The 57671-nt window shown below is 72.7% G+C and carries 47 protein-coding genes (2 of these 47 cut by a window edge); 21 read left to right on the top strand and 26 right to left on the bottom strand.

Annotation, left to right across the window (positions count from 1 at the left end):
* Both E4U92_RS07210 and E4U92_RS07205 read left to right on the top strand, forming a co-directional pair.
* Positions 1-267, top strand: the 3' portion of a protein-coding gene (locus E4U92_RS07210) for an enoyl-CoA hydratase family protein (RefSeq protein ID WP_137299400.1). 561 nt of this gene lie to the left of the window's left edge; only the last 267 of its 828 coding nucleotides appear in the window; its start codon lies off the left edge, out of view; the stop codon is at positions 265-267.
* A 7-nt stretch (positions 268-274) separates the two neighbouring features.
* Positions 275-2542, top strand: coding sequence for a bifunctional salicylyl-CoA 5-hydroxylase/oxidoreductase (locus tag E4U92_RS07205; RefSeq protein ID WP_137299399.1), 2268 nt, complete (start codon positions 275-277; stop codon positions 2540-2542).
* Positions 2543-2566: 24 nt separating this feature from the next.
* On the opposite strand, the gene E4U92_RS07200 is transcribed toward E4U92_RS07205, so the two are convergent.
* On the bottom strand, positions 2567-3394 hold the full coding sequence (locus E4U92_RS07200) for a PaaX family transcriptional regulator (protein WP_137299398.1): 828 nt from the start codon (positions 3392-3394) through the stop codon (positions 2567-2569).
* Between the two features lie 15 nt (positions 3395-3409).
* Positions 3410-4999, bottom strand: a complete 1590-nt coding sequence (locus E4U92_RS07195; RefSeq protein ID WP_137299397.1) for an AMP-binding protein — start codon at positions 4997-4999, stop codon at positions 3410-3412.
* 123 nt (positions 5000-5122) lie between these two features.
* On the opposite strand from E4U92_RS07195, the gene E4U92_RS07190 reads away from it, so the two are divergent.
* Positions 5123-6256 (top strand): acyl-CoA dehydrogenase family protein, encoded by a 1134-nt coding sequence (locus E4U92_RS07190; protein ID WP_137299396.1) that lies wholly within the window; start codon positions 5123-5125, stop codon positions 6254-6256.
* Entirely contained in the window at positions 6253-6654 is a 402-nt protein-coding gene (locus E4U92_RS07185) for a RidA family protein (RefSeq protein ID WP_137299395.1), read from the top strand. Before E4U92_RS07190 ends, E4U92_RS07185 begins: the two co-directional genes overlap by 4 nt.
* A 25-nt stretch (positions 6655-6679) precedes the next feature.
* Here E4U92_RS07185 and E4U92_RS07180 read toward each other — a convergent pair whose 3' ends face one another.
* A complete protein-coding gene (locus E4U92_RS07180) occupies positions 6680-6886 on the bottom strand; it encodes a DUF5999 family protein (RefSeq protein WP_137299394.1) in 207 nt (68 codons plus the stop codon).
* 260 nt (positions 6887-7146) lie between these two features.
* Here E4U92_RS07180 and E4U92_RS07175 point away from each other — a divergent pair, with 260 nt between their 5' ends.
* Positions 7147-7626: a DUF6299 family protein gene (locus E4U92_RS07175; RefSeq protein WP_229861951.1), complete on the top strand. Its 480-nt coding sequence runs from the start codon at positions 7147-7149 to the stop codon at positions 7624-7626.
* Positions 7627-7736: 110 nt separating this feature from the next.
* Here the strand turns inward: E4U92_RS07175 and E4U92_RS07170 are convergent, their stop codons facing one another.
* From E4U92_RS07170 to E4U92_RS07130, 9 genes are all read right to left on the bottom strand, one after another.
* The gene (locus E4U92_RS07170) at positions 7737-9002 is read right to left on the bottom strand and encodes an extracellular solute-binding protein (protein ID WP_137299393.1); all 1266 of its coding nucleotides are present in this window, start codon (positions 9000-9002) and stop codon (positions 7737-7739) included.
* The gene (locus E4U92_RS07165; protein ID WP_137299392.1) at positions 8999-10003 is read right to left on the bottom strand and encodes a hypothetical protein; all 1005 of its coding nucleotides are present in this window, start codon (positions 10001-10003) and stop codon (positions 8999-9001) included. Before E4U92_RS07165 ends, E4U92_RS07170 begins: the two co-directional genes overlap by 4 nt.
* A gap of 94 nt (positions 10004-10097) precedes the next feature.
* On the bottom strand, positions 10098-11486 hold the full coding sequence (locus tag E4U92_RS07160) for a vWA domain-containing protein (RefSeq protein ID WP_137299391.1): 1389 nt from the start codon (positions 11484-11486) through the stop codon (positions 10098-10100).
* Between the two features lie 100 nt (positions 11487-11586).
* Positions 11587-13902, bottom strand: a complete 2316-nt coding sequence (locus tag E4U92_RS07155) for a tetratricopeptide repeat protein (RefSeq protein WP_137299527.1) — start codon at positions 13900-13902, stop codon at positions 11587-11589.
* A gap of 94 nt (positions 13903-13996) precedes the next feature.
* Entirely contained in the window at positions 13997-15397 is a 1401-nt protein-coding gene (locus tag E4U92_RS07150; RefSeq protein ID WP_137299390.1) for a S1 family peptidase, read from the bottom strand.
* Positions 15398-15581: 184 nt separating this feature from the next.
* Positions 15582-16286 carry a lytic polysaccharide monooxygenase auxiliary activity family 9 protein gene (locus E4U92_RS07145; RefSeq protein WP_137299389.1) on the bottom strand — a complete coding sequence of 235 codons (705 nt, stop codon included), beginning with the start codon at positions 16284-16286 and terminating at the stop codon, positions 15582-15584.
* 183 nt (positions 16287-16469) lie between these two features.
* Positions 16470-16982 (bottom strand): hypothetical protein, encoded by a 513-nt coding sequence (locus tag E4U92_RS07140; protein WP_137299388.1) that lies wholly within the window; start codon positions 16980-16982, stop codon positions 16470-16472.
* Positions 16983-17122: 140 nt separating this feature from the next.
* Positions 17123-17320: a DUF397 domain-containing protein gene (locus E4U92_RS07135; RefSeq protein ID WP_137299387.1), complete on the bottom strand. Its 198-nt coding sequence runs from the start codon at positions 17318-17320 to the stop codon at positions 17123-17125.
* A complete protein-coding gene (locus E4U92_RS07130; RefSeq protein ID WP_137299386.1) occupies positions 17317-18183 on the bottom strand; it encodes a helix-turn-helix domain-containing protein in 867 nt (288 codons plus the stop codon). The genes E4U92_RS07135 and E4U92_RS07130 overlap by 4 nt, the downstream gene beginning before the upstream one ends.
* Before the next feature lie 144 nt (positions 18184-18327).
* Here E4U92_RS07130 and E4U92_RS07125 point away from each other — a divergent pair, with 144 nt between their 5' ends.
* Complete coding sequence (locus E4U92_RS07125) at positions 18328-18849, top strand: ATP-binding protein (RefSeq protein ID WP_137299385.1); 522 nt, start codon at positions 18328-18330, stop codon at positions 18847-18849.
* A 117-nt stretch (positions 18850-18966) separates the two neighbouring features.
* Here the strand turns inward: E4U92_RS07125 and E4U92_RS07120 are convergent, their stop codons facing one another.
* The 3 genes from E4U92_RS07120 to E4U92_RS07110 form a co-directional block, all read right to left on the bottom strand.
* Entirely contained in the window at positions 18967-20496 is a 1530-nt protein-coding gene (locus E4U92_RS07120) for a helix-turn-helix domain-containing protein (protein WP_137299384.1), read from the bottom strand.
* A gap of 64 nt (positions 20497-20560) precedes the next feature.
* A complete protein-coding gene (locus E4U92_RS07115; RefSeq protein ID WP_137299383.1) occupies positions 20561-20758 on the bottom strand; it encodes a DUF4236 domain-containing protein in 198 nt (65 codons plus the stop codon).
* Between the two features lie 138 nt (positions 20759-20896).
* Positions 20897-21631: a dienelactone hydrolase family protein gene (locus tag E4U92_RS07110; RefSeq protein ID WP_137299382.1), complete on the bottom strand. Its 735-nt coding sequence runs from the start codon at positions 21629-21631 to the stop codon at positions 20897-20899.
* A 438-nt stretch (positions 21632-22069) separates the two neighbouring features.
* On the opposite strand from E4U92_RS07110, the gene E4U92_RS07105 reads away from it, so the two are divergent.
* Complete coding sequence (locus tag E4U92_RS07105) at positions 22070-24904, top strand: aconitate hydratase (RefSeq protein ID WP_137299381.1); 2835 nt, start codon at positions 22070-22072, stop codon at positions 24902-24904.
* Positions 24905-25490: 586 nt separating this feature from the next.
* Here E4U92_RS07105 and E4U92_RS07100 read toward each other — a convergent pair.
* Positions 25491-29234, bottom strand: a complete 3744-nt coding sequence (locus tag E4U92_RS07100; RefSeq protein ID WP_373311461.1) for a GH92 family glycosyl hydrolase — start codon at positions 29232-29234, stop codon at positions 25491-25493.
* A gap of 399 nt (positions 29235-29633) precedes the next feature.
* Between E4U92_RS07100 and ngcE the strand changes: the two genes are divergently transcribed.
* The 9 genes from ngcE (at position 29634) to E4U92_RS07055 (ending at position 41910) form a co-directional block, all read left to right on the top strand.
* Positions 29634-31088: an N-acetylglucosamine/diacetylchitobiose ABC transporter substrate-binding protein gene (gene ngcE / locus E4U92_RS07095; RefSeq protein ID WP_137299379.1), complete on the top strand. Its 1455-nt coding sequence runs from the start codon at positions 29634-29636 to the stop codon at positions 31086-31088.
* Positions 31089-31128: 40 nt separating this feature from the next.
* A complete protein-coding gene (locus E4U92_RS07090) occupies positions 31129-32055 on the top strand; it encodes a carbohydrate ABC transporter permease (RefSeq protein ID WP_137299378.1) in 927 nt (308 codons plus the stop codon).
* Positions 32056-32057: 2 nt separating this feature from the next.
* Complete coding sequence (locus tag E4U92_RS07085; RefSeq protein ID WP_137299377.1) at positions 32058-32981, top strand: carbohydrate ABC transporter permease; 924 nt, start codon at positions 32058-32060, stop codon at positions 32979-32981.
* A 325-nt stretch (positions 32982-33306) separates the two neighbouring features.
* Positions 33307-34506, top strand: a complete 1200-nt coding sequence (locus E4U92_RS07080; RefSeq protein ID WP_137299376.1) for an ROK family transcriptional regulator — start codon at positions 33307-33309, stop codon at positions 34504-34506.
* A 134-nt stretch (positions 34507-34640) separates the two neighbouring features.
* Positions 34641-35738 carry a sugar ABC transporter substrate-binding protein gene (locus E4U92_RS07075; RefSeq protein WP_137299375.1) on the top strand — a complete coding sequence of 366 codons (1098 nt, stop codon included), beginning with the start codon at positions 34641-34643 and terminating at the stop codon, positions 35736-35738.
* Between the two features lie 253 nt (positions 35739-35991).
* On the top strand, positions 35992-36783 hold the full coding sequence (locus tag E4U92_RS07070; protein ID WP_137299374.1) for an ATP-binding cassette domain-containing protein: 792 nt from the start codon (positions 35992-35994) through the stop codon (positions 36781-36783).
* On the top strand, positions 36780-38123 hold the full coding sequence (locus E4U92_RS07065) for a sugar ABC transporter permease (protein ID WP_137299373.1): 1344 nt from the start codon (positions 36780-36782) through the stop codon (positions 38121-38123). The genes E4U92_RS07070 and E4U92_RS07065 overlap by 4 nt, the downstream gene beginning before the upstream one ends.
* Before the next feature lie 208 nt (positions 38124-38331).
* Positions 38332-40266: a 1-deoxy-D-xylulose-5-phosphate synthase gene (gene dxs, locus E4U92_RS07060; RefSeq protein ID WP_137299372.1), complete on the top strand. Its 1935-nt coding sequence runs from the start codon at positions 38332-38334 to the stop codon at positions 40264-40266.
* 150 nt (positions 40267-40416) lie between these two features.
* Complete coding sequence (locus tag E4U92_RS07055) at positions 40417-41910, top strand: amino acid permease (RefSeq protein ID WP_137299371.1); 1494 nt, start codon at positions 40417-40419, stop codon at positions 41908-41910.
* A 13-nt stretch (positions 41911-41923) separates the two neighbouring features.
* Here E4U92_RS07055 and E4U92_RS07050 read toward each other — a convergent pair whose 3' ends face one another.
* Positions 41924-42295: an NYN domain-containing protein gene (locus E4U92_RS07050; RefSeq protein ID WP_137299370.1), complete on the bottom strand. Its 372-nt coding sequence runs from the start codon at positions 42293-42295 to the stop codon at positions 41924-41926.
* A 102-nt stretch (positions 42296-42397) separates the two neighbouring features.
* Here E4U92_RS07050 and E4U92_RS07045 point away from each other — a divergent pair, with 102 nt between their 5' ends.
* Positions 42398-43420 (top strand): DUF8189 domain-containing protein, encoded by a 1023-nt coding sequence (locus E4U92_RS07045; protein ID WP_137299369.1) that lies wholly within the window; start codon positions 42398-42400, stop codon positions 43418-43420.
* Positions 43421-43499: 79 nt separating this feature from the next.
* Here E4U92_RS07045 and E4U92_RS07040 read toward each other — a convergent pair whose 3' ends face one another.
* The 5 genes from E4U92_RS07040 to E4U92_RS07020 form a co-directional block, all read right to left on the bottom strand.
* The gene (locus E4U92_RS07040) at positions 43500-45638 is read right to left on the bottom strand and encodes a 3-hydroxyacyl-CoA dehydrogenase NAD-binding domain-containing protein (RefSeq protein WP_137299368.1); all 2139 of its coding nucleotides are present in this window, start codon (positions 45636-45638) and stop codon (positions 43500-43502) included.
* Positions 45635-46852, bottom strand: coding sequence for a thiolase family protein (locus tag E4U92_RS07035; RefSeq protein ID WP_137299367.1), 1218 nt, complete (start codon positions 46850-46852; stop codon positions 45635-45637). The genes E4U92_RS07040 and E4U92_RS07035 overlap by 4 nt, the downstream gene beginning before the upstream one ends.
* Before the next feature lie 270 nt (positions 46853-47122).
* Positions 47123-48412 carry a ribonuclease D gene (locus E4U92_RS07030; protein WP_137299366.1) on the bottom strand — a complete coding sequence of 430 codons (1290 nt, stop codon included), beginning with the start codon at positions 48410-48412 and terminating at the stop codon, positions 47123-47125.
* A 140-nt stretch (positions 48413-48552) separates the two neighbouring features.
* Positions 48553-49215: a helix-turn-helix transcriptional regulator gene (locus tag E4U92_RS07025; RefSeq protein WP_067229335.1), complete on the bottom strand. Its 663-nt coding sequence runs from the start codon at positions 49213-49215 to the stop codon at positions 48553-48555.
* Between the two features lie 287 nt (positions 49216-49502).
* Positions 49503-50171, bottom strand: a complete 669-nt coding sequence (locus tag E4U92_RS07020; RefSeq protein ID WP_137299365.1) for a DUF3000 domain-containing protein — start codon at positions 50169-50171, stop codon at positions 49503-49505.
* 97 nt (positions 50172-50268) lie between these two features.
* On the opposite strand from E4U92_RS07020, the gene hemE reads away from it, so the two are divergent.
* Positions 50269-51336 carry a uroporphyrinogen decarboxylase gene (gene hemE / locus E4U92_RS07015; protein ID WP_137299364.1) on the top strand — a complete coding sequence of 356 codons (1068 nt, stop codon included), beginning with the start codon at positions 50269-50271 and terminating at the stop codon, positions 51334-51336.
* A 28-nt stretch (positions 51337-51364) separates the two neighbouring features.
* Here the strand turns inward: hemE and E4U92_RS07010 are convergent, their stop codons facing one another.
* Positions 51365-52189 (bottom strand): rhomboid family intramembrane serine protease, encoded by an 825-nt coding sequence (locus E4U92_RS07010; protein WP_137299363.1) that lies wholly within the window; start codon positions 52187-52189, stop codon positions 51365-51367.
* A gap of 125 nt (positions 52190-52314) precedes the next feature.
* On the opposite strand from E4U92_RS07010, the gene E4U92_RS07005 reads away from it, so the two are divergent.
* The gene (locus tag E4U92_RS07005; protein ID WP_137299362.1) at positions 52315-52584 is read left to right on the top strand and encodes a hypothetical protein; all 270 of its coding nucleotides are present in this window, start codon (positions 52315-52317) and stop codon (positions 52582-52584) included.
* A 64-nt stretch (positions 52585-52648) separates the two neighbouring features.
* Here E4U92_RS07005 and E4U92_RS07000 read toward each other — a convergent pair whose 3' ends face one another.
* The gene (locus tag E4U92_RS07000; RefSeq protein WP_137299526.1) at positions 52649-54043 is read right to left on the bottom strand and encodes an FAD-dependent oxidoreductase; all 1395 of its coding nucleotides are present in this window, start codon (positions 54041-54043) and stop codon (positions 52649-52651) included.
* 33 nt (positions 54044-54076) lie between these two features.
* Entirely contained in the window at positions 54077-55147 is a 1071-nt protein-coding gene (locus E4U92_RS06995; protein WP_137299361.1) for a DUF4349 domain-containing protein, read from the bottom strand.
* Between the two features lie 185 nt (positions 55148-55332).
* Between E4U92_RS06995 and hemG the strand changes: the two genes are divergently transcribed.
* Together hemG and hemQ are read left to right on the top strand one after the other, a co-directional pair.
* Positions 55333-56790 carry a protoporphyrinogen oxidase gene (gene hemG, locus E4U92_RS06990; RefSeq protein WP_137299360.1) on the top strand — a complete coding sequence of 486 codons (1458 nt, stop codon included), beginning with the start codon at positions 55333-55335 and terminating at the stop codon, positions 56788-56790.
* A 4-nt stretch (positions 56791-56794) separates the two neighbouring features.
* Positions 56795-57526, top strand: coding sequence for a hydrogen peroxide-dependent heme synthase (gene hemQ / locus E4U92_RS06985; RefSeq protein ID WP_067229357.1), 732 nt, complete (start codon positions 56795-56797; stop codon positions 57524-57526).
* A gap of 82 nt (positions 57527-57608) precedes the next feature.
* Here hemQ and E4U92_RS06980 read toward each other — a convergent pair whose 3' ends face one another.
* Positions 57609-57671: the final stretch of an alpha/beta hydrolase gene (locus tag E4U92_RS06980; RefSeq protein WP_137299359.1), read on the bottom strand. It continues 1542 nt past the right edge of the window; 63 of the gene's 1605 nt are visible here — the last part of the coding sequence; its start codon lies off the right edge, out of view; its stop codon occupies positions 57609-57611.

Here is a 57671-nt window from a genome sequence, read left to right as displayed (position 1 = left end):
GCCGAGCGCATCGGCCTGATCAGCGAACTGACCGAGGAGGGCGGGGCCGACGAGGCCGCCGCCGCGCTGGCCCGGCGCCTGGCCGACGGGCCCGCCCTGGCCCACGCCCAGACGAAGGCCCTGCTGACGGCCGAGCTGGACATGCCGCTGGCGGCGGCGGTGGAACTGGACGCCGCCACCCAGGCCCTGCTGATGAACGGCGAGGACTACGCCGAGTTCCACGCCGCGTTCACGGAGAAGCGCACCCCGAAGTGGAGGGGGAGGTGAGGCCGCGATGCGTGTCGCGGTCATCGGTGGGGGTCCCGGCGGACTGTACGCCGCGGCCCTGCTGAAACGACTGGACCCGGCCCGCGAGGTGACCGTCTGGGAGCGCAACGCCCCCGACGACACCTTCGGCTTCGGCGTCGTCCTCTCCGACGAGACCCTCGGCGGCATCGAGCACGCCGACCCCGCCGTCCACGACGCCCTGCGGCGCCACTTCGTGCGCTGGGACGACGTCGACATCGTGCACCGCGGGCGGCGGCACACCTCCGGCGGCCACGGGTTCGCCGCCCTCGGCAGGCAACGGCTGCTGGACGTCCTTCACCGGCGCTGCCACGACCTGGGCGTCGACCTCCGCTTCCGCTCGCAAGCCCCGCACCCCGACCGGCTGGCCGCCACGCACGACCTCGTCGTCGCCGCCGACGGGATCAACAGCACCACCCGGCAGACCTACGCCCAGGCGTTCCGCCCCCGCATCGCCGCGCACCGCTGCCGCTACATCTGGCTCGCCACCGACTTCGCCCTCGACGCCTTCCGCTTCGAGATCGCCGAGACCGAACACGGCGTGATGCAACTGCACGCCTACCCCTACGCGCCCGACGCGTCCACGGCGATCGTCGAGATGCGCGAGGAGGTCTGGCGCGCGGCCGGCTTCGACGAGCTGGGCGAGGAGGAGTCCGCCGACCGCTGCGCCAAGATCTTCGCGGAGGCGCTGCGCGGCCGGCCCCTGCGCTCGAACCGGTCGGCGTGGACGACGTTCCGCACGGTCACCACCGAAAACTGGTCGCACGGCAACGTCGTCCTCCTCGGCGACGCCGCCCACACCGCGCACTTCTCCATCGGCTCCGGCACCAAGCTCGCCGTCGAGGACGCCCTCGCCCTCGCCGCCTGTCTGCGGGAACACCCCGACCGGGACGCGGCGTTGGCGGCGTACGAGCAGGAGCGCAAGCCGGTCGTGGCGTCCACCCAGCGGGCCGCCCGGGCGAGCCTGGAGTGGTTCGAGAACCTCGCCCTGTACCTCGACCAGCCGCCCCGCCGGTTCGCGTTCAACCTGCTCACCCGCAGCCGCCGCGTCACCCACGACAACCTCCGGCTGCGCGACGCGCGGTTCGTCGCGACGGTGGAGCGCGAGTTCGGCTGCCCGCCCGGCACGCCCCCGATGTTCACGCCGTTCCGGCTGCGCGGCCTGACCCTGCGCAACCGGGTCGTCGTCTCGCCCATGGACCTGTACTCGGCGGTCGACGGCCTGCCCGGCGACTTCCACCTGGTGCACCTGGGCGCCCGGGCCCTGGGCGGCGCCGGGCTGGTGATGACCGAGATGGTGTGCGTGAGCGAGGAGGGCCGGATCACCCCCGGCTGCACCGGCCTGTACACCGGCCGGCAGGCCGAGGCGTGGCGGCGCGTCACCGAGTTCGTGCACACGCGGGCGCCGGGCACCGCGATCGGCGTCCAGCTCGGGCACTCCGGCCGCAAGGGCTCCACCCGGCTGATGTGGGAGGGCATGGACGAGCCGCTGCCCGACGGCAACTGGCCCCTGGTCGCCGCCTCCCCGCTGCCGTACCGGCCGGGCAGCCAGACACCGCGCGAGCTGTCCCGAGCCCAACTGACCGATCTGCGCCTTCAGTTCACGGCGGCCGCGCGCCGGGCCGCGCGGGCCGGCTTCGACCTGCTGGAGCTGCACTGCGCGCACGGCTACCTGCTGTCCGGCTTCCTCTCCCCGCTCACCAACCGCCGCACCGACGCCTACGGCGGCAGCCTGGACCGGCGGCTGCGCTTCCCGCTGGAGGTGTTCGACGCGGTCCGGGACGTCTGGCCCGGGGAACGGCCCATGACCGTGCGGATCTCCGCCACCGACTGGGCCGAGGGCGGCACGAGCGCCGACGACGCCGTGGAGATCGCCCGGGCCTTCGCCGCGCACGGCGCCGACGCCGTCGACGTGTCCACCGGCCAGGTCGTCGCCGAGGAACGCCCGGAGTTCGGCCGGTCGTACCAGACGCCCTACGCCGACCGCATCCGGCACGAGGCCGGGGTGCCGGTGATCGCGGTCGGTGCGATCTCCTCCTGGGACGACGTCAACTCACTGATCCTGGCCGGGCGCACGGACCTGTGCGCGCTCGCCCGGCCCCATCTGTACGACCCGCACTGGACGTTGCACGCCGCCGCCGAGCAGGGCTACACCGGGCCGGGCGCCGTCTGGCCGGAGCCCTACCGGGCGGGCAGCCGGCGCCCGCAGACCGGACGCACGGACACCCCCAAGCCCCGTCTCACCCTCAGCCCCTGAGGAGCCGTCGGCCGACGGACGCCGTCACGCGTCCTGCGGGGGCACCCCCGCGAACTCCGCACCCGCGTCCCGCAGCCGGCGGTGCAGGCCCCGGAACACCTCGGCCGACCGCGCGCCCGGCCAGTCGGCGGGCAGCAGCCGGGCGGGCAGGCCCGGGTCGGTGTACGGCAGGTGGCGCCAGGAGTCCAGGGCGAGCAGGTAGTCCCGGTAGGCCTCGGCCGGCGGGGTGTCCGCGCGCCGTTCCCAGGCGCGCAGCACCTCCTCGTGCCGGCCGAGGAACGCCTCGTGCTCCTCGGCGATGGCGGCCAGGTCCCACCAGCGGGCCACGGACTCGGCGGTCGCGGCGAAGCCCAGGTGTTCCCCGCGGAAGAAGTCGACGTACGGGTCGAGCCGCAGCCGCGTCAGGCTGTGCCGGGTCTCCTCGTACAGCCGTGCCGGGGCGATCCACACGCCGGGTGCCGCCGTGCCGAAGCCGAGGCCGGCCAGCCGGGAGCGCAGCACGTGGCGCTTCTGCCGCTCCGACTCCGGCACCGAGAACACCGCCAGCACCCAGCCCTCGTCGTCCGGCGGCGCGGACGCGTAGACGCGCCGGTCGCCGTCCTCCAGCAACTGCCGTGCCTCGGGCGAGAGCCGGTAGCCCGCGGCGCCGTCGGCGGTGCGGGCGGGCAGCAGCAGCCCGCGCCGTTTCAGCCGGGACACCGAGGAGCGCACCGAGGGCGCGTCGACGCCCACCGCGGCGAGCAGCCGGATCAGCTCCGCGACGGGCACCGGGCCCGGCACGAAGCGGCCGTAGGCGCCGTAGAGCGTGACGATCAGGGACCGGGGAGCGCGCTGGTCGGACACGTTGATCATTTTAAGTCGTCGGCATCACTGCCGGTCGCCACCGGTGCGCAGGCGGAACCGCTGGAGCTTGCCGGTGGCGGTGCGCGGCAGCGCGTCCAGGAAGACGATCTCGCGCGGGCACTTGTACGGCACCAGCTCCTGCCGGACGAAGGCGCGCAGCGCCTCCGCGTCCCGCCGGGCGCCCTCGCGCAGCACCGCGAAGGCGACCACGACCTGCCCGCGGTCCTCGTCCGCGCGCCCGACGACCGCCGCCTCCACCACGTCCGGGTGGCGCAGCAGCGCGTCCTCGACCTCGGGTCCCGCGATGTTGTACCCGGCCGAGATGATCATGTCGTCGGCGCGGGCCACGTACCGGAAGTACCCGTCGCCGCCGCGCACATAGGTGTCCCCGGTGACGTTCCAGCCGTCGCGCACGTAGTCGCGCTGGCGGGGGTCGGCGAGGTAGCGGCAGCCCACCGGGCCCTGGACGGCGAGCAGTCCCGGCTCGCCGTCGGGCACGGGCACCCCGTCCGCGTCCTGCACCCGGGCCCGCCAGCCGGGCACCGGGAACCCGGTCGTGCCCGGCCGGGCGTCCTCGTCGGCCGCCGACAGGAAGATGTGCAGCAGCTCGGTGGCGCCGATGCCGTTGATGATCCGCAGCCCGGTGCGCTCGTGCCAGGCCCGCCAGGTGGCCGCGGGCAGGTTCTCCCCGGCCGACACGCAGCGGCGCAGGGACGACACGTCGTAGTGCTGCGGCTCGCTCAGCATCGCCCGGTACGCCGTCGGCGCCGTGAACAGCACGGACACCCGGTGCTCGGCGATCGCGGGCAGCAACTGCCGGGGACCGGCCTGCTCCAGCAGCAGCGCCGAGGCGCCGGCCCGCAGTGGGAAGACCACCAGCCCGCCGAGGCCGAAGGTGAAGCCCAGCGGGGGGCTGCCCGCGAACACGTCGTCCGCGCGCGGCTTCAGCACGTGCCGGGCGAAGGTGTCGGCGACCGCGAGGACGTCGCGGTGGAAGTGCATGCACCCCTTGGGGCGGCCCGTGGTGCCCGAGGTGAACGCGATCAGCGCCACGTCGTCGCAGGCGGTGGCCACGGCCCGGTAGACGTCCCCGGGCGCCGGGCGGCGCAGCAGGTCGTCGGGGGCGTCACCGCCGTACGTCGTGATCCGCAGGTCCGGCACCTCGGCCCTGGCGAGGTCGGCCACCGCGCGGACGTCGCACAGCGCGTGCCGCACCCGGGCGATCTCGCAGATGGTGCGCAGCTCCTGCGGGCGCTGCTGGGCGAGGACCGTGACGCACACCCCGCCCGCCTTGAGGACCGCGAGCCAGCAGGCGGCGAGCCAGGGGGTGGTGGGGCCGCGCAGCAGCACCCGGTTGCCGGGGACGACGCCCAGCCCGCCGGTCAGCACGTGCGCGATCCGGTCGACGCGGGCCCGCAGTTCGCCGTAGGTCCAGGTGCCGTCCGGGGTGCGGAAGGCCGGGCGGTCGTCCGGCGGGCCGTGCAGCAGCTCGGCGGCGCAGTTCAGCCGGTCCGGGTAGCGCAGCTCCGGCAGGTCGAGGCGCAGCTCGGGCCACTGTGCGGCCGGGGGCAGGTGGTCGCGCGCGAAGGTGTCGACGTGGGCGGAGTCGTGCATGTCCGTTCGCCCCCTTGCCGGTCCGGCGTCGTGGTGGGCTCGCCCGACGAGCGTATCGTGTCGGTGACGGCAGTCAACGGGGCGCGATAAGGTCGGAGCAGTGCACGGGAGAGGGGACCGGCGATGCCCGCATTCTCGCTCGAACCGGAACGGACCGCCTGGTGCGCCGAGCTGCGCGCCCTGGCCGCCGACCGGCTGCGCCCGCTGGCCGAGAAGGGCGAGCCCGGCCGGGTCAACCGGCCCCTCGTCGCCGAACTCGGCCGACTGGGCCTGCTCGCCCGCCTGTTCACCTCCGGCGCGCTCGACCTGTGCCTGATGCGCGAGTCCCTGGCCCGGGTCTGCACCGAGGCGGAGACCGCCCTCGCCCTCCAGGGCCTCGGCGCCCACCCGGTGCACGCCCACGGCACCCCCGCCCAGCGGGAGCGCTGGCTGCCCGCGGTGAGCGAGGGCCGCGCGGTCGCCGCCTTCGCGCTCAGCGAGCCCGGCGCGGGCTCGGACGCGGCGGCCCTGGCCCTGACGGCCGCGCCCGACGGGTCCGACGGCTGGCGGCTGACCGGCGAGAAGACCTGGATCTCCAACGCCCCGGAGGCCGACGTCGTCACCGTCTTCGCCCGGACCACGCCCGGCGCGGGCGCCCGGGGCGTCACCGCCTTCCTCGTCCCCGCCGGCCGGCCGGGGCTGACCGGCACCCCCCTCGACCTGCTCTCCCCGCACCCCATCGGCACCCTCCGCTTCGACGCCGTCCCCGTCACCGCGGACGACGTCCTCGGCGAGGTCGACGCGGGGTTCCGGGTCGCGATGGGCACGCTCAACCTGTTCCGGCCCAGCGTCGGCGCCTTCGCCGTCGGCATGGCCCAGGCGGCCCTGGACGCCACCGTGGAGTGGACCGCGCGCCGCGACGCCTTCGGCGGCAAGCTCAAGGACCTCCAGGGCGTCGCCCACCAGGTCGCCGAGATGGCCCTGCGCACCGAGGCGGCCCGCCTGATGGTGTACGCGGCGGCCACGGCGTACGACAGCGGCGCCCCGGACGTCCCCGGGCGCGCCGCGATGGCCAAGCTGCTCGCCACCGAGACCGCGCAGTACGTCGTCGACACGGCCGTCCAACTGCACGGCGCCCGCGCCCTGCAACGCGGCCACCTGCTGGAGCACCTGTACCGGGAGGTGCGCGCACCGCGCATCTACGAAGGGGCGAGCGAGGTCCAACGAGGCATCGTCGCCAAGGAGTTGTACCGGTCCCGCGAGGAGGGCGGCGCATGAGCGTGCAGCGGGTCAACCCGCCGGAGCTGTCCCCGCCGGCCGGCTTCTCCCACGCGGTGGTGGCGACCGGCTCCCGGGTGGTGTTCCTCGCCGGGCAGACCGCGCTCGACGGCGGGGGCCGCGTCGTCGGGGCCACGCTGCCCGAGCAGTTCGAGCGGGCGCTGGCCAACCTGCTGACCGCGCTCGCCGCCGCGGGCGGCACACCGGCCGACCTCGCCCGGGTGACGGTGTACGTCACCGACGTCGCCGCCTACCGCGCCCACGCCGCCGAACTGGGCCGCATCTGGCGCGCGTCGGCCGGGCGCGACTACCCGGCGATGGCCGTGGTCGGGATCGTCCGGCTGTGGGACGAGCAGGCGATGGTGGAGCTGGACGGCTTCGCGGTCCTGCCGGCCTGAGCCGGGGCGCATCCCCCGCAGGGGATCAGGCCGCGGCGGCGAGGGCGTCCACCGGGAGCCGGTGCGGGGCGAGCACGCGGCCGTCCGGGAGCAGCGCGCCGGAGTCGTCGAAGACGATCGTGCCGTCGCACAGCAGGTCCCAGCCCTGCTCGGGGTGCGCGGCGACGACGTGCGCGGCCCGGCTGTCGGCCGGCCGTCCGGTGGTCTGCGTCGGGGTCGGGTGGGAGCACATGGCGCACCTCCGCGTCGAGTCAGTGGAACCGGCCGTGCGGGCCGTCCCGCCTGGACCGACGATGCGCCCGTGCGGGCCGCCCCCGCCAGGGGGTGCCGGGAAGCGTGACAGCACCCGGACATCCCTACGACCGTTCGCCGACGCACGTCGCGGACTCGCCACCGAAGGGGTGACGATCACGGCCGTCGGCACGGCGGCCCGGTAACCAGTGGAAGACCTCACTCAGCGCACCACCCCGCCCCACCCCCAGGAGGTCATCCGTGTCCCTGTGTCATCTGCGTCCTCTGCGTCCCCTGCTCGGCGCGGCCGCCGGCGCCGCCCTGCTGATCACCGCCGTCGTCCCCACCGTCACGGCCTCGGCCGGCGTCCTCGAGTCGGTCACCGTCGACCCGGTCGGCCGGATCGCCGCGGACGGCACCGTCACCCTGACCGGCACCTACCGCTGCTCGGGCAGCACCGGCCCCGTCTACGTCAGCTCCTCCGTCAGCCAGGCGTCCGCGCCGCGGACCCGCTACGGCATCGGCGGCTCCCGCGCGGTGTGCGACGGCGCCGAGCACACCTGGCAGAACACCGGACGGCCGTCCGACACGCTCACCGCGGCCGGCACCGGCAGCAGTCCCCTGAAGGCGGGCGCGGCCCACGTCGAGGCCACGCTGATGGAACTGCGTCAGCAGGGCCTGGTGCCGCTGCCCCACTTCCACGCGACGCAGGGGCAGGACGTCCTGCTGAGCGCGGTCTGAGCGGCGGCCGGCCGGGTCCGGGCCCGAGTCGAGGGTCCGGACCCGGCCGGAACCGGCCCGCTGCGCCGCCCACCCACCGCCGGCCACCCTTCACCCCCGCCCCCTCCTCGTCACCCGGTACTGCACACCGTCCTCGGAGCCGCCCCGCTGCGGGCGGCGTGCGCGGACTGCGCGTCCTGCACCCGCTGCACGTCCTGCAGGAGACCCGCGATGCCCGGGTCCCGGCCGGCGGCGACCCGGGCGAGGGTCAGCAGCACCGCCTCGTAGAAGGCGTCCCGCACGGCGGGTGCCATGACGTCCGAGGCGTCGAGGCAGCGCGGGCCCGCACCGAGCCGCCGCGCGATCTCCCGCTCGACGGGGCCGCCCCCGGCCCTGACCCGGCGGTTCGCCGAGAAGACCCCCGCCAGCTCCGCCCACCTGCGCTGCCCCTGGGCGGAGGCCAGCCGGCGGATCAGTGCCCGGGCCCGGGGACTGTCGCCGAACAGGGCCGCGAAGTCGCCGGTGACCTCGTGGGCCCGGACCGGGCCGCCCCCGGGCAGCAGCGGGGCGGAGTCCGTGAGGCGTGCGCGGTCCGCCTCGTCACCGTAGAACGAGGGCGCGAAGGAGCCCTGGTGCTCCAGCGTGCACCCGCCCCAGCCCTCGAACAGCAGCCCCGGTTCGCCCGGTTCGCCGCGGTGGTCGGCCAGCAGCGCGTGCGCGGCCGCGGTCCTGTCCTGCCGGAGCAGCCCGGCCCACGCCTCCCAGGCCGCGCGCACCGCGGCACTGCGCCACCAGCGCGTGCCGCCGGCGCCCCGTGCCCACTGCTCGTAGACGTGCGGGCCCGCCCGCTGCAGCACGAGGTCCTCGATCCAGTCGGTGCCGGGCCAGCCCGAGGCGCCGTCGTCCCCCATACCCATGCACCAGCTCCGCAGCGGAGCCGGCCCCCGGGCCGGCGCCGCGCCCTGCCGGTACCAGACGACGCTCTTCAGGTCCGCCTTGACCGGCACCCAGTACAGGTGGTCCGAGGGCGAGCCCGCCGGCATCCAGGGGGCGCCGTACTCCTGCCGGTCGTAGAGGTCGTCCAGCGGCTCCAGGAGTTTCTGGTCGGCGTACTCGGCGAGTTCGCCGATGCCCGGCATGATCACGATGTCCGGGGGCTCGCCCGCCTGCACCTTGGCGAGCAGCACCTCCCGCTGGGCGGCCGTGCCCTGGTAGCGGAACGGGATGCCGAAGCCGCGCAGCAGCGTCTCGAACCGGTCCGCCTGCCCGGCCGTCCACGTCCCGAGGATGGTCACCGGCCTCTCCCGGTCGTGGTGCGTCCAGAGCACCACCGTGGAGCCGGCGGTGACCAGCAGCATCACCAGGGCGAGGACCAGTACCTTGAACCGCCGGGTCACAACCGCCTCCAGTAGTCCTTGTCGAGCCGCAGGCCCAGCCCCAGCGCGGGGAGCGCGACGGCCAGCAGGCCGGCGGCGAAGGTGCCCCGGTAGACCCGGTCGGCCCAGGCGCCGTCGTCCGTGTCCTGCCGGACGTCCTCCGACTGCTCCGTGACGCGCCGCTGCGCGGCGGCCGGTTCCGGGCCGCTGCGCCGGGACACCTCGGTGATCTGCCGCAGTTCCCCGACCGCCCGGGTGAGTCCGTCCTCGGTCGCGGACACCGTCATCAGCGGCACCACCGCGAGCAGCACGGTGAGGGCGAACGCGGCGAGCAGGTACGCGTTCCAGTCCCGGCCGCAGCGGTCGCGCAGCACGAACAGCGCCGACACCAGGGCCGATGCCAGTGCGGCCAGGGCGCATTCGGCGAGCCACCACACGCCGCGCTGCACCCCGCCCATGGCCGCCGTGGCCTCGGCGTGCCGCAACTGCACCCGCTGCAGGGCGTCCAGGCGGGGCACGAGGCCCACGCGGTCCCGGGTGAGCAGCGCATGGGCCTCCTCCAGCTTCTGCTCCCGCATGAGGGGCTGGTCGCGGTAGAGGGAGGCGCCGAGGGTGAGCGAGTTGGTGTAGGTGGCGAGCAGCCCCTTGACCGTGCCGAGGTCCTGGTCCGTGCGGTCGGCGATCCGGGACAGGCCCTGGTCGGCGGCCGAGAGCTGGGACCGGTAGGTCTCGCCCGAGCCCGCCACCCCGATGAGGTTGCCCGCCACCAGCGCGTGGACCTCCTGGTCGGCGCGCAGGGCCGCGAGCCGGGTGGCGGCCAGCCCCTGCACGGCCGGCGCCTCACGGGCCGCGAGCGCGTCGGCGTTGCGCTGCACCTGCCGGCACGACAGGAACAGCGCGCTCGCCGCCACCGCCGCGAGCAGCACCAGCACCAGCAGGTGCACCTCCAGCAGCCGCCGGGTCCGCCAGGGACGCAGGACGTCGCGCCAGAGGGCGGCGGGGGAGGACCGGCGCCGTGACACGCCCGGGGCGGAGCGGCGCCGGAGAGCGGCCCGGGAGGACCGGTGCGGGAGGGCGGCGCGGTCCGGGGGCGTCACAGCGCGCGTCCGGTGGTCGTCACGACAGTGGCCTCCCGCACGCGATGCAGTAGCGCGCCTCGCTCCCGGCCCGGGCGCCGCAGGCGCCGCAGCGCGGGCCCGGCTGAGCACCGGCGGTGTCGGGCAGGAGCGCGCCGGGACGGGACCCGGCGCGCAGGATCATCGGGGCGAGGGTGCCGGCGTCGACGGCGCGCGGCCGCACCCGCCCGGCGGCCGCGTCCTCGATGTCGGCGACCGCGCGGATCTCGTCCAGCACCCAGTCCGTGCCGAACCGCGCCGCGAGCCGCGCCGCCTGCCCCAGGCAGTCCTCGGCGGTGGACAACCGGTGCTCCCGCAGGGCGGCGAGGCCGCGCCGCAGGGCACCGCGCATCCGGGCGGTGGCGTTGAGTTCGCGCACGCTCTCGGCGCCCGGCGGGACGGGGGGCGGGGACTGCCCGGGCAGGTGCCAGCGCGCGGTGACCGCCGCGTGGAAGTCGCCGATGGAGACCAGCGCGAACAGCAGCTCCGTCTCCAGCGGGTCGGCCCCGGAGTCGGCGACCAGGGTGAGCAGGTAGTCCCGCCGCCCCTGCTCCCACTGGTAGGTCGGGAAGCTCCAGCGGTGCGGCCGGCCGGGCTGCGGCAGACCGCCCAGGCGGTGCGGCCGGGGCGCCTTCTCGCTGAGCGAGACCTGGCGCACGCAGGGCCGTACCGTCACGTCGATCGGCAGCCGGGGCGTGTGCACCCGGCGCAGCCGCCCGATGGCGTCGGTGACCGCCCGGCCCAGTCCCTCGTCCACGAACTCGGCCGTCCCGTGCAGCCGTTCGGCGAGGGCCAGCAGCGGGTCGGGGGACCAGTCGGTCCCGACCGCGAACACGTCACAGGTGAACTCACCGGCAACCGCGTCCAGTTGCTCCTCCAGTCGGCTCTCACCGGCCGCGCTGCTGCCGTCGGTGATCAGCACCAGGTGGCGTACGGAGGCCGGCCGGCCGGCGAGCAGGGCGTGCGCCCGGGCCACCCAGGCGGCGTACCCGGCGGGGCGCGCCCCCTCCCGGTGCAGGGGCAGCGAGCCCGTGACGAAGGCCGCCCGGCGCCGCTCGTCCTGGTCGGCGACGGCCCACTCCTCGCCCCCGCGCGGATAGCACCGCACCGGCTCGGGGCCGCTGCCCAGCACCGCGAAGGAGATGCGGTCGGGCAGGGCGCGCAGCGCCGCCGGCAGGGCGTGCCGGACCGCCGCCCGGTTCGCCTCGGCCACGTCCACCGCGACGACCACGGCGAGCTGCACCGCGGGCAGGTCGGTGGGGGCGCCGTCGGCGGCCACGTCCACCCGCAGGTGGGCCTCGATCTTCGCGCTGCGGTGCGGGCGCAGCGCGCGGCCGAGGTCGACGTGGAGTCGGATGCCCGGCTGCGGCGGCCGGGTGAGGCTGCTCATGTCGTACGTCACCGCTCCTTCGCGCTGCCGTCCGGTCGGTCGTGGTCCGTTCCCCGTCGCCGCGCCCCGAGGGGCCCGCGGCGGTCGCCGCGCCCCACGGTCAGAACACGGTCTGGGGCCGCACGGCGTGCATGAGGTCCACCAAGTGTTCGTGCGCGGCGGGCTCTTCCTGGTGGTGGGACGCCAACCGCGCGTACAGCGACTCCAGTTGCTCGCGCAGCGCCCGCTCCGGCGGGCTCAGGCGGCGCAGGGCGCGGGCGTCGAGCCGTCCGCGTCCGCCGTCCCGGCCCGGGGGGCCCGGCCGGTCGCCGAGGTGGTGCACCGCGTCCAGTTTCCACTCGTGGAACTCGGTGCGCAGGCGCAGCGCCTCCTCCTCGGACAGGCTCGGCTCCACGGCGCCCGGTCTGCGCCCGACGAGGCCGGCCAGCTCGGCCAGCGCCGCGTCGACTTCGGCGGGCGCGGGCAGCGGGTCGCCGTCGCCGGGCAGCCGGGCGGCGCGGATGCGCAGGGCGGCGATCCGCGCGACGGTGTGGTCCAGTGTGCCCTGCCGGACCCGGCCGAGCACGTCGACGGCCGCCCGGCGGTCGCGCGCGCGGAGCGCGAGCCTGGCCAGGCCGAGGGCGGCGCCACCGTGCGCCGGATTGCGCGCGAACACCGCCTCGTACAACTCCCGGGCCGTGGGCCCGGCCGCGTCGTCGCCGAGCCGCTCCGTGCAGTAGGCGAGCGCCAGTTTGGGCGCGTACTCGCCGGGGAGTTCGAGGTGGACCCGGGTGAAGTGGGCCTTGGCGTCGGCGACCAGGCGCGGGTCGCCGTCGAGGCCGGCGCCGCGCAGCGCGAGGAGGGCGCGGTGCCACTCCAGCCGCCACCGGCGCACGGCGGGCGGACCGGGAACGGAGTCCGCCGTGTCGAGTTCCTCCTGGGCCCGGTGCAGGTCCTGCCGGGTGTCGCGGCCCAGCAGGACGCGCACGTTGTGCAAGCAGATCTCCACCGACCGCGGTTTCTCCCCCTCCTGCCGCAGGAGCCGGTCCGGGTCGTAGCCGCTGCTCACCTCGAAGCGCGCGGCCTGCGGATCGCCCGGGTACGGCCTCGGCACCGGCAGACAGGCGGCGATCTCGGTGGGGGTGGGGGCGCCGGGGTCGAGCGCCGGCGCCACGGGCGGCTCGTACCGGTCGCGGCGGGGGCGGCGCAGCCAGTGCTCGATGCCCGGCACCGTGCCGAGCCGGGCGCCGAGCAACCGGGTCGAGGGCCGGAAGTAGTCGGAGGGCTCGGGCGGGTCGCTCTTGCCGCGCAGCGCGCGGATCTCCCGCAGGGCGCCGCGCAGTTGGCCGAGCATCTCGCGGGCGTCGGCGAAGCGGTGGCCCGGGTCGGTCCGTACGGCGCGGTCGACGACCCGCTCGAAGGAGGCGGCGCCCAGGCCGGGCACCTCGGTGACGGCCCAGCGGGCGAGTTCCCGCAGGGTGACGCCGACGGTGTGCAGGTCGTGGGCGACGGTGGGCACGGCCGTCGTCCCGGTCTCGGGCGCCATGTAGTCGGGCGTCACGTGCGCGGGCGGCTGGCTCTGGCCCTGCTCGCGCATGCCGCCGAGGTCGATGACCTTGACGCCGTCCCGGTGGTGCACGACGTTGGAGGGCTTCATGTCGCCGTACACGAAGACCCGTTCGCCGTCGGAGTGCAGGTGGACGAAGGCTTCGAGGATCTGGCAGCCGTACGTCGCGACGTGCTCGATGTCGAGGACGGCCTCGCCGCGCCGGACCTCCTCGACGACCGTCGCGAGGGTGCCGTCGCCGACGTCGTCCATGACGATGTACCCGCCGGTGACCTGACCGCTGTCGTCGCCGCGGGCGACGAAGTCGCGGATCTGGACGATGCGGGGGTGACGGATGGCGACGAGGTTGCGGCGCTCCACGTCGGCGAGCCGGACGCCGTCGTGCTCGTACCGGTTGAGCAGGCCCTTGACGGCGACGACGTCACCGAGGTGGGTGTCCTCGGCGAGGTACACCCAGCCCTGGCCGCCGTGCGCGATGGGCCCCATGATCCGGTACTGGTCGCGCAGCAGGTCCCCCTCGGCGAGTTCGGGCCGGTACGAGTAGCGCTCACCGCAGGCCGGGCAGAACCCCCGGCTCGGCACCGGGCCCTCGGTGTAGGGCGGGGCGAAGGTGATGCCGCAGTCGGCGGACGAGCAGCTCATGCGCACGCGCAGCGGCGCCTCGGGGGCGACGAGGCGTTCCGCGGCGGGGCGCGGCTCGCGCTCGGGCAGCGCGAGGAGGGCACGCGGGCCGTGGTCGCGCGGGTCGCGGGGCAGGGCGGGCAGCCCGGGCCCGTCCTGCGCGCGGCCGCACACGGCGCAGTGGCCGGTGGGCAGCACGGTCCCGCCGCAGGGCGCTCCGCTGAAGCGGCGGTGCGGGCAGGTGGTCATCCTGGCGCGTCCCTTCCTGCCGTCGGTCCCCTCCTGCTCCGTGGTCCGCACGGTCGTCCTCCTCCCCGGCCGGGCGGTGCGGGACTTGGTGGCATCAACGGCCCCCATGGCGGCCGAGATCGGCGCGCAGCGTCCTGATCAGCGCGCGCAGCCGGGCGAGTTGCTGGTGCGGGTCCCGCACCTCGTCGATGCGGCGGCGGGTGACCCGGTGCCGCTCGGCGGTCTCGGCCACCGGTCCCAACGAGGCGCTGTCGACGACGTCGAGGCGGATCGACCGGCTCAGCTCCACGCGTTGGAGACGGTCGAGCAGTACGTCCGCCTGGCGCAGGAGCGCGGGCCGCAGGAGCCGGTCGCAGGCCTCGTCCCAGCCCGGCCCGCCCTCGCGGCGGAAGACGAGCAGCAGCCGGAAACCGACCGACCGCAGCCGCTCCAGGACGTCGATCAGGGCGCCCGGCCGCGGTTCCTCGTCGAGGCCGTCGACGAGGAGGGCGACGGGGTGGGCGGGCGAGTCACCGGCTTCCGGTGAGGGCCGACCGAGTGCGGGTGCGTGACCGCCCGCCGGAGCGGACCTACGGGACGCGGACGCGTGACCGCCCGCCGGCGCGGGCCGGGGCCCGGTGCCGCGCAGCCAGTCGTAGTACGCCAGGTAGGCGCCGGCCGGGAAGGCGACCCGGCCCAGGGCGTGGTCGACGAGGTCCGCCGTGCGGGCGCCGCCGCGGTGGACGACGTCGGCCCGGTGCGTCAGATGGCGCAGGGAGCGCTCCTTGCCGCTGCCCGGGGGCACCACGGTGATCTTCACCGGGTCCTCGTCCGGGTCGTCGAACCACCGGGTCACCCGTGCCTCGAAGCCCCGGTCCCACGCCCCGGGACCGCTCAACTCCGCGACGTGCGGCGAGAGTCGGGCGATGCGGTCGACGGGGATCAGGTACGAGAAGGCGAGCCGGTTGTCCTCGGGGAGGAAGGCGCCGAGGTCGCCGCGCCAGCTCACGACGAGCCCGACCACCCGGACCGGCCGGTCCTCCCGCGGCCGGGTGCACACGGCGGCACCGCTGAAGCCCTCGCGCACCACGTCCGCCTTGGTGACGGCGTCGAGCTGCACCAGCTCACCGCTGGCCCCGCCGATGCGCCCCCACAGGCTCATCCCCTCGTCGAAGCCGTCGGCATAGCCGGTCGCGTACACCTCCATGCCGCCCCACACCCGGGGGTCCAGGGGGGCGGGGCGTGCCTGGGGGCGCGGGCTCTCCAGGCGCAGTACGGCGATGTCCTCGCCGTCGCCGCGTTCCGGCAGCCAGCCGTCGGGCAGGACGCGGGCGCGGACCGGGGCGAGGGTGCTGTTCTCGGCGAACTCGACCCACAGCACGGCGTCCGGGCGGCCCACCACGTGCGCACACGTCAGGGCCGTGCACTGGTCGACGAGCACACCGGCGCCGCAGACGGGGCCGTGCGCGTCCTCGCGCCGCAGCCGGAGTCTCCAGTCCGCACGTAACTCCCCCATGTCGTCTCACACTACGGGCACAGCGGGGTGCGTCCCTAGACTCGGGAACAGGCTGCTTCGCGTTGCCGAAGTGGCCCGGGCGGCGCGGGGGCACCAGGAAGGCCGCCCGGGAGGCGGTGGCGTGTCGACCACCTCCCGGACGGCCCGCGGGGCCCGGATCGGCGTGGGGGTGCCGACCCGGAACTCAGGTGAAGTCGACGTCGCTGCAGAGGAAGTACGTCTGGTCCATGTGCGAGGCCTGCCAGATCGTGTAGACGACGTGGCGGCCGGTCAGGCCGGAGGTGCTCACGTCGATCAGGTAGTTCTGGCTCGGCGCGTAACGGCCGGTGCGGGTGACCAGTTGGAGGTCCTTCCAGGTCAGTGGCTGGGTGGTGGGGTCGAAGCCCTGCCGGGTGACGTAGACCAGGAAGTAGTCGGCGCCGTGGCTGGCCTGGTCGTACAGGTGGATGGTGAAGTTGCGGGCGACGTTCGTGGTCTTCCAGGGACCCACGGCGTCGAGCGCGTTGTACCGTCCGCTCTCGGTCCGGCCGCCGCTGCACAACTGCCCGTCGGGCACGACCGCCTGGAAGTTGCCGGCGGAACCGTTGCGGTACAGGCCGTTCCAGTTCCACATGGCGTTGGGGTTGGCCTGCCAGGCCTGCCAGCACATGGGGTCCTGCTGCTGCATCGCCGGGTTCTGGAAGTCGTTGCCCCAGCGCAGCCAGCAGCCGTAGTTGCGGGACGCGGGATCGACGACGGAACCGTGGGCGGACGCGGTACCGCTCCACGGGATCATGCAGAGCAGCGCGGCGAGCAGCCCGCTGAGCAGCAGACTCAGGCGCGGCCGGGCGGGCCGCGCCGGGGCGAGGGCGCGGGAGATGGCGCGAGCATGACAGTGGGGGATGCGCATGGTCTCCTTCTTTCCGCGATCGGGGGAGGGGGCTCAGTGCATGGGAGCGCTCCCATCGGTGAGCCACTGTCCGACAATGTGCGCCTCCCGCCACGGCACCGCAACACCGGATTGCGCCAGTTCCTGTTCACCTCCTGCAGCGCGGCCACGACTCCTGTCCAGACATGGTCGACAAGACGCTGCCTAGTCCCGGATGCCCAGGTCTTCCCTCATGAGGGTCCGCATCGCCACCAGCCGGGGCTCCGCCTGCCTCACCTCGACGAGCAGGTGTTCCGCAGTCTCGCCGTCACGCGCGAGGCCGCGGTCGATGCGCTTGGCCGCCGCGTCGACCTCGGCGAGCACCTTGTTGAGTTCTCGCGAGGCCTCCATGATCCGCAAGGGGACGATCATTTGGGCTGCCGCGTAGCAGTCGCGGTACTCCCTGCGGGAATCCTCAAGACGGGTGCGGTCCTCCTCGGCGTACACGCCGTCGCGGATGCGGTGCAGGGCGTCCTTGAGGAGCGTGTGGAACTGCTCGGAGGCACGGTTCACGGCCGTGTACGCCTCTCGCCGCTCCTCGAAGGACCGTCTCCGGTCGGCGATCTCGGCCTCCGCAGCGCGTTCGCGGGCGTTGAGGCGTTGCGGAAGCACCGCGCCGAGAAGCGCTCCGCCGAGGCCGGCCGCCGCGGTGATCGCGGTCGCTATCGCGTCTGACATGTGCGGACCCTATGCCACCCGCACTGACGCGGTTCCGTCGAGCCGATCGCGGCGGCGCTGAGGGTGGCGGTGCGTGCTGCACGCCCATGAGCCCTGCCGTCCTCGAGCGGGCGGCAAGGCTCACGCTCGGCGTTCGAACGTCACGCCTCGCCGAGGAACCCGGTCCACGCCTCGCGTGACACGCGGATGACGGGCCCGGTGAGGGCCTTGGAGTCCCGGATGTGCACGGCTTCCCTGTCGGCGGCGACCTCGACGCAGTCGCCGCCCTCCGCTCCGCTGTAGCTGCTCTTGAACCAGGCGAGGCCGGACGCGACGGCCGAGAACTCAGCGGTGTTCATAGCTCTCCCAGCAACCTCTCGACGAACTCAAGGGACTCTCGCGGAGTGAGAGCCTGCGATCGGATGATCCCATAGCGGGCGGCGGCGAGTGCTGCCTGCTGCGGGTCGGTCTGCAGGGTGCTGGACCCTTGTGCCTCGGTGTACGCGAACTTCTTGCCGTCGTCACGCGTGACGACCGTGAACGCTCCGTCCACGCCGGCGCTTTCCTCGCAGTCGAGCGGCATGACTTGGATCTCGACGTTTCGTTTCCGGCCGACGAGGAGGAGGTGCTCCAACTGCCCGCGAAGCACGTTCCTTCCGCCAAGCCGACGCCGCACGACCGACTCGTCCATCACGAAACTGAGAAGTGGTGCGGGATGCCGGTCGAAGATGTCCTGCCGGGCCAGCCGAGCGGCCACGCGTTGCTCGATGGTCTCCTGGTCCAGAGGAGGACGCCGCATGGCCAGTACCGCCCTCATGTACTCCTCGGTCTGCAGCAGGCCCTTGACCACCAGTGTGTCGTAGGAGAGCAACTCGATGGCCTCCTTCTCCAAGGCCGCCATCCCCTGGAAGAACACCGGATACTGAGCCCGTTCCACCTGCTCCTTCCACACGGTCAGCAACCCGCCCGCGTCCAGGACCTCGTCCGCCCGCTCGATGGTCCGGGGCGACGGAATCCGCCGCCCCTGCTCGTACGACGCGACCGTGGACGCCGAGTAGCCGATCCGCCGCCCGAACTCCTCGCGCTCCAGGCCCGCCCGCACCCGCAACGTCTTCAACGTCTGCCCGAACGCGATGACCACGGCCTGGCCGGACGTGTCCGCCGTCTGCCCCGCATCGTCCGGCACCACGGTCTCGGCCCTCTCGTCCGCGGCCTCGGTCATCGCCGCCGCCTCCCTGGCCCAACGCCGCCCCGACGGCCCCGTCACGCCGCGCACCTCGTACCCGCACCGCATCGCCGCGTACAACGGCCCGCGTCGGTGCGTCACCACTGGTGACGCTACGCGACCGCGGACACCGTTGTCGGCATGACGAGCCAACTCCCCAGCCCCACCAGCGCCCACCGACCCGGGCGCTCCGGCGACGACGTGGACCGGACCTTCGAGATGCGCTTCACCTCCACCCCACGCGGCGCCCGTCTCGCCCGCCGACTGGCCGCGCACCGGCTGGACACCTGGGGAATCCCGTACGGCACCGGCCGGCACGAGGAGATCGTGCTGGTCCTCGGCGAGCTGACCGCCAACGCCGTACGACACGGGCACGTCCCCGGCCGGGACTTCCACCTGCTGCTGCACGTGAGCGCGCCCACCCACACGGTCAGGGTCGAGGTCACCGACACCCGCCCCGAACGCACGCCACCTCGACCGGAAGCGCTGCGCGCCCCCGGCCCCGAGGACAGCGGTGGCCGAGGACTGCTCCTGGTCTCGGCGTTGGCCACCCGGTGGGGCTGGCACCCCCGGCCTGAGGGCCCCGGCAAGACCGTGTGGGCGGAATGCGCGGGCGCCGTGCCGGACGTTGCGGGAGACCGGCCCGCCGGTCCGAAGCGGTGACGTAGGCGCCGGGCCGGCGGCGGTGGGAGGACGACGGCCCGCCGGCGGTGGCGGAGACCTGCGCCGGCGGGCCGCGGAACAGCGCGTCAGAGGTGTCGTGCTGCCTTCCCGGACCTCTCAGATGTCCCGGAAGATCTCGATCTGCGCCCCGATCGAGTTCAGGCGCTCCGCGAGGTCCTCGTACCCGCGGTTGATGACGTAGACGTTGCGCAGCACCGACGTGCCCTCCGCCGCCATCATCGCCAGCAGGACGACCACCGCGGGGCGCAGGGCCGGCGGGCACATCATCTCGGCGGCGCGCCAGCGGGTCGGGCCCTCCACCAGGACCCGGTGCGGGTCGAGGAGTTGGAGCCGGCCGCCGAGGCGATTGAGGTCGGTCAGGTAGATCGCGCGGTTGTCGTAGACCCAGTCGTGGATGAGGCTCTGGCCCTGCGCGGTGGCCGCGATGGCCGCGAAGAACGGGACGTTGTCGATGTTCAGGCCGGGGAACGGCATCGGGTGGATCTTGTCGATCGGCGCCTCCAGCTTGGAGGGGCGGACCGTCAGGTCGACCAGGCGGGTACGGCCGTTGTCGGCGAAGTACTCGGGCGTGAGGTCGTGGTCGAGCCCCATCTCCTCCAGCACCGCGAGCTCGATCTCCAGGAACTCGATCGGCACCCGCCGCACCGTCAGCTCCGACTCGGTCACGACCGCGGCGGCCACCAGGCTCATCGCCTCGACCGGGTCCTCGGAGGGGGAGTAGTCCACGTCGACGTCGATCCGCGGCACGCCGTGCACGGTGAGCGTGGTCGTGCCGATGCCCTCGACCTTGACGCCCAGCGCCTCCAGGAAGAAACACAGGTCCTGGACCATGTAGTTGGAGGAGGCGTTGCGGATGACGGTCACGCCGTCGTGGCGGGCCGCAGCGAGCAGCGCGTTCTCGGTGACGGTGTCGCCGCGCTCGGTCAGCACGATCGGGCGGTCCGGGCGCACGGAGCGGTCGACGACGGCGTGGTACTGGCCCTCCGTCGCCGCCACGTCGAGGCCGAACCGGCGCAGCGCGATCATGTGCGGCTCGATGGTCCGCGTGCCCAGGTCGCAGCCGCCGGCGTAGGGCAGCATGAAGCGGTCCATGCGGTGCAGCAGCGGGCCGAGGAACATGATGATGGACCGGGTGCGCACGGCGGCCTCGGCGTCGATGGCCGCCAGGTTCAGGTCGGCCGGCGGCACGATCTCCAGGTCCACGCCGTCGTTGATCCAACGGGTGCGCACGCCGATGGAGTTGAGGACCTCCAGCAGGCGGTAGACCTCCTCGATGCGCGCCACCCGGCGCAGCACCGTGCGCCCGGTGTTCAGCAGGGACGCGCACAGCAGGGCCACGCAGGCGTTCTTGCTGGTCTTGACGTCGATGGCGCCGGACAGCCGGCGCCCACCGACCACACGCAGGTGCATCGGACCGGCGTAGCCCAGTGAGACGATCTCGCTGTCGAGGGCCTCACCGATTCGGGCGATCATCTCAAGGCTGATGTTCTGGTTGCCGCGCTCGATGCGGTTGACGGCGCTCTGGCTGGTGCCGAGCGCCTCGGCGAGCTGCGTCTGCGTCCAGCCCCGGTGCTGACGGGCGTCACGGATGAGCTTGCCGATGCGTACGAGGTAATCGTCTGACATGAGGTTGAGGTTATCTCAGATATGAGATGGCGCCTCTTGGGGGGTCCGTTCGGGTGACGGAACGTCAGTGGCTGCCGCCCTTGTGGGTCTTCCGCCACCCGAAAGGTCCGGGCAAATCCATCGATGTCGTACGACGTCCGGTGCTGCTGTGCGTGTGCTTGGGCCCGTTCTTGCCGCCGGTGGTGATGGACCAGGAGCGCTTGTTGATGTTCAGGCGCACTCCGGGGAGGATGCGGAAGCTCTTGCGGAAGGTGAGGGGCATTACGCCTCCTTCTCGGTCCGGTTCGGTTCGTTGGACTGCGCTTACCCCGGCTCCCGGCAATGAGGCACCCCGCCGGGCCTCACGTTCCGTCAACTCGGCCCATCCGGCCGCCTCGAGTCCGGTCGGCTGGCCGGAGTCTCAGTTGCCGGCCAGTGCGCGGTCGAGGAGGGGGAGCAGGCGGTCCCAGTGACGCCGTAGCCCGGCGGGGTCGAAGGCGTCGGTGTCGGCCATGGTGAAGCCGTGGAGGGTGCCGGGGTAGATCTCGGAGGTGTGGCTGACCCCCGCGACGTCCAGCGCCTGGTTGAGCTCGCCCAGTGCCTCGGGCGTCAGGTCGCTCTCGGCGTGGCCGAAGTGGACCTGGGCGGTGAGGCCCGCAAGAGCGTCGGGCCCGGCCGCGCCCACAGGAGCGTGGAACGCGGCGACGGCCGATACCCGTCCGGGGTGCGCCGAGGCCGTGCGCACCGCCAGGAGGCCGCCTATGCAGTAGCCGGTCACCGCGACCGGTCCGGCGGCCACCTCGGGCCGGGCGGTGAGGAACGCCAGGTAGGCGTCGGCGTCGCTCAGGGCGCGGTCGGCGGTGTGCGCCTCGATCAAGGGCATCAGCCGGGCCATGAGCGCGGGCCGGACCTCCTCCCCGATGTGCTCGGGGAGATCGATCACCGGTGCCGGGCCGTGCCGGTAGAAGAGGTTCGGGACGAGCACGCAGTACCCGTGCCCGGCCAGTTCGCGGGCCATCTCCCGCAGCACCGGACGGATGCCGAAGCCGTCCGGGTACATCAGTACCCCGGGGTGCCGCTCGCCGTGCTCCGGGAAGGCGACGAAGGCGTCGGCCCGGCCGTCCGCGGTGGTGATTCGGAGTGTCTTGGTGGGCATGGTCGCTCCTGTCGTGTTGAGGTGCCGAGCCTGTTGTCAACACGACGGAGGCGGAGCCCGCGCGGCAGTGCCGGGCCCTCGTCCGAGCAGCGGGCCCGCTCCGGCCCGTACGGCGCTCAGAGGGGCACCGGGTCACCGATCCGTGTATGGCGCGATGCCGTCCCGGTGGTCATGACCGCAGACCCTAGCCGATCGACCTCGAGGCTGTCGGCCCGTGTCGGGCTCAATGCCACGGTGCGACCCCGCCCGCGCATGACCTTCCCGCCCTCATGTACTAGAGTTATCTCGACATCGAGATATCTGCCGAGGCGCACCGCAGCCGCACGCAATCGGTCTGGCAGTAAGGGTTACCTAACTTAGCCTAACCTCAGCGCACGGGTCGAGCCGGCGTGGCGGCAGGATCGTGGTGGTACGCGCACATCAATGAAGGAGACTGTCGTGTCGGCGAACAGCTTCGACGCCCGCAGCACGCTGCAGGTGGGCGACGAGTCGTACGAGATCTTCCGGCTGGACAAGGTCGAGGGCTCCGCGCGCCTTCCCTACAGCCTGAAGGTGCTGCTGGAGAACCTGCTCCGCACCGAGGACGGCGCGAACATCACCGCCGATCACATCCGCGCCCTCGGCGGCTGGGACTCCCAGGCCCAGCCGTCCCAGGAGATCCAGTTCACGCCGGCCCGCGTGATCATGCAGGACTTCACCGGCGTGCCCTGCGTCGTGGACCTCGCCACCATGCGTGAGGCCGTCAAGGAGCTGGGCGGCGACCCGGCCAAGGTCAACCCGCTCTCCCCGGCCGAGCTGGTCATCGACCACTCCGTGATCGCCGACAAGTTCGGCACCCACGACGCCTTCGCGCAGAACGTCGAGCTGGAGTACGGCCGCAACCGCGAGCGCTACCAGTTCCTGCGCTGGGGCCAGACCGCCTTCGACGACTTCAAGGTCGTCCCGCCGGGCACCGGCATCGTCCACCAGGTGAACATCGAGCACCTGGCCCGCACGGTCATGGTCCGGGGCGGCCAGGCGTACCCCGACACCCTGGTCGGCACCGACTCGCACACCACCATGGTCAACGGCCTCGGCGTCCTCGGCTGGGGCGTCGGCGGCATCGAGGCCGAGGCCGCGATGCTCGGCCAGCCGGTCTCCATGCTCATCCCGCGCGTCGTCGGCTTCAAGCTCACCGGCGAGCTGCCCACCGGCACCACCGCCACCGACCTGGTGCTCACGATCACCGAGATGCTGCGCCGGCACGGCGTGGTCGGCAAGTTCGTCGAGTTCTACGGCGAGGGCGTGGCCGCCACCTCCCTGGCCAACCGCGCCACCATCGGCAACATGTCGCCGGAGTTCGGCTCCACCGCCGCGATCTTCCCGATCGACGACGAGACGCTGAAGTACCTGCGCCTGACCGGCCGTTCCGAGCAGCAGGTCGCGCTCGTCGAGGCGTACGCCAAGGAGCAGGGCCTGTGGCTCGACCCGCAGGCCGAGCCGGACTTCTCCGAGAAGCTCGAGCTGGACCTGTCCACCGTCGTGCCGTCCATCGCCGGCCCGAAGCGCCCGCAGGACCGCATCGAACTGTCGCGCGCCGCCGAGCAGTTCGCCGCCGACGTGCTCAACTACGTCGAGGCCGGCGTGACCGGCGGCGACGACCGCAAGCCGGGCGTCCCGCAGCAGGAGCAGCCGCACGGCGTGCAGTCCCCGGTCGACGAGGCGTCCGCCGAGTCCTTCCCGGCCTCCGACGCCCCGGCCTACGGCAGCGACGACAACGGCGCCGGTGCCCCGCAGCACTCCGCCGTCGTGGCCGGCTCCGGCCCGTCCAACCCGGTGCGCGTCACGGCCCCCGACGGCTCCACCTACGAGCTGGACCACGGTGCCGTCACGGTCGCGGCCATCACCTCCTGCACCAACACCTCCAACCCGTACGTCATGGTCGCCGCCGCGCTCGTCGCGAAGAAGGCCGTGGAGAAGGGCCTGACCCGCAAGCCGTGGGTCAAGACCACCCTGGCCCCGGGCTCCAAGGTCGTCACCGACTACTTCGACAAGGCGGGCCTGACCCCGTACCTCGACAAGGTCGGCTTCAACCTCGTCGGCTACGGCTGCACCACCTGCATCGGCAACTCCGGCCCGCTGCCGGAGGAGGTCTCCAAGGCGGTCAACGACAACGACCTCGCGGTCACCTCGGTGCTGTCCGGCAACCGCAACTTCGAGGGCCGGATCAACCCCGACGTCAAGATGAACTACCTCGCCTCCCCGCCGCTGGTCGTCGCGTACGCCCTCGCCGGCTCGATGAAGGTGGACATCACCAAGGACGCCCTGGGCACCGACCAGGACGGCAACCCGGTCTTCCTGAAGGACATCTGGCCCTCCGAGGCCGAGGTCAACGACGTCGTCGCCAACGCCATCGGCGAGGACATGTTCGCCAAGTCCTACGAGGACGTCTTCGCCGGCGACGCCCAGTGGCAGGCGCTGCCCATCCCGACCGGCGACACCTTCGAGTGGGACGCGGAGTCGACCTACGTCCGCAAGCCCCCGTACTTCGAGGGCATGGGCATGGACCCGGAGCCGGTCTCCGACATCGCCGGCGCCCGCGTGCTGGCCAAGCTGGGCGACTCGGTCACCACCGACCACATCTCCCCGGCCGGCGCCATCAAGGCCGACACCCCGGCCGGCAAGTACCTCACGGAGCACGGCGTCGAGCGCCGCGACTTCAACAGCTACGGCTCGCGCCGCGGCAACCACGAGGTCATGATCCGCGGCACGTTCGCCAACATCCGCCTGCGCAACCAGATCGCGCCGGGCACCGAGGGCGGCTACACCCGCGACTTCACGCAGGACGGCGGTCCGGTCTCCTTCATCTACGACGCCTCCCGCAACTACATCGAGCAGGGCATCCCGCTGGTCGTCCTGGCCGGCAAGGAGTACGGCTCCGGCTCGTCCCGCGACTGGGCCGCCAAGGGCACCGCGCTGCTCGGCGTCAAGGCCGTCGTCGCCGAGTCCTACGAGCGCATCCACCGCTCGAACCTCATCGGCATGGGCGTGCTGCCGCTGCAGTTCCCGGAGGGCCAGTCGGCCGAGTCCCTCGGCCTGACCGGCGAGGAGACCTTCTCCATCACCGGCGTGGAGGAGCTGAACAACGGCACCACCCCGCGCACGGTGAAGGTCACCACCGACACCGGTGTGGAGTTCGACGCGGTCGTCCGCATCGACACCCCCGGTGAGGCCGACTACTACCGCAACGGCGGCATCATGCAGTACGTGCTGCGCAGCCTGATCCGCAAGTAGGCGCACGCGGGCACACGGCCGGTCCGTCGGCCGTCGGACCGGCGGGCCGACAGGCCGGTGGACCGCCGACGGGCGCTGCCTGCAGGGCGGTCGGGGGCCGCGTCCCGGGTGACCGGGGCGCGGCCCTTCGCCGTCGGCGGACCGGCCCGGCCCCGTGCGGGCATCCGTGCGCGGGACGTTTACAAGTGCGTCGATCGGCGCTACGGTCCGCGCGGGAGGTGGGAGCGCTCCCATGCGGCGGACCGGAACCCGCCCGGGTCTGCTCCCGCCTCCTGCGCTCGGGACGGACCCGGCGGCCGATGAGCCGATCGGCCACCGGGTCCGCGAGTCGGCCGACCGGACGGGGGAGTGGGTCGGCCGAGGGGGTCCCCCGGACCGGGCGGTGCCGCGGGCGGGGGAGGGGTGCGGGGACGGCGTTGCGCGTCGACAACGTTGTCCGCGTGTGGTCGTTACCGACTGTATCACCCAACGATCACTCAACCACCATGCGGAGCACGTGAGTTGGCTCGCAGCGGACGGCAGCGCGCCCGTGCCCGCCCTGCGTCGGCAGGACGGGCACGGACAGGTCACGCGGTGCGCCGCGCGCCTACGACAGCAGCTCGGCCTCCGTCAGGCGTGCCTCCCCGGCGAACACCAGCCGGTAGTGCCGGTACGCGCCCGGGTGGGCGACCGAGAAGGCCCGGGTCTGGCGGTTCCAGGCGAACGTCTCGCCGGTGCGGTGGTCGAGGTCCGTCCACGCCGTGCCGTCGGCTGAGCCCTGCAGGGTCCAGCCGGCCGGTGCGCGGGCCGCCTCGTCGGACGTCAGGGTGTAGCGCACCGCCTCGGCCTCCCGCGCGACCGGCAGGTCGACCGTGCCCGACACGTCCTGGCCGGTCGCCGAGGTGTTGTCGAACAGGGCACCCTCGCCCGCCAGGACGTCCTGCCGGGGCGTCGGCACCTCGTCGTCCCGGGTGATCGACACCGGTGCCGCGTCCTTCCCGCTGCCCCAGGCCGACGGGCGCGGTCCCATGGTGAACTCCAGCACCGCCCCCCTGGCCAGCAGGTCGTGGGGCAGGGCGGTCGACTTCCAGGCGCGGCCGTTGACCTTCAGGCCCTGCACGTAGACGTTGCGGGTGCTGTTGCCCGGTGCCTTCACCACGAGGTCCTTGCCGTTCTCCAGGTGCACGGTCGCCTTCGTGAACAGCGGTGAGCCGACGGCGTATTCGCCGCTGCCCATCACCAGCGGGTAGAAGCCCAGCGCCGAGAACAGGTACCAGGCCGACTGCTCGCCGTTGTCCTCGTCGCCGTGGTAGCCCTGGCCGATCGAACTGCCCGTGTACAGCCGGGACAACACCTCGCGCACCTTGGCCTGGGTCTCCCACGGCCTGCCCGCCGCGTCGTACATGTAGGTCACGTGGTGCGCGACCTGGTTGGAGTGGCCGTACATCCCCATCCGCACGTCCCGCGCCTCCGTCATCTCGTGGATGACCCCGCCGTAGGACCCGGCGAACTCGGGGGAGGCGGTCTCGGGTGTGGCGAAGTAGGTGTCCAGCTTCTGTGCCAGCTTGTCGCGGCCGCCGTACAGGTTGGCCAGGCCCCGGGTGTCCTGCGGGGCGGTGAAGGCGTACCCCCAGCCGTTGGTCTCGGTGTAGTCGTAGCCCCACACCCGCGGGTCGTAGCGGTCCGACGGCACCCGCCAGGCGCCCTTCTCGTCGCGGCCCTGGAAGAACCCGGCCCGGGAGTCGAAGAGGCGGACGTAGCCGAGGGCGCGGTCCATGAAGTAGGCCGACTCCTCGGCGTAGCGCTTCTCGCCCGTCGTCCTGAAGAGCTGCTGCCCCATCCGGGCGATGCCGTAGTCGTTGAGGTAGCCCTCCAGCGCCCAGGACAGCCCCTCGTGGGTGGCGGTGCTGGTGTAGCCGAGGAACGGCGAGGTCGCCATGCCCTTGCGGCCCACGCCCGACGAGGGCGGCACCACGGTCGCGTTCTTCAGCGCCGCCTCGTACGCGGCCCGCGCGTCGAAGGGCACACCCTTGACGTAGGCGTCGGCGAACGCGACGTCCGAGGAGGTGCCGGTCATCAGGTCGGCGTACCCGGGGGAGGACCAGCGGGAGATCCACCCGCCGTCCCGGTACTGCTGCACGAACCCGTCGGTCAGCTCACCCGCCTGAGTGGGCGTCAGCAGCGCGTACGCGGGCCAGGCCGTGCGGTAGGTGTCCCAGAAGCCGTTGTTGACGTACACCTTGCCGTCGACGATCCGCGCCCCGGTGTGCGTCGGCGTGTCCGGACCGGGCATCGGCGAGAACGGCGAGGCGTACCGGTAGGTCGAACCGACCTTCTCGAAACCCGAGTTGGGGTACAGGTAGAGCCGGTACAGGCTCGAGTACAGGGTCGTGAGCTGGTCCTGGGTGGCGCCCTCGACCTCGACCTTGCCCAGCAGCCGGTCCCACTGGGCACGGGCCCGGTCCCGCACGGTCGTGAAGGCGGTGCCCTCGGGGATCTCCTGGCGCAGGTTGTCGCGCGCCTGGTCCACGCTGATCAGCGAGGTGGCCAGCCGCAGGGAGACCGTGCGGTCGGCGCCCGCGTCGAAGCGCAGGTAGCCGGTGGCGCCGCTGGACGCCCCGTCCGTCACGGGCGCGTCGAACTCGCCGTAGACGAACAGCCGGGTGGCGCCCGTCGACAGGCCGGACTTCACGTCCGAGTAGCCGCTCACCACGCCGGCCGCCCGGTCCAGGGTCAGCCCCGCCTGGTCGGTCACGTTGTCGAAGACCACGCTCGCGTCGTCCCCGGGGTAGGTGAAGCGCAGCATCGCCGCGTGGTCGGTCGGCGCCATCTCGGCCCGCAGCCCGTTCTCGAACCGCACCCCGTACAGGTACGGCCGGGCCGTCTCGTTCTGGTGCCGGAACGCCAGCGCCCGCGCCGCCCGGCCGGTGGGCGGGACGCCCGCCGCCGCGGACGGCATGAGCTGGAACGTCTGCCGGTCGCCCATCCACGGGCTCGGCTCGTGGCTCGCGCTGAACGCCTGGATCTGCGGCAGGTTGTCGGCGTTGTTGGCCCGTGCGTAGTCGTACAGCCAGCTCAGCGACGAGGCGTTGGTCACCGGCGTCCAGAAGGTGAAGCCGTGCGGCACGGCCGTCGCCGGGAAGGTGTTGCCGCGGGAGAACGAGCCGCTGGAATTGGTCCCGCGGGTGGTGAGCGCGTAGTCGGACAGGTGCGCCGCGGGCCGCTCGGGCGCGGCCTTCCGCAGGCTCACGTCGTCCAGCCAGCCCCGGAAGCGCGCCGGCCCGGCGGGGGAGTCGTAGCCCAGCAGGATCCGGTCGACCGTCTTGCCCGCGGCGACCGCACCGATCCGCGCGACCACGTCGTTCCACTGGTTGACGTACAGCACCTTGGCCGCGCCCTGTCCGCGCGGCGACAGCGGGAAGCCGTGCTGGTCCGCCGCCCCGAGGTCGCTGAGGTAGGTGCCGTCGGTGAACGCCAGGTCCACGGCGACGTTCGTGGCGTCGTAGTCGCGGTCGCCGTCGGCCATCGCCGGGAAGATGCGGTACGCCAGTTCGGTGCGGCCGGTCACCCGCACGTTCACGTCGAAGACCTTGTCGTAGGCGTACGCCCGCCCCGGTGTCGTGTGCCGGCCCGCGTAGCGCAGCGCCCGGCGGCCGGTGAACCCGGCGCCCGCCTTGGCCGTGGGGGAGCCGCTCGGTCCCCGGTCCACGACCGCCAGCATGTCCGGCGGGACCGGGCCGCTCGGGCCGCCCGTGCCCAGCCGCACGTCGGCGAGCTGGAGGATGCCCGCACCGTGGTTGGCGGTGATCTCCAGCCGCAGGTGCCGGTACGCCCCGTCCGTGGGGGTGACGGCGTACGTCTTGGTCTGGAAGCGCTCGCCGAAGCTCTCCCCGGAGCGGCTGTCCAGGTCGGTCCAGTGGGTGCCGTCGTCCGAGCCCTTCAACGTCCAGTCGGCCGGGTCGCGTTCGGCGGCGTCGTTGGCCGACGTCAGGGCGTAGGAGGCGAGCCGGACCGGCTGGTCGAGGTCGAACTCGACCCAGCCGGTCGCCGTGAAGGTGAGCCACTTGGTGCTCGCCTCGCCGTCGAGGAGGTTCTCCTTCACCTCGCCGCCGCCGGTGTTCTCGTCGTTGGCCCGTACGGCGGTGACCCGGTCGGTGACGTCACCGGGCAGGCCGCCGCCGTAGCCGCCGTCCACGCCCGAGGCGCGCTTGCCGCCGCCGGGGGCCGTCTCGGGCGTGGTGACCCAGTCGGGCGCCGGCTGTCCCGCCTCGAAGGAGGAGGCGAACTGCTGGGCGGGCAGGGCCGGCGGCGCCGGCAGGGCGGCTGCCGCACCGGGCGCGCCCACGGACATCACGAGGGCGGCCGTGATCACGGCCGCCCGGGAACCACGGAACCGTCTTCCGTGTCGCTGCATGCGCGAGCACCCTCCTGCGCGGGTCCGACAACGTTGTCCTACTCCGTTCGCAGCACTCAGTAGGGGGTCAAGTGGCGAGTGATGTCAAGGACGTTGGCAGGGGAAAGCGCTGCCCATGTCGCGAATTCTCCCGGCCCGGCCGCCGCGGGCCGGACATATTTCCACGAGGTCTCACTTCGGAAAAGACCACCGACCAACCTTGCATTCGATCTTGCTCCGCTGGCGGGAAGTGGACTATACCTGTCGGCGTTTCCTGCACGAACCAGCTTGGCCCGACCGCGGTGCCGGGAGGATCCGGTTCACCGCCTGAGTCCTGGAGAAGGCGAGGACTTGAGCATGGGATCCACGTCCGCAGAGAACCACGGCCGTCCCGGCACCGGCCGCCGCGATCTGATCAAGCGGTCCGCCGCACTCGGTCTGCTGGCCGCCCCGGCCATGGGATTCCTCTCCGCCTGCGCCAGCAGTGGCGGCGGCGACGACGAGGACAAGGCGAAAGCGGGCAAGAAGACCGCGAAGAACCCCCTCGCGGTCAACGACACCGCGAAGATGGAGTTCGTCCTGTTCGACGGCGGTTTCGGCAAGGAGTACGCCGAAGACGCGGTCAAGGTCTACGAGAAGAACTTCCCCAAGGCGAAGGTGAAGTTCGCCGCCACCCAGAAGATCCAGTCCACCCTCCAGCCCCGCTTCAACCAGGGCACCCCGCCCGACCTCATCGACAACTCCGGCGCCGAGCAGATGGACATGGGCGTCCTGGTCGGCAAGAACCAGCTCGCCGACCTCACCCCGCTGCTGGACGCCCCGTCCTACGACGACCCGAACAAGAAGGTCCGCGACACCCTGCGGCCCGGGATCGTCGAGATGGGCCAGTTCGACGGCAACCCGGTGTGGATCCTGTACTACGCCTACACCGTGTACGGCGTCTGGTACTCGCAGAAGGCGCTGGACTCGCTCGACGAGCAGTACCCGGAGACCTGGGACCAGATGCTCGCGGTGTGCGCCAAGGCCAAGAAGAAGGGCATGGCGGGCTGGACGTACGCGGGCAAGTACCCGTACTACATCCCGTTCTCGCTGTACCCGATGATCGGCAAGGTCGGCGGGCGTGAAGTCCTCGACGCCATCGACAACCTGGAGCCGGGCGCCTGGAAGCACCCCGCGGTCAAGGCGTGTTTCGAGGCGTACTACGAGCTCTACAAGAAGGGCTACGTCCTCAAGGGCACCCCCGGCCTGGACCACATCCAGTCGCAGACGGCGTGGGCCAAGGGGCAGGCGCTGTTCATCCCCAACGGCTCCTGGGTGGAGAACGAGTCGGCGAACGTCATCCCCGCCGACTTCGACCTCGCCGTCTCCGCGCCCACCGGGCTCGACAGCTCCGACAAGATGCCGTTCGGCACCATCTGGGCCTCCGGCGGTGAGCCGTTCATCGTCCCCGCCAAGGCCAAGAACGCCCCGGGCGGCATGGAGCAGCTGCGCATCATGCTCAGCGAGGCGTCGTCCAAGAACTTCACGGCCAAGGTCAAGTCGCTGACCGCGTACAACGGCGGCACCGAGGGCATCACCCTGACACCGGGCCTGAAGTCGGGCGTGGCCGCGCTGGAGAAGGCCGGCGACAACGTGGTCAACCCCCGCATCCAGGACTGGTACGTCCAGTTGCAGAAGGAGCAGATCGGGGTGGCGGGACTCGGCGAGATGATGGCCGGGCGCCTCACCCCCGCCGAGGCCATCACCAAGATCCAGGGATTCGCCGACGCGGCGGCCAAGGACTCCTCGATCAAGCACTACAAGCACCAGTAACGCACCGGGAAACTCTTTCCACAACGGCACCGGAGTGGCGATGCAGCACGGCAAGTACCGGTTCATCGTGGGGTTCCTGGCGCTGCCCCTGGGACTGTACGCGCTCTTCGTGGTCTGGCCCTTCATCCAGTCCATCTACTACTCGTTCACGGACTGGACGGGACTGAGCCCCGAATTCAAGATGGTCGGCCTGGACAATTACCGCAGGATGTTCGACGACGACATCTTCTGGAAGTCCTTGCAGCACAGCTTGATGTTCGCGGTCGTGCTGCCGGTGGTGACGATCAGCCTGGCGCTGTTCTTCGCCTTCATGATCAACGTCGGCGGGCGCGGAAGGAGGGGCGGTCCGGTCATTTCCGGGGTGCGCGGCTCCTCCTTCTACAAGATCGTCTATTTCTTCCCGCAGGTGCTGTCGATCGCCATCGTCGCGCTGCTGTTCGCCTTCGCCTACAACCCGGACAGCGGCGCGATCAACTCGGTCCTGCGGGGCGTGGGACTCGACGGCGTCCAGCCCCTGTGGCTGGGCGACCCCGACCTCGCCCTGTGGTGCGTGATGGCGGTGCTCGTGTGGTCGACGGTCGGCTTCTTCGTCGTGCTGTTCTCGGCGGGCATGGCGTCCATTCCGTCGGACCTGTACGAGGCCGCGCTGCTGGACGGGGCCGGCCGGGCGGCCACGTTCTTCCGCATCACCCTGCCGCTGCTGTGGGACACCGTGCAGTCGGGCTGGGTCTACATGGGCATCCTCGCGCTCGGCGCCGAGTCCTTCGCGGTCGTGCAGATCATGACGACCGGGCCGGGCGGGCCCGACTACTCGACCACCGTCATGGTCCTCTACGTGTACCAGAAGGCGTTCCGGGACGGTCAGGCCGCCTACGCCACCACCATCGGCGTCGCCCTGCTCGTCGTCACGCTGGCCTTCGCCGCCGTCGTGATGCGGCTGGGCCGTCGCGAGCGGCTGGAGTACTGAGCATGAAGACGACCGAGAGCCCCGCCCCCCTGCCGGCGCAGTCCGGTGCGCCGGTGACGAAGGCGGACGCGCCCGTGGACCGGCCGCCGCGGGCGCGCCGCGAGGGCCGCGTGCTGAACGTCTTCTCGCACGGCGTGCTGGTCCTGTGGGCGGTGATGGTGGTGCTGCCGCTGGTGTGGGCCGTGATGACGTCGTTCAAGGACGACGCCTCCATCTTCGGCTCGCCCTGGGCGCTGCCCGACCGGCTGCACTTCGACAACTGGGCGCGGGCCTGGACCGACGCCAACATGAGCGACTACTTCCTCAACACCGTGCTGGTGGTCGGGGGCTCGCTCATCGGCACGCTGGTGCTCGGCTCGATGGCGGCCTACGTGCTGGCCCGCTTCGACTTCCCCGGGAACCGGTTCATCTACTACCTGTTCGTCGGCGGCATGAGCTTCCCGATCATGCTCGCGCTGGTCCCGCTGTTCTACGTCGTCAACAACATGGGCCTGCTGAACACCATCCACGGGCTGATCCTGGTCTACATCGCCTACTCGCTGCCGTTCACCGTCTTCTTCCTGACGGCGTTCTTCCGCACCCTGCCGACGTCGGTGGCGGAGGCGGCGTTCGTGGACGGCGCCTCCCACACCCGGACCTTCTTCCAGATCATGCTGCCGATGGCCAAGCCGGGCCTGATCAGCGTCGGCATCTTCAACTTCCTCGGCCAGTGGAACCAGTACATGCTGCCGACGGTGCTGAACACCGACCCCGACAAGAAGGTCCTCACCCAGGGCCTGGTCCAGCTCGCGGTCAGCCAGGGGTACAAGGGAGACTGGTCGGGGCTGTTCGCGGGCCTGGTGATGGCGATGCTGCCGGTGCTCGGCGCGTACATCGTCTTCCAGCGGCAGGTGGTGCAGGGGCTGACCGCGGGGGCGCTCAAGTAACGCCGGCCACTCCGCGGCCGTCCGCAGCCGTCCCGCACGGGACGGCACCCTTGCCTTCAACCTCCGTCGCCCGCGTCGGCGGACCCCCGTCAAATCCCTCCATAGCACCGCACACCACCCCCGCCGGGAGTCGCCGGAAGAACCGCTTCCGCCACACCGTGAAACCGCTCCCACACGCACCGCGACCCTCGCGGGCGCGGACGTCCGCATGCGCGGAAACTGTTCAACCTCTTGACGGGAGGCGCCCCGGACGGCTCAGCTTAGAGTTCACTAGTTGGACATAGACGGGGTCTCATCGAAGCGGCCCCGCGCGCAGGAGGTCGTCGTGGAGACTCCGGGGTCGCAGTCGTCGCTGCACCGAGCCAACCTGGAGCGGGTCGTACGAGCCGTCCGGCTGGCCGGATCCCTCACCCAGGCGGAGATCGCGAGGACCACCGGCCTGTCCGCGGCGACCGTCTCCAACATCGTCCGTGAACTCAAGGACGGCGGAACGGTCGAGGTCACGCCTACGTCGGCGGGCGGCAGGCGGGCGCGCAGCGTCTCGCTCAGCGGGGACGCGGGCATCGTCATCGGCATCGATTTCGGCCATACCCACCTGCGGGTCGCCGTCGGCAACCTCGCCCACCAGGTGCTCGCCGAGGAGTCCGAGCCGCTCGATGTGGACGCCTCCTCCGCGCAGGGCTTCGACCGGGCCGAACGGCTGGTCAGCCGGCTGATCGAGGCCACCGGTGTGGACCGGGGCAAGATCGCCGGCGTGGGGCTGGGCGTGCCCGGCCCGATCGACGTGGAGTCCGGCACGCTGGGCTCCTCCGCCATCCTGCCGGGCTGGATCGGCACCCGGCCCGCCGAGGAGCTGCGCGAGCGGCTCGGCGTGGCCGTGCACGTGGACAACGACGCCAACCTCGGCGCCCTCGGCGAGATGGTCTGGGGCAGCGGCAAGGGCGTGCGCGACCTCGCCTACATCAAGGTCGCGAGCGGCGTCGGCGCGGGCCTCGTCATCGACGGGAAGATCTACCGCGGGCCGGGGGGTACTGCGGGAGAAATAGGACATATTACACTCGATGAATCCGGCCCTGTCTGCCGTTGCGGTAACCGGGGCTGCCTGGAGACCTTCGCGGCTGCGCGCTACGTGCTGCCGCTGCTCCAGTCCAGCCACGGCACCGACCTCACCATGGAGGGCGTCGTACGGCTGGCCAGGGACGGAGACCCGGGCTGCCGTCGGGTGATCGCCGACGTCGGCCGCCACATCGGCAGTGGAGTCGCCAATCTCTGCAACCTGCTGAACCCGAGCCGGGTGGTCCTCGGCGGTGATCTCGCCGAGGCCGGTGAGCTGGTGCTCGGGCCGATCAGGGAGTCAGTGGGCCGCTATGCGATCCCCAGTGCGGCGCGGCAACTGTCCGTTCTCCCGGGGGCACTTGGCGGCCGTGCGGAGGTGCTCGGAGCGCTCGCCCTCGCGCTCAGCGAGATGGGCGATTCGACGCTTTTGGACGGCTCCCTCACGGCTGCCGCACCCGCCTTCACTTAGAGAACGAATGACGCCGTTGCCATCTCGTTAAGTATTTACTTCTTGACGTCGCACGTGTGGCCGAGTTGACTTCCAGCCACCTCGGCCGCAGCGTTGCGGCCCTGTCAGGGAGGCACAACCCAATGAACGCAACGATGCGTAGAGTCGTGATCGGCGCGACCGCCGTCTCCATGGCCCTGTCGATTGCCGCGTGCGGCAAGGCGGGCGACGACGACAACGACTCCGGCAGCGGCAAGAGCAGCTCCGGCGGTGGCAGCAAGTCCATCGGCCTGCTGCTCCCCGACAGCGTCACCGCCCGCTACGAGAAGTTCGACAAGCCGTACTTCGAGGCCAAGGTCAAGGAGCTGTGCTCCGACTGCAACGTCGAGTACGCCAACGCCGCGGCCGACGCCAACAAGCAGGCGCAGCAGGTCAGCACCATGGTGACCAAGGGCGTGAAGGTCATCGTGATCTCCGCCCAGGACTCCGCCGCGATCAAGTCCTCCATCAAGGCCGCGGTCGACAAGGGCGTCAAGGTCGTCGCGTACGACCGTCTGGCCCAGGGCCCGGTCTCCGCGTACGTCTCCTTCGACAACGTCAAGGTCGGCGAGCTGCAGGGCCAGGCGCTGCTGCAGGCGATGGGCTCCAAGGCCAGCCCGTCGGCGAACGTCGTCATGATCAACGGTGACGACGCCGACCCGAACGCCGCCCAGTTCAAGGAAGGCGCCCACAAGGCGCTGGACGGCAAGGTCAAGATCGCCTACGAGCAGTCCGGCCTGTGGAAGGACACCGTCGCCGCCGAGAAGATGTCGGCCGCGATCACCCAGCTCGGTGCGAAGAAGATCGCCGGCGTCTACTCCGCCAACGACGGCATGGCCGGTGGCATCGCCAACACCCTGAAGGGCGCGGGCATCAGCACCATCCCGCTGACCGGTCAGGACGCCGAACTCGCCGCCATCCAGCGGATCGTCGCCGGCACCCAGTCCTCCACGGTCTACAAGGCCTACAAGCCGGAGGCCGACACCGCCGCCGAGCTCGCGGTCAGCCTCCTGCAGGGCAAGGACATCAAGTCCACCGCCTCCACCGAGGTCACCAGCGGCTCCGGTGACAAGGTGCCCGCCAAGCTGCTGACCCCCGTGTCGGTCACCAAGGCCAACATCAAGGACACGGTCGTCAAGGACGGTCTCTACACCGTCGCGCAGATCTGCACCGCTCAGTACGCCTCCGCCTGCAAGGCCGCCGGCCTGCAGTAAGGGCACACCCCGCCGGCCGGCGGTCCCCGTGACCGCCGGCGGCCCCGCGAGACCCCTCCGACGCCCGCCCCGCCTTCAACCCCGCTGCGGGGCGGGCGTCGGATGGAGCCCGTTGCCAAGTGCGGCGGAATCGCGCATGTTCATCCTGTAAACCTCGTGCGTCACGGCCGCCCGCCCCCGCGGACGGCGCGTCGCGCAGATCCCTCCGCGCAGTCCCACGCGCGGCATCCCCGCCGGTCAGGCGGCGAAGGAGATGGTTCACGTGTCCGCTACGCCCGTGCTGGCGTTGCGCGGAGTCTCCAAGCGATTCGGTGCGGTGCAGGCACTCACCGACGTCGATCTGGAGGTCCACGCCGGAGAAGTCGTCGCCCTGGTCGGCGACAACGGCGCAGGAAAGTCCACCCTGGTCAAGACGATCGCGGGTGTGCACCCCATCGACGACGGCGTCATCGAGTGGGAGGGCAACGCGGTCAGCATCAACAAGCCGCACGACGCCCAGGGCCTCGGCGTCGCCACCGTCTACCAGGACCTCGCGCTGTGCGACAACCTCGACGTCGTCGGCAACCTCTACCTCGGTCGTGAGCTGCTGCACCGCGGCGTCATCGACGAGGTGACGATGGAGAAGAACGCCCGCGAGCTGCTGTCCACGCTCTCCATCCGCATCCCGAGCGTGCGCATCCCGATCGCGAGCCTGTCCGGTGGCCAGCGCCAGGTCGTCGCCATCGCGCGCGCCCTGATCGGCGAGCCGAAGCTGGTCATCCTCGACGAGCCCACCGCCGCCCTCGGCGTGGAGCAGACCGCGCAGGTCCTCGACCTGGTGGAGCGGCTGCGCGAGCGCAACCTCGCCGTCATCCTCATCAGCCACAACATGGCGGACGTCAAGGCGGTCGCGGACACCGTCGCCGTCCTGCGCCTGGGCAAGAACAACGGCTCCTTCCCCGTGAAGGACACCAGCCACGAAGAGATCATCGCCGCGATCACGGGTGCCACGGACAACGCCGTGACCCGTCGTGCGGGGCGTCGCACCACGGAGGCGGCAAAGTGAGCGACACGTCCAGGACCGTGAAGAGCGACTCCGGCCCCGACAAGGGCGTCAGCGTCGACAAGGCCGCGGCCACCACCGCTCCCGCCGACGACCCCACCGCCGCCGGCGTGCCCGTCGTCGACCCGCGCCTGCTGGTCCGTGAAGAGGGCCTCAAGGGCTACGTCACGGAGTTCAAGCGCAAGATCAAGGGCGGCGAGCTGGGTTCGCTGCCGGTCGTCCTCGGCCTCATCATCATCTGGGCCATCTTCCAGGCGAAGAACGACCGCTTCCTGAGCGCCGACAACCTCTCCGACATCAGCTTCTTCATGTCGGCGACCGGCATGCTGGCCATCGGCCTGGTCTTCGTGCTGCTGCTCGGCGAGATCGACCTGTCGGTCGGTTCGGTCAGCGGCCTGGCGTCCACCCTGTTCGCCGTGTGGGTGGTCGAACACGGCATGAACGCCTGGCTTGCGCTGGTCCTCGCGATCGCCACCGGCGTCGCCATCGGCGCGCTGCACGGCTGGTTCTTCGCCAAGATCGGCGTACCGGCGTTCGTCGTCACCCTGGCCGGCTTCCTCGGCTGGAACGGCCTGATGCTGTGGCTGCTCGGCTCCAGCGGCACCATCAACATCCCGTCCGACGACGGCCCCGTGAAGCTGTTCGGCCAGAGCTCCTTCTTCATGGACCAGGCCATCATCGGCGCCTACCTGCTGGCCGCCCTCGGTGTCGTGCTGTCCCTGATCGGCAACTTCGGCGAGCAGCGCCGCCGCCGGGCCGCCGGTGTGCCCTTCCGCCCCACCGGTGAGATTCTCTTCCGCGTCGGTCTGCTGGCGCTCGCCTCGTTCATCGCGGCCGCCGTGCTGAACAACGCGCAGGGCGTCTCCAACGCGCTGGTGATCTTCCTCGCCGCGCTGGTGATCGTGGACTTCGTGCTGCGTCGTACGACCTACGGCCGCAAGGTGTTCGCCGTCGGTGGCGGCATCGAGGCCGCGCGCCGTGCCGGTATCAGCGTGCCCATGGTCCGGATCAGCGTGTTCGCCATCTCCGGCGGCTTCGCCGCGCTGGGCGGCATGTTCTTCGCCGGCCAGACGGCGTCCGCGACGCTGAGCGCCGGCGGCGGCAACACCCTGATGCTGGCGATCGCCGCCGCGGTCATCGGCGGTACGAGCCTCTTCGGCGGCCGTGGCTCCGTGTGGTCCGCGCTGCTCGGCATGCTGGTGATCCAGTCGATCACCACCGGCCTGAACCTGCTGAACATGAACACCTCGATCCAGTACATGATCACCGGTGGTGTTCTGCTCGGCGCCGTGGTCATCGACTCGGTCTCCCGCCGCAGCCAGAAGGCCGCGGGCCGCGCGTAACGGCCCACGCCCCAGCCCGTCGGTCCCACCCCCAGCCGTGCCCGGTGCTTCCACGCGCCGGGCACGGCTGTGTCTCGGGCCCCCTCATCCTGGGTACGGCCGATCGCGTGACCTATGACCAACGGGCCGGGGACCGACCGCCGGGACGGAACATTAGACTCGACAAGCCCGGCAACAGCTCGATCAGCTCTACTGCAAGGAGGCACGGGTGCCGCTGCTGACCCGCATCACGGGACCGCGCGATCTGGACCGGCTCAGCCTGGAGGAGCTGGACCAGCTGGCAGGCGAGATCCGGACCTTCCTCGTCGACGCCGTCTCCAAGACCGGTGGCCACCTCGGCCCCAACCTCGGCGTCGTGGAGCTGACCATCGCCCTGCACCGCGTGTTCGAGTCGCCGAAGGACAAGGTGCTCTGGGACACCGGCCACCAGTCCTACGTGCACAAGCTGCTCACCGGCCGGCAGGACTTCTCCCGCCTGAAGATGAAGGGCGGCCTGTCCGGTTACCCCTCGCAGGCCGAGTCCGAGCACGACGTCATCGAGAACAGCCACGCCTCCACCGTGCTGGGCTGGGCCGACGGCATCGCCAAGGCCAACCAGCTGCTCGAGCGCGACAGCCACGTCGTCGCCGTGATCGGTGACGGCGCGCTGACCGGCGGCATGGCCTGGGAGGCGCTGAACAACATCGCCGAGGCCAAGGACCGCCCGCTGGTCATCGTCGTCAACGACAACGAGCGCTCCTACGCGCCCACCATCGGCGGCCTCGCCAACCATCTGGCCACGCTGCGCACCACCGACGGCTACGAGCGCTTCCTGGCCCGCACCAAGGACATCCTGGACCGCACCCCGGTCGTCGGGAAGCCGCTGTTCGACACCCTGCACGGCGCCAAGAAGGGCCTGAAGGACTTCATCGCCCCGCAGGGCATGTTCGAGGACCTGGGCCTGAAGTACGTCGGCCCCATCGACGGCCACGACATCGAGGCCCTGGAGTCCGCGCTGGCCCGCGCCAAGCGCTTCGGCGGCCCGGTCATCGTGCACTGCCTCACCGAGAAGGGCCGCGGCTACCAGCCCGCCCTGCAGGACGAGGCCGACCGCTTCCACGCCGTCGGCAAGATCCACCCCGACACGGGCCTGCCGATCGCCACCTCCGGCGCCGACTGGACGTCCGTCTTCGGCGAGGAGATGGTCCGCCTCGGCGAGGAGCGCGCGGACATCGTCGCCATCACCGCCGCCATGCTCCAGCCGGTCGGCCTCGACAAGTTCGCCAAGCGCTTCCCCGACCGGGTCTACGACGTCGGCATCGCCGAGCAGCACGGCGCCGTCTCCGCGGCCGGCCTCGCCCACGCGGGCGTGCACCCCGTCTTCGCCGTCTACGCCACCTTCCTCAACCGCGCCTTCGACCAGGTGCTGATGGACGTGGCCCTGCACAAGTGCGGCGTGACCTTCGTGCTGGACCGGGCCGGGGTCACCGGCACCGACGGCGCCTCCCACAACGGCATGTGGGACATGTCGATCCTCCAGGTCGTCCCGGGCCTCAGGCTCGCCGCCCCGCGCGACGCCGACCAGGTCCGCGCCCAGCTCCGCGAGGCCGTGGCGGTGGAGGACGCCCCGACCGTGGTCCGCTTCTCCAAGGGCGCCGTCGGGCCCGCCGTGCCCGCCGTGGGGCGGGTCGGCGGCATGGACGTGCTGCGCGAGCCGGGCACCGACCGGCCCGACGTGCTGCTGGTCTCCGTGGGCGCGCTCGCCCCCATGTGCCTGGAGGTCGCCTCCCTGCTCGACCGGCAGGGCATCTCCACCACCGTGGTCGACCCCCGCTGGGTCAAGCCCGTCGACGAGGCCATGGCGCCGCTCGCCGAGCGCCACCGGGTGGTCGTCACCGTCGAGGACAACTCCCGGGTCGGCGGCGTCGGCTCCGCGATCGCCCAGGCCCTGCGGGACGCCGGGGTGGACGTGCCGCTGCGCGACTTCGGCATCCCGCCGCGCTTCCTGGACCACGCCTCGCGCGCCGAGGTGCTGGCCGAGATCGGGCTGACCGCGCCGGACATCGCGCGCCAGGTCACCGGCCTCGTCTCTCAGCTCGACGGCCTCACCCACTCCCGGCTGCGTACCGACGGCGCGGCCCAGGCGGAGCCCGCCCGGGACTGACCCCACACCGTCCGCCGCTCCGGAGGGCCGCTTGCACCATCACCGAGGGTGGTGAAAGCGGCCCTCTCGCGTGAAGGAGCGCGCGCCGGGGCATACGGAATACCACCCTCTCGATCATGTCGAGGACGACACAGCGTGGGAGGTAAGCCCGTGAGCAACACCTTCTTCCGGACCAAGAACATCGAACAGTCCATCCAGGACACCGAGGAGCCCGAGCACGCCCTCAAGAAATCCCTCTCCGCGCTGGACCTGACCGTCTTCGGCGTCGGCGTCGTCATCGGCACCGGCATCTTCGTCCTCACCGGCACGGCCGCCAAGAACACCGCGGGACCCGCCGTCTCGCTGTCCTTCGTGGTCGCCGGCGTGGTGTGCGCGCTCGCCGCCCTGTGCTACGCCGAGTTCGCCTCGTCGGTCCCGGTCGCCGGCTCCGCGTACACCTTCTCCTACGCCTCGCTGGGCGAGCTCCCGGCCTGGATCATCGGCTGGGACCTCGTCCTGGAACTGGCCCTGGGGACGGCGGTGGTCGCCGTCGGCTGGTCGGGTTACATCCACTCGCTGCTGGACAACGCCGGCTGGCACCTGCCGGCCGCGCTCAGCGGCCGCGACGGTGCCTCCGGCTTCGGCTTCGACATCCTCGCGGCCGCGCTGGTGCTGGTCCTCACCGCGATCCTCGTCGTCGGCATGAAGCTCTCCGCGCGCGTCACCTCGGTGGTCGTCGCCATCAAGGTGGCCGTCGTCCTGGTCGTCATCATCGCGGGCGCGTTCTTCATCAAGGGCGGCAACTACGACCCGTTCGTCCCGAAGGCGCAGGCCGTCGAGGCGGGCGGCAACCTCAAGGCGCCGCTGATCCAGCTCATGTTCGGGTGGGCCCCGTCGAACTTCGGGGTCATGGGCATCTTCACCGCGGCGTCCGTGGTGTTCTTCGCGTTCATCGGCTTCGACGTCGTCGCCACCGCCGCCGAGGAGACCCGCAACCCGCAGCGCGACGTGCCGCGCGGCATCCTCGGCTCGCTGATCATCTGCACCACGCTGTACGTGGCCGTGTCCATCGTGGTGACCGGCATGCAGAAGTACACCAAGCTGTCGATCGACGCCCCGCTCGCGGACGCGTTCAAGGCCACCGGGCACCCCTGGTTCGCCGGTCTGATCAGCTTCGGCGCGGCGGTGGGCCTGACCACGGTGTGCATGATCCTGCTGCTCGGCCAGTCCCGCGTGTTCTTCGCGATGAGCCGCGACGGACTGCTGCCGCGCTTCTTCTCGCACACCCACCCCACGTTCCGCACGCCGTACCGGTCGACCATCCTGCTGGGCGTCATCATCGCGATCGTCGCCGGCTTCACCAGCCTCAGCGAACTCGCCGAGCTGGTGAACATCGGCACGCTGTTCGCGTTCATCGTCGTCGCGATCAGCGTGATCCTGCTGCGCAGGTCCCGCCCCGACCTGGAGCGGTCCTTCCGCACCCCGTGGGTGCCGGTCGTGCCGATCGTGTCGGTGCTGGCGTCCCTGTGGCTGATGCTGAACCTGCCCGCCGAGACGTGGCTCCGGTTCGCGATCTGGATGGTGATCGGCTTCGCGGTCTACTTCCTGTACGGCCGCAAGCACAGCCGCCTTGCCCTGCGCGAGAAGACCGAGCAGGGCGTCTGACCCCCTGGGGACCCTACGGGCGTACGGCCCTGGGCCCCGTCACCTCCGCGCCCAGCTCCGTCACCCGCCGGCGCAGTTCCCGGTCCGCCGTCACCACCAGGCGGCGGCGGCCGGGGGAGCGGGCGACGAGGTCGACCATGTGGTCGTCGCCGCTGCCCGGCGCGGACTCCACCCGCACCCCCGGCACCGACGCCACCCCGCGCGCGGCCCCCTCCACCACGAGCACGATCTCCACCGGCCCCTCGTGCCCCGGCAGCCCCCGCGCCGCCAGCAGGTCGCGCAGCCGCTCCGCGGCGCCCCGCCGGTCCCGCCACCACCCGTCCGGCACCGATCCGACCACGTTCGCGCCGTCGACGACGACCAGCAGGGCCGCGTTGTCCTCCATGCCCCCAGCGTCCCACGCCCCCGCACCGCACCGTGACCCCGCGCACGCCCTGAGTGCACCCCGTGCACCGTGCCGGCGCGGCCGCCGCCCTACAGTGGGCGGGTGAACGGCGACTGGCTCGTACGGGGCCGCGACGGGCGGCTCTGCGTCTACCTCACCTCCGGCGAGGCCGTACTGTGCCGCGCGGAGCACCTGCCCGGCGGCACCTGGCGGCCGGCCCGCCGGGCCGGCGGCGAGCAGCGGCTCCACCCGGTCCTCGCGGTCGGCCAGGGCGCCGACGCGTACGCCCACCTGGTGTCCTGGCGGCCCACCGTGCCCGGTGAGTCGGGCCTGGTGCACTCCACGCACTTCCGCCCGCTGCTCGCACCCCTGGACTGGGTGCCGATCGGCCATCCGGACAAGAAGGGCGACCGCACCGGTGTGCCCGCCGTCGCCGTGGACGCCGAGGGCCGCGCCCACGTCTTCGTGCGCAACGCGGGTACGGGCCTGAGCATGGTCGCCCAGAAGGAGCGCGGTGGCTGGGACCCGTGGCGCGACCTGAAGGGCTCCGGCGTGCAGGGGCCGCCCGTCGCCGTCACGGGGGAGTCGGGGCGGGTGGAGGCGTACGCGGCCACCGACGACACGCTGCTGCACTGGCGGCAGGCGGAACCGGCCGTACCGCCCGCACGGGACGACACCGCGCGTGCGGCGGCCCGCCCGGGCACCCTGCGGGCCCTGGCCACCTCCGCGGGGCGCACCACCCTGTTCTTCACCGACGCCTCCTCCGGTGAGCTGTGCGCGTGGCGGCCCGGCGGCGCCCCCGTGCCGCTGCTCCATGCGGCGGGCCCCGGCCGCGTGGCCGCGGTGCGCTGCCTGCTGGCCGGCCGGGACAGCACCGTGCTCGCCCAGCGCGCGGCGAGCGGCCGCGTCGCCCTCGCCGCGTACCCCACCGAGGAGGAGGGCGCCGGCGCCTCGTGGACCGAGCACGGACCCGGGCTCCCGCCGGACGCCGAGGTGGCCCTCACGCTCGACCACGCCGACCGGGTGACCGTCGCGGCCCTGGAGCCCGCCACGGGCCGCCTGCTCGTCGCCCGCGCCCGAGACGACGGGCCGGGGGTAGCCCCGGGCCCGTGGCAGGAAGCCTGACCCGGGGGTGGCTCGGCACACGACGAGGGCCCCCGCTGATGGCGGGGGCCCTCGGGTGCTGCCGGTGTGCGGACGGCCGTTACGCCGGGACCGACGCCACGCCCGGGGCGAGGAACCGCTTCCCGGTCACCCGCTCGGAGACGCCCTCACGGTCCAGGTACGGCGTGATGCCGCCCAGGTGGAACGGCCAGCCGGCGCCCGTGATCAGGCACAGGTCGATGTCCTGCGCCTCGGCCACGACGCCCTCGTCCAGCATGAGCCCGATCTCCTGGGCCACCGCCTCCAGGACGCGGGCGCGCACCTGCTCCTCGGTGAGGACCACGTCGCCCTGCTTGAGCAGCGCGGAGACCTCCGGGTCCAGCTCGGGCTTGAACCCGTTCTCGGCGGAGTAGACGTAGAACCCGCGCTTGCCGGCCTCGACGACCGCCTTGAGGTTCGGGGACACCGTGAAGCGGTCCGGGAACGCCCGGTTCAGCGTCTCCGACACGTGCAGGCCGATCGCCGGACCCACCAGCTCCAGCAGGACCAGCGGCGACATCGGCAGGCCCAGCGGCTCGACGGCCTTCTCGGCGACCTCGACCGGGGTGCCCTCGTCGATGACGTTCTGCACCTCGCCCATGAAGCGGGTCAGGATGCGGTTCACGACGAACGCCGGGGCGTCCTTGACCAGCACCGCGGTCTTCTTCAGCTTCTTGGCGACGGCGAACGCCGTGGCCAGCGAGGCGTCGTCGGTCTGCTCGCCGCGCACGATCTCCAGCAGCGGCAGCACGGCGACCGGGTTGAAGAAGTGGAAGCCGACCACCCGCTCGGGGTGCTGCAGCTTCGACGCCATCTCCGACACCGACAGGGAGGAGGTGTTGGTCGCGAGGACCGCGTGCGCCGGGGCGACCGCCTCGACCTCCGCGAACACCTTCTGCTTGACGCTCATCTCCTCGAAGACGGCCTCGATGATGAAGTCGGCGTCCGCGAAGCCCTCGGCCTTGTCCAGGACACCGGTCACCAGCGCCTTGAGGCGGTTGGCCTTGTCCTGGTTGACGCGGCCCTTGCCGAGCAGCTTGTCGATCTCGGCGTGCACGTAGCCCACGCCCTTGTCGATGCGCTCCTGGTCGATGTCGGTCAGCACGACCGGCACCTCCAGGCGGCGCAGGAACAGCAGGGCGAGCTGCGAGGCCATCAGACCGGCGCCGACGACACCGACCTTGGTGACCGGACGCGCGAGGTTCTTGTCCGGGGCGCCCGCGGGGCGCTTGCCGCGCTTCTGCACCAGGTTGAAGGCGTAGATGCCGGCGCGCAGTTCACCGCCCATGATCAGGTCGGCGAGCGCCTGGTCCTCGGCGTCGTAGCCCTTCTGCAGGTCGCCGTCCTTGGCGGCGGCGATGATGTCCAGCGCGCGGTAGGCGGCCGGGGCCGCGCCGTGCACCTTGGAGTCGGCGACGGACCGGCCCTTGGCGACGGCCTGGTCCCAGCCCTCACCGCGGTCGACGGCCGGACGCTCGACGACGATCTCGCCCTTGAGGACGGCCGCCGTCCAGATCAGCGACTGCTCCAGGAAGTCCGCGCCCTCGAACAGGGCGTCGGCGATGCCCAGTTCGTAGACCTGGTGGCCCTTGAGCTGCCGGTTCTGGTTGAGGCTGTTCTCGATGATGACCGTGACGGCCTTCTCGGCGCCGATCAGGTTCGGCAGCAGCGTGCAGCCGCCCCAGCCGGGCACCAGGCCGAGGAAGACCTCGGGCAGCGAGAACGCCGGCAGCGCCGCGGACACCGTGCGGTAGGTGCAGTGCAGGCCGACCTCGACGCCGCCGCCCATGGCCGCGCCGTTGTAGTACGCGAAGGTCGGCACCGCGAGGCCCGCGAGGCGCTTGAACACCTCGTGGCCGCCCTTGCCGATGGCGAGCGCGTCCTCGTGCCGCTTCAGCAGCTCGACGCCCTTGAGGTCGGCGCCGACGGCGAAGATGAACGGCTTGCCGGTGACCCCGACGCCGACGATCGTGCCCTCGGCCGCCTCCCGCTCGACCTGGTCGATGGCGGCGTTCAGGTTCGCCAGCGACTGCGGGCCGAAGGTGGTCGGCTTGGTGTGGTCGTGGCCGTTGTCCAGGGTGATCAGGGCGAAGCGGCCCGCACCCAGCGGCAGGTCGAAGTGGCGTACGTGCGCTTGGGTGACGACCTCGTCGGGGAACAGCTCGGCCGCACCCTTCAACAGCTCAGCGGTGGTGCTCACTTGTCCCCCTCGAAGTGCGGGTTCTCCCAGATGACCGTCGCGCCCATGCCGAAGCCGACGCACATGGTGGTCAGGCCGTAGCGGACGTGCGGCTGCTCCTCGAACTGGCGGGCCAGCTGCGTCATCAGGCGGACGCCGGAGGAGGCGAGCGGGTGGCCGAAGGCGATGGCGCCGCCGTACTGGTTGACGCGCTCGTCGTCGTCGGCGATGCCGTAGTGGTCGAGGAAGGCCAGGACCTGGACGGCGAAGGCCTCGTTGATCTCGAACAGGCCGATGTCGGAGATGGACAGACCCGCCTGGGCGAGCGCCTTCTCGGTGGCCGGGATGGGGCCGTAGCCCATGACCTCCGGCTCCACGCCCGCGAAGGAGTAGGAGACCAGGCGCATCTTGACCGGCAGGCCGTTCTCGCGGGCGAAGTCCTCGCTCGCGATGAGGGAGGCGGTGGCGCCGTCGTTCAGACCGGCCGCGTTGCCCGCGGTGACCCGGCCGTGGACGCGGAACGGCGTCTTGAGGCCGGCCAGGTTCTCCAGCGTGGTGCCCGGACGCATCGGCTCGTCGGCGGTGACCAGGCCCCAGCCCGTCTCACCGGCCTCCGGGGAGGTGCGGCGCACCGAGATCGGCACCAGGTCGGCCTGGATCTTGCCGTTGGCGTAGGCCTTGGCGGCCTTCTCCTGCGAGCGCACGGCGTACTCGTCGGCGCGCAGCTTGGTGATGTGCGGGTAGCGGTCGTGCAGGTTCTCCGCCGTCATGCCCATGAACAGGGCGGACTCGTCGACCAGCTTCTCGCTCACGAAGCGCGGGTTGGGGTCCACGCCCTCGCCCATCGGGTGGCGGCCCATGTGCTCGACACCACCGGCGATGGCCACGTCGTACGCGCCGAAGGCGACGGAGCCGGCGACCGTGGTGACGGCCGTCAGGGCGCCCGCGCACATGCGGTCGATGGAGTAGCCGGGCACCGACTGCGGCAGGCCGGCCAGGATGCCGGCGGTGCGGCCGATGGTCAGGCCCTGGTCGCCGATCTGCGTGGTCGCGGCGATGGCGACCTCGTCGATCTGCTTCGGGTCGAGGCCGGGGTTGCGGCGCAGCAGCTCCCGGATCGCCTTCACGACGAGGTCGTCGGCGCGGGTCTCGTGGTAGATGCCCTTCGGGCCCGCCTTGCCGAACGGGGTGCGGACGCCGTCGACGAAGACGACGTCCCTGACGGTACGAGGCACGATGGCTCTCCTCCAGGGTGCGGGGTGGCACTGCTGCGGCGCGCCAGCGCTGAGCGCGCGCTCAGGCCCATGCTACTTGTGGGTAACGTGGCTGCACAGCCCTACCCGGCACAGCGGCGAAGGTCACACCGGGTTCACGCCTTCGGCGCAGCCGCCCGGCCCGCGGCCCGTCCACCGCGCTCGGGATCTTGGCGCGATCCCGCCGCCGCGCTGCGCCGTCCGGGTGACCCGCCCGGGGCGGACGGGTCCGGAGCCGGCCGCGAGGAGGTCTCAGGCGGCCTCGGCCGACAGGGCCGTCACCAGGACCGGTGTCACCAGGTCCACCTGCCAGGGCCGGGCGCCGTGGGACGCCAGCGCCTCGGCCACCGAGTCGGCGGTCACGCTCTGCGGCGGCTCCCAGCACACCCGGCGCACGGTGTCCGGGGTGATCAGGTTCTCCTGGGGCATGGACAGCTCCTCGGCCAGCGCCGAGATCGCGGTCCGTGCCGCCGACAGCCGGGCCGCCGCGGCCGGGTCCTTGTCCGCCCAGGCCCGCGGCGGCGGGGGCCCGGTCACCGCCTGCCCCTGCTGCGGGAGCTGGGCCTCGGGCAGCGCCTTGGCCCGGTCGACGGCCGCCTGCCACTGCTCGAGCTGCCGCCGGCCCATCCGGTGCCCGAAGCCGTTCAGCGCGGCCAGCGCGTGCACGTTCGCCGGGAGTGCGAGGGCCGCCTCGACGATCGCCGCGTCGGACAGCACCTTGCCGGGCGACACGTCGCGCCGCTGCGCGATCCGGTCGCGCGCCTCCCACAGCTCCCGCACGACCGCGAGCTGCCGGCGCCGCCGCACCTTGTGCATGCCCGACGTGCGCCGCCAGGGGTCCTTGCGGGGCTCGGCCGGCGGGGCGGCGGCGATCGCCGCGAACTCCTGGTGCGCCCACTCCAGCTTGCCCTGGCGCTCCAGCTCCTTCTCCAGCGCGTCGCGCAGGTCCACCAGGAGCTCCACGTCGAGCGCGGCGTAGCGCAGCCAGGGCTCGGGCAGCGGCCGGGTGGACCAGTCGACGGCCGAGTGGCCCTTCTCCAGGACGTAGCCGAGCACGCCTTCGACCATGGCGCCGAGGCCGACCCGCGGGAAACCGGCGAGCCGTCCGGCCAGCTCGGTGTCGAACAGCCGCGTCGGCACCATGCCTATCTCGCGCAGGCAGGGCAGGTCCTGGGTGGCGGCGTGCAGCACCCACTCGGTGTCGCGCAGGGCCGCGCCGAGGGCGGAGAGGTCGGGGCACGCCACGGGGTCGATCAGCGCGGTGCCGGCCCCCTCGCGGCGCAGCTGCACGAGGTAGGCGCGCTGGCCGTAGCGGTACCCGGAGGCGCGCTCGGCGTCGACGGCGACGGGCCCCGAGCCGGCCGCGAAGGCGGCGACGACCTCGGCCAGGCCCGCCTCGTCGGCGATCACGGGCGGGATGCCCTCGCGAGGTTCCAGCAACGGTGTCGGCGCCCCAGGAGCAGTGGATCCGCCGTCGTCCGGAGGGGCGCCTCCGGTGGTTCGCAGTGAGCTGGCTGCTGCGGTTTCTTGGGCGTCGGTCACCGGTCAAGGGTATCCGTGCGTGACGGGCGCCCGCCGACGGAACGTTCCGTCGACGGGCGCCGGGGGGTCGTAATCCAGTCACTCCGGGCGAAGGTCCGGTGAAGACTGCGGGGCGGGAGGGGAGGGGAGGGCGGTGGTGGTCAGTGGATGATCCCGGTGCGCAGGGCCACGGCGACCATGCCGGCCCGGTCACCGGTGCCCAGCTTGCGGGCGATGCGGGCGAGGTGGCTCTTGACGGTCAGCGCCGACAGTCCCATCGAGACGCCGATCGCCTTGTTCGACTGCCCCTCGGCGACCAGGCGCAGCACCTCCACCTCGCGGCCGGACAGCTCGCGGTAGCCGCCCGGGTGGCTCGGGGCACCCGGGGGGCGGCGGTGGAGGCGGGCGGCGGCCGCGCCGATGGGGGCCGCACCGGGCCGGGTGGGGAGCCCGACGTTGGTGCGGGTGCCGGTGACGACGTAGCCCTTGACGCCGCCCGCGAGGGCGTTGCGCACGGCGCCGATGTCGTCGGCGGCGGACAGGGCCAGGCCGTTCGGCCAGCCCGCGGCGCGGGTCTCCGACAGGAGGGTCAGCCCGGAGCCGTCGGGCAGGTGGACGTCGGCGACGCAGATGTCGCGGGGGTTGCCGACGCGCGGACGGGCCTCGGCGATGGACGAGGCTTCGATGACATCGCGCACACCGAGCGCCCACAGGTGGCGGGTGACGGTGGAGCGGACGCGCGGGTCGGCCACGACCACCATGGCGGTGGGCTTGTTCGGGCGGTAGGCGACCAGGCTTGCGGGCTGCTCGAGGAGAACGGACACCAGGCCTCCTGGGGTGCGGGACGGCTTTCAAGGTCACAGACGTCTTCGGCACCAAACCCATGGGCCTTTAGAAAAAGATCACGATTTAGTGAGTAACAATCCGTGCAATTCGGACACGCGGTCGATCGTTCGGTGAACGAATCAGTTCGTTCGAGAGTGTGACCGTGACTGAAAGTGGCCGTATCGACAAAGAGACGGTCAATGAGGGTGTGGGCGGACAGAGAAAAAGCCCGGACCGTGCCGGGCTCGGGGGCGAGGGGGGTGAGAGGGCGAGGGGGCGGTGCGGGTCAGCGGGACTGCGGGCCGCGGCGCTGCGGCAGCGTCACCACCGACGCGTCGCCGGGGCCGGCCGGCGGCAGCCCCGCCACCTGGGCCAGCAGGTCGCACCAGGCCGCCAGGTGGGCGCCGGTGTCCGGCGCCCCGCCGAGGCCCTCGCGGGGCGTCCAGGAGGCGCGGATCTCGATCTGCGAGGCGGCCGGGCGCGCGGACAGCCCGCCGAAGTAGTGCGAGCTCGCCCGCGTGACGGTGCCGCTCGGCTCGCCGTACGTCAGCCCGCGCGCCTGCAGCGCGCCCGTCAGCCACGACCAGCACACGTCGGGCAGCAGCGGGTCGACCGCCATCTCCGGCTCCAGCTCGGCCCGGATCAGGGTCACCAGGCGGAACGTGCCCCGCCAGGCGTCGTGCCCGGCCGGGTCGTGCAGCAGCACCAGGCGGCCGTCGGCCAGCTCCTGCTCGCCGTCGACCACCGTCGCCTCCAGGGCGTACGCGAACGGCGCGAGCCGCTTGGGCGCCGGCGTCGGCTCGACCTCGATCTGCGGGCGCAGCCGCGCCGACCTCAGCGCGTCGACGGCGGCCCGGAAGGGCAGCGGAGTCGTCCTGGTCCCGTCCCGGTCCCCCTCGTTCACATCGTCCCTTCCGTCAGCGCCGTCCGACAGTGGATCCCGATCCGCAGCCATGCGGGGAAGATTAAGGGGAACGGGGGCCCCGCGCAGGGCAAGACACCCGTGTGGGGCGCGGCCACGTCGGCTTCCCGGCCATGGGAGACTTGCCGTCGTGAGTGCCAACGCCAGCCCGACGGGCATGCAGCCGACCGCGACGTACGACAGCCCCTTCCTGAAGGCGTGCCGGCGTGAGCCCGTGCCGCACACCCCGGTGTGGTTCATGCGCCAGGCCGGGCGCTCGCTGCCGGAGTACCGCAAGGTCCGCGAGGGCATCCCGATGCTCGAGTCGTGCACGCGCCCGGAGCTGGTCACCGAGATCACGCTGCAGCCCGTGCGCCGGCACGGCGTGGACGCGGCGATCTACTACAGCGACATCGTCGTCCCCCTCAAGGCCATCGGCCTCGACCTGGACATCAAGCCCGGGGTCGGCCCGGTCGTCGCCGAGCCGGTCCGCACCCGCGCCGACCTGGCCCGGCTGCGCGACCTGACCCCCGAGGACGTCTCGTACGTCACCGAGGCGATCGGCCTGCTGACCCGTGAGCTCGGCAGCACCCCGCTCATCGGATTCGCCGGCGCGCCCTTCACCCTCGCGAGCTACCTCGTCGAGGGCGGCCCGTCCCGCACGTACGAGAACGCCAAGGCGATGATGTACGGCGACCCGGAGCTGTGGGCCGACCTGCTCGACCGCCTCGCCGACATCACGGCCGCCTTCCTGAAGGTGCAGATCGAGGCCGGCGCCTCCGCGGTCCAGCTCTTCGACTCCTGGGCCGGCGCGCTCGCCCCGGCCGACTACCGCCGCTCGGTGATGTCCGCCTCCGCCAAGGTCTTCGACGCCGTCGCCGGCTACGGCGTGCCGCGCATCCACTTCGGCGTCGGCACCGGTGAGCTGCTCGGGCTGATGGGCGAGGCCGGCGCGGACGTCGTCGGCGTCGACTGGCGGGTGCCCCTCGACGAGGCCGCCCGCCGGGTCGGCCCCGGCAAGGCGCTGCAGGGCAACCTCGACCCGACGGTCCTCTTCTCCACCCCGCAGGCCGTGGAGGCCAAGGTCCGCGAGGTCCTCGACGCGGCCGCCGGTCTGGAGGGCCACGTCTTCAACCTCGGTCACGGCGTGATGCCGACCACCGACCCGGACGCGCTCACGCGCCTGACCGAGTACGTCCACACGCAGACGGCGCGCTGACCGGCCGGCCCCAGCGGCCGGCGGGACCTCACCACGTGTGCCGGGGGCGGGCGCGCCGGCCGAACAGGAGGCCGCCCGGCTCCGGCGGCGGGGGCGTGCCCGGCTTGAGCGGCCAGGCGAGCAGCATCCCCGCGAGGAAGCCGACGACGTGCGCCGCGTACGCCACGGTGCCCGCGTCCGAGACGCCCTCGCCGGAGGAGTACACGGCCTGGAGCGCGAACCAGAAGCCGAGGACCAGCCACGCGGGCAGCCGCAGCGGCAGGAACACCAGGAACGGCACCAGGACCCACACCCTGGCCTTCGGGTACAGCACCAGGTAGGCGCCGAGCACACCCGCGATCGCCCCGGACGCGCCGATCAGCGGTGCGGAGGAGCCGGCGTTGAACAGCGCGAAGCCGTACGCCGCCGCGTAGCCGCAGACCACGTAGAACAGCGCGAAGCGGACGTGGCCCATGCGGTCCTCGATGTTGTTCCCGAAGATCAGCAGGAACAGCATGTTGCCCAGCAGGTGCAGCCAGCCGCCGTGCAGGAACATCGCGGTGAAGACGCTGGCCACCGGTGACTTGTCGTAGCCGGGCGGCGCGACGACGCAGCCGGCGCCGTGCGCGCCCGTGCCCACCTCGCCGGTGGGGACCAGGCGCGGCATCTGGTGGTGGATCAGCTCCCGGGGCACGGCCGCGTAGTGCTCCAGGAACGCGTGCAGGTGGCAGCTCTGGGCGAGGCTGCTGTCGCCCGCCACGGAACCCGACAGGCCGGGCATGAACAGGAAGACGAACACGTTCGCGGCGATCAGCGCGTACGTCACCCAGGGGGTGCGGCGCACGGGGTTCACGTCATGGACGGGGATGACCACACGGGAGTACTGCCCCCGATCCGTTCGGCGAATCGGTGAACGGGGCCCTTCGTGCGCGCGTATGACTCGGCAACCGCCCGCGGCGCGGGGAAGGCGGGCCGCGGGGACGACGTGAGGAACAGGCGATGAACGACCGAGTGACGCCCGCGGTGCACGCGCTGCCCGACGGCGAGGCGGAGATCTCCCTCGTGGTGCGGCTCCCCTGGGAGGACGTGGCCCGGCTGGGCCAGGAGGCGGGGCGGCTCGCCACGCAGATGCAGCGCCCGGTGACGCTGGACGAGGCCGTCGGCCACCGGCTCCGCTCCCGCCCGGCCGCGGCCGCCCACGCCAAACCGGCGGAGCAGCCGCCGACGGCCGCGGTGTCGGCCCTGCCGCGGATCAGCGGAACGGGCTGAGCAGGGGCGGTGTGGCAGGCGCGGGGGCACCTGGACGGCCGGGGGCGCGGCCCCGGGGGAGCCGTCAGAGACCCCGCACCTTCGCCGCGGCCTTGCGCGCCGCCACCAGGACCGGGTCCCACACCGGGCTGAACGGCGGGGCGTAGCCCAGGTCCAGGGCGGTCATCTGCTCCACCGTCATGCCCGCCGTCAGGGCGACCGCCGCGACGTCGACCCGCTTGGCCGCGCCCTCCCGGCCGACGATCTGCACGCCCAGCAGCCGGCCCGTGCGGCGCTCGGCGAGCATCTTCACGGTCATGGGGGAGGCGCCGGGGTAGTAGCCGGCCCGGCTGGTGGACTCGATGGTGACCGCCTCGTACCGCAGGCCGACACGGCGGGCGTCCTTCTCGCGCAGCCCCGTGCGGGCGATCTCCAGGTCGCACACCTTGCTGACGGCGGTGCCGACCACGCCGGGGAAGGTGGCGTAGCCGCCGCCGACGTTGGTGCCGATGACCTGGCCGTGCTTGTTGGCGTGCGTGCCGAGGGCGATGTGCCGCTGCTGGCCCGAGACCAGGTCGAGGACCTCCACGCAGTCGCCGCCGGCCCAGATGTCGTCGTGGCCGCGCACCCGCATCGCCCGGTCGGTGAGCAGGCCGCCGTGCGCGCCGAGGGGCAGCCCGGCGGCCCGGGCGAGCGCGGTGTCGGGGCGCACGCCGATGCCGAGCACGACCACGTCCGCCGGGTACTCGGCGTCCTCGGTGGCCACCGCCCGCACCCACCCGTCGTCGCCGGTGAGGACCTCGGTGACCGTGGCGTCGTTCACCATGGTGATGCCGAGGCCCTCCATGGCCGCGTGCACCAGGCGGCCCATGTCCGCGTCGAGCGTCGACATCGGCTCGCTGCCGCGGTTCACGACGGTCACCTCGTACCCGCGGTTGATGAGCGCCTCCGCCATCTCCACCCCGATGTAACCGGCGCCCACCACGACCGCCCGGCGGCCCCGCGCGCGGGACAGCGTGTCCAGCAGGGCCTGCCCGTCGTCCAGCGTCTGCACGCCGTGGACGCCCCGCGCGTCGATGCCCGGCAGCTCCGGGCGCACCGGCCGCGCCCCGGTCGCCAGGACCAGCCGGTCGTACGACGTCCACGACTCGGCCCCCGAGTCCACGTCCCGCGCGCGGACCCGCTTCCCGGCCACGTCCAGCTCGGTGACCTCGGTGCGCAGGCGCAGGTCGATGCCCCGCTCGCGGTGCTCCTCGGGGGTGCGCGCGATCAGCTCGTCCCGCTCGGACACGTCACCGCCCACCCAGTAGGGGATGCCGCACGCCGAGAACGACGTGAAGTGGCCGCGCTCGAACGCCACGATCTCCAGCGCGTCGGGACCCTTCAGCCGCCGGGCCTGGGACGCGGCCGACATGCCCGCCGCGTCCCCGCCCACCACGACCAGCCGCTCCCGCCCGGGACGTGCACCGTCATCGCTCATGCTCATGCGAACACGCTAAGCGGGCGCGGCATTTCAGTGCCGGCCGCCCTCCTGTCCCGGCCCGGCGGGATGGGCCGGCAGGGTGGGCCCGGGGTGCGTGGGCGGAACGGGCGGGGGCGTGCTCGCCGGACGGCGGGCGGCCCGCCGTGAGCGCAGCACGCGCCGCGCCACCAGCCCCACGACCAGCGCCAGGGCCGCGAACGGCAGGACCGCGGCGAGGGCCGTCACCAGCCACCGCAGCATCGTCACGAACGCGCCCCAGCCGCCCGCCAGGGCGTCCAGCAGGCCGGGGCCGTCGTCCCGGTCCGCCCGCGCCTCCGGCTTCTCGGCCAGGGTCAGGGTCACGGTCGCCAGGTCGGTGCGGTCCTTCAGGGCGGCCTGGCGGGCGAGCAGCGACTCCAGCTCGGTCTCCCGGGTGTTCAGCTCGCCCTCCAGCAGCAGCACGTCGCTGAGCTTGGTGGCCCGTCCCATCAGCTCGCGCACGCGCGCGATGCCGGCCCGCTGCGACGCCACCCGGCTGTCGACGTCGACGACCTGGTCCGTGACGTCCTGCGCCTTCGCGGTGCGCTCCAGCAGCGTGCCGGTGCCCTGGAGCGCGGTGAGGACCGTCTCGTAGTTCCCGACGGGCACGCGCAGCACCACGCGCGTGTGCTCGACGCCGTGCTCGTCCCGCGTGGTGGTCTCGTCGCCGACGTAGCCGCCGGCGCCCTCGGTCGCGGTGCGGGCCCGGTCGAGGGCCCGGGGCACGTCCGCGACCCGGACGGTCAGGGACGCGGTGCGGATGATCCGGTCGCCGGGGAGCGCCGGCGGTGCGGTGGCCCGTGCCCCCGCCCCGGACTTCGCGCCGCTGCCGCCGCCCGGACCGGCGGCCTTCTCGTCGGCGGCCCCGTCCTGGGCGCCCTGGTACTCGCCGGCCTGGTCCTGACCGACGGCCGCCTTGTCGGCGGAGCCGCTGGAGGCGCCGGAGTCGCCGCCGCCGCACCCGGCCAGGGCGACCGAGGCGGCCAGCAGCAGACCGGCCAGGAGCCGGACCCGCGGCCGGGCCGGACCCCGTGCCGGGGAAGGTGCTGGGGCGGAGTCTCGTACGGAACGTCGTGTGCGCATGCGGGTGTGACCCCCCGAGGTGAAGTCGTGACGTGGTGACGACTGACGCTCCTTCGACGCGGCGGGGCGCCGGGACGTTGGCGGTGCCGGGTCCCGAACAGGTCCCGAACAGGTCACGGTGCGTTCCCGGTGGGCGGGCGGACGGGCCGTGCGGGGCTGTCGGTGGCGTCTGAGAGGGTGGAGCCATGAGCGCAGCGCGTACGGGAGCGGGGCAGCGGGTCGTGGTCGTCGGAGCCGGCATCGCCGGGCTCGCCGCCGCGCACCGGCTGCTGGACCGCGGGGCCCGGGTGACCGTCCTGGAGGCCGGGACCCGGCTCGGCGGCAAGCTGGTGGCCGGCCGGATCGAGGGCGTCCGCGTCGACCTCGGCGCCGAGTCGATGCTGGCCCGCCGTCCCGAGGCCGTCGGCCTCGCGCGCGAGGTGGGCCTCGCCGACCGGCTCCAGCCGCCCGCCACGTCGACCGCCGCGATCTGGACCCGCGGCGCCCTGCGCCCCATGCCCAAGGGCCACGTCATGGGCGTCCCCGGCACCGCCGACGCCCTCGCGGGCGTGCTGTCGGACGAGGGCCTGGCCCGCATCGCGCGCGAGGCGGACCTGCCGCCCACCGGGATCGGCGACGACGTGGCCGTCGGGGAGTACGTGGCGGCCCGCCTCGGCCGCGAGGTCGTCGACCGTCTCGTCGAACCCCTGCTGGGCGGGGTGTACGCGGGTGACGCCTACCGCCTCTCGATGCGCTCCGCGGTCCCGCAGCTCTTCCGGGCCGCCCGCGAGCACCCCACGCTCACCGAGGCGGTGCGGGCGGTCCAGGGCCAGGCCGCCGCGGCCGCGCAGTCCGGGCCGGTGTTCCTGGGCCTGGAGGGCGGCGTCGGCACCCTGCCGGTCGCGGTCGCCGGGTCCGTCACCGCGCGCGGCGGCGAGATCCTCACCGGGCGGACCGCGACCGGGCTGCGCCGGGACGCCGAGGGCGGCTGGCGGGTGACCGCCGGGGACCGGGTGCTGTCGGCGGACGCCGTGGTCGTCGCCGTCCCCGCGCCCGCCGCCGCCGACCTGCTGGCCGCCGAGTGCCCCGGGGCGGCCGCCGAGCTGCGCGCCGTCGAGTACGCCTCCATGGCCCTGGTCACCCTCGCCTACCGCCGCGCCGACGTGTCCCTCCCGCCGGGCAGCGGGTTCCTCGTGCCGCCCGTGGACGGCCGCACCATCAAGGCGTCGACGTTCTCCGCGCAGAAGTGGGCCTGGAGCGCGCAGGAGGACCCGGAGCTGTTCGTCCTGCGCACCTCCGTGGGCCGCTACGGCGAGACGGAGGTCCTCGGCCGGGACGACGCCGAACTGGTCGAGGTCTCGCGCCACGACCTGCGCGAGGCCACCGGTCTGACCGCCGCGCCGGTCGCCGGCCTCGTCACCCGGTGGACCGACGGCCTGCCCCAGTACCCCGTGGGCCACCACGCGCGCGTGGCCCGCATCCGCGCGCACGTGGCCGCGCTGCCCGGCCTCGCCGTGTGCGGCGCGCAGTACGACGGCGTCGGCATCCCGGCCTGTGTCGCGAGCGCGTACGCGGCCGTGGACCAGCTCGCCGGGGACCCGCGCGGTGTGCAGCGGCTCACCGCCGACCCGGTGCAGAGCCTGCACGGCGGAGCGGGAGAATGAGGGCATGAGTGACGACGCCCCCACCACCGAGCCCGGCAGGATCCCGAACAAGGGCAAGCTGGCCAAGGACCTCAACGAGGTCATCCGCTACACGCTCTGGTCGGTCTTCAGGCTGAAGGACGTGCTCCCCGAGGACCGCTCCGGCTACGCCGACGAGGTGCAGGAGCTCTTCGACCAGCTCGCCGCCAAGGACGTCACGGTCCGCGGCACCTACGACGTGTCCGGCCTGCGCGCCGACGCGGACCTGATGATCTGGTGGCACGCGGAGACCAGCGACCAGCTCCAGGAGGCGTACAACCTCTTCCGCCGCACCCGGCTCGGCCGCGCCCTCGAACCCGTCTGGTCGAACATGGCGCTGCACCGCCCGGCGGAGTTCAACCGCTCGCACATCCCGGCGTTCCTCGCCGACGAGACGCCGCGCGACTACGTCAGCGTCTACCCCTTCGTGCGCTCCTACGACTGGTACCTGCTGCCCGACGAGGACCGCCGCCGCATGCTCGCCGACCACGGCAAGATGGCCCGCGGCTACCCGGACGTGCGCGCCAACACGGTCGCCTCGTTCTCGCTCGGCGACTACGAGTGGATCCTCGCCTTCGAGGCCGACGAGCTGTACCGCATCGTCGACCTGATGCGTCACCTGCGCGCCTCGGAGGCCCGTCGCCACGTGCGCGAGGAGGTGCCGTTCTACACCGGCCGCCGCAAGTCGGTGGCGGACCTGGTGGCCGGCCTGGCCTGAGCGGCCGCGCGCGGGACGGCGAGTCCGTCCCGGCCCCAGCGGGTGCGGGGGAGCACCGGGACGCGCCCGGTGCTCCCCCGCCTCACTGCGCCGGGGCGCGCGGTTCCGGCTCCGCGCGCCCGGCGCAGGCGGCCCGCCGCACCGG

Source organism: Streptomyces galbus, assembly GCF_005280195.1.
Lineage (GTDB): Bacteria > Actinomycetota > Actinomycetes > Streptomycetales > Streptomycetaceae > Streptomyces > Streptomyces galbus.
Note: the sequence above shows the minus strand (reverse complement) of the source record. Positions and strands in the feature narration are given on the sequence as shown.

Bases quoted from the DNA above. Each gene is read 5' to 3' on its own strand.
- E4U92_RS07205 (WP_137299399.1), top strand. From the start codon at position 275: ATGCGTGTCGCGGTCATCGGTGGGGGTCCCGGCGGACTGTACGCCGCG.
- E4U92_RS07200 (WP_137299398.1), bottom strand. From the start codon at position 3,394: ATGATCAACGTGTCCGACCAGCGCGCTCCCCGGTCCCTGATCGTCACG.
- E4U92_RS07195 (WP_137299397.1), bottom strand. From the start codon at position 4,999: ATGCACGACTCCGCCCACGTCGACACCTTCGCGCGCGACCACCTGCCC.
- E4U92_RS07190 (WP_137299396.1), top strand. From the start codon at position 5,123: ATGCCCGCATTCTCGCTCGAACCGGAACGGACCGCCTGGTGCGCCGAG.
- E4U92_RS07185 (WP_137299395.1), top strand. From the start codon at position 6,253: ATGAGCGTGCAGCGGGTCAACCCGCCGGAGCTGTCCCCGCCGGCCGGC.
- E4U92_RS07180 (WP_137299394.1), bottom strand. From the start codon at position 6,886: ATGTGCTCCCACCCGACCCCGACGCAGACCACCGGACGGCCGGCCGAC.
- E4U92_RS07160 (WP_137299391.1), bottom strand. From the start codon at position 11,486: ATGAGCAGCCTCACCCGGCCGCCGCAGCCGGGCATCCGACTCCACGTC.
- E4U92_RS07155 (WP_137299527.1), bottom strand. From the start codon at position 13,902: ATGACCACCTGCCCGCACCGCCGCTTCAGCGGAGCGCCCTGCGGCGGG.
- E4U92_RS07150 (WP_137299390.1), bottom strand. From the start codon at position 15,397: ATGGGGGAGTTACGTGCGGACTGGAGACTCCGGCTGCGGCGCGAGGAC.
- E4U92_RS07145 (WP_137299389.1), bottom strand. From the start codon at position 16,286: ATGCGCATCCCCCACTGTCATGCTCGCGCCATCTCCCGCGCCCTCGCC.
- E4U92_RS07140 (WP_137299388.1), bottom strand. From the start codon at position 16,982: ATGTCAGACGCGATAGCGACCGCGATCACCGCGGCGGCCGGCCTCGGC.
- E4U92_RS07135 (WP_137299387.1), bottom strand. From the start codon at position 17,320: ATGAACACCGCTGAGTTCTCGGCCGTCGCGTCCGGCCTCGCCTGGTTC.
- E4U92_RS07130 (WP_137299386.1), bottom strand. From the start codon at position 18,183: ATGACCGAGGCCGCGGACGAGAGGGCCGAGACCGTGGTGCCGGACGAT.
- E4U92_RS07125 (WP_137299385.1), top strand. From the start codon at position 18,328: ATGACGAGCCAACTCCCCAGCCCCACCAGCGCCCACCGACCCGGGCGC.
- E4U92_RS07120 (WP_137299384.1), bottom strand. From the start codon at position 20,496: ATGTCAGACGATTACCTCGTACGCATCGGCAAGCTCATCCGTGACGCC.
- E4U92_RS07115 (WP_137299383.1), bottom strand. From the start codon at position 20,758: ATGCCCCTCACCTTCCGCAAGAGCTTCCGCATCCTCCCCGGAGTGCGC.
- E4U92_RS07110 (WP_137299382.1), bottom strand. From the start codon at position 21,631: ATGCCCACCAAGACACTCCGAATCACCACCGCGGACGGCCGGGCCGAC.
- E4U92_RS07100 (WP_373311461.1), bottom strand. From the start codon at position 29,234: ATGTCCGTGGGCGCGCCCGGTGCGGCAGCCGCCCTGCCGGCGCCGCCG.
- ngcE (WP_137299379.1), top strand. From the start codon at position 29,634: ATGGGATCCACGTCCGCAGAGAACCACGGCCGTCCCGGCACCGGCCGC.
- E4U92_RS07090 (WP_137299378.1), top strand. From the start codon at position 31,129: ATGCAGCACGGCAAGTACCGGTTCATCGTGGGGTTCCTGGCGCTGCCC.
- E4U92_RS07085 (WP_137299377.1), top strand. From the start codon at position 32,058: ATGAAGACGACCGAGAGCCCCGCCCCCCTGCCGGCGCAGTCCGGTGCG.
- E4U92_RS07075 (WP_137299375.1), top strand. From the start codon at position 34,641: ATGCGTAGAGTCGTGATCGGCGCGACCGCCGTCTCCATGGCCCTGTCG.
- E4U92_RS07070 (WP_137299374.1), top strand. From the start codon at position 35,992: ATGGTTCACGTGTCCGCTACGCCCGTGCTGGCGTTGCGCGGAGTCTCC.
- E4U92_RS07050 (WP_137299370.1), bottom strand. From the start codon at position 42,295: ATGGAGGACAACGCGGCCCTGCTGGTCGTCGTCGACGGCGCGAACGTG.
- E4U92_RS07020 (WP_137299365.1), bottom strand. From the start codon at position 50,171: ATGGCTGCGGATCGGGATCCACTGTCGGACGGCGCTGACGGAAGGGAC.
- E4U92_RS07005 (WP_137299362.1), top strand. From the start codon at position 52,315: ATGAACGACCGAGTGACGCCCGCGGTGCACGCGCTGCCCGACGGCGAG.
- E4U92_RS07000 (WP_137299526.1), bottom strand. From the start codon at position 54,043: ATGAGCGATGACGGTGCACGTCCCGGGCGGGAGCGGCTGGTCGTGGTG.
- E4U92_RS06995 (WP_137299361.1), bottom strand. From the start codon at position 55,147: ATGCGCACACGACGTTCCGTACGAGACTCCGCCCCAGCACCTTCCCCG.
- hemG (WP_137299360.1), top strand. From the start codon at position 55,333: ATGAGCGCAGCGCGTACGGGAGCGGGGCAGCGGGTCGTGGTCGTCGGA.
- hemQ (WP_067229357.1), top strand. From the start codon at position 56,795: ATGAGTGACGACGCCCCCACCACCGAGCCCGGCAGGATCCCGAACAAG.